The organism is Pseudomonas sp. FG43, assembly GCF_057809175.1.
Map to the genome: position 1 here is coordinate 111,802 of NZ_JBMDJL010000009.1, position 57,504 is coordinate 169,305.

The window sequence follows — 57,504 nt, forward strand, 5'->3', positions numbered from 1 at the left end:
GCAGTTGCAGCCCTTCAAACGGCACAGCCGAGAAGATCAGCGGCGCGCACGCGACGGCTCTCACGCTTAAGCCATAATCAATTTTGCTCAAGCGTCGGTGCGCTTTAGCTGATCAATGAGCTGTGTTGGAAGTCCGCGCAGTGTCAGCGAGCCTGCGGCTTTGTCGAATTCAATCTTCGATCCGAGCAGGTGCTGCTCGAAGCTGATCGACATGCCTTCGGCCCTGCCTGTGAAGCGGCGGAACTGGTTCAGCGTGCGTTTGTCTGCGGGGATTTCTGGAGACAGGCCGTAATCTTTGTTCCGGATGTGATCGTAGAACGCACGCGGGCGGTCTTCGTCTATCAGCTCAGACAGCTCTTCCAGGCCAATGGACTCATCCAGTTTGCTCTGGCTGCTGGCGTAATCTACCAGGGTCTTGGTTTTCTCCCGCGCCGACTCTTCCGGCAGGTCTTCGCTTTCCACGAAGTCGCTGAATGCCTTGAGCAGGGTGCGGGTTTCGCCTGGGCCATCCACACCTTCCTGACAACCGATGAAGTCGCGGAAATAATCGCTGACCTTGCGACCCTGCTTGCCTTTCAGAAACGAGATGTACTGGCGGGATGCTGGGTTGCTCTTCCATTCGCTGAGGTTGATCCGCGCAACCAGGCGGATATGGTCGAGCTCCAGTCGCTTGATAGTCATCAGGCGTAGCTCTTCGGTCATGGCCACCGCTTCCTGTACAAGAGCAATGACCAAGTATTCCGTCATGCCCTGCTGGTAGTGGCAGAAGAGGGCGTGCCCGCTGGTTGTCAGGTTCGACTCTTCCATCAGCTTTACCAGATGCTCTACAGCGGTAGTGCTGAACTCCAGAAAGTTGATCCCGTTATCCAGGTATTTGTCGAACCATCCGCTCAGTGGATAGGCACCCGACTCGGGGTGGAATAGCCCCCAGCCTTTACCGGCGGTAGCGTTGTAGCTTTTGTTGAACTGATATATCAGATCATCACGCGACTGGCGGCACCACTGAGAAACAGAACGGCTGGGCTACCATCTGGCTTCTTGTCGATCTTGTGAATGACGCTGTGAAGTACGGGCATATCGATTACCTCGGGTGCGAGCCACCCTCCGTATCCGGTGGTGGCATGCTCAGTTGGGGTTCTGGTGTTAGAATCGATGACTACATCAAGGATGAAGCGAATGAAAAAACTGAGGACTTACATGAAGGCCGCGCAGAGCTATTGCGCCGCGCTATCGAACAAGAAAGTCTGCTGCGTTGGACTGACCCTGATCGCTATCCATTACGCTTTGGTTGTCTTTGTGCCCAGCTATGAGTCAGCAACACTTTTCGTTGTCGGGGGAGTCATGATCACCCTGACAATGACCAGGCGACCGTCAAAGCTGTAGGTGGTGGCAAATTGGTTGTAGGTGGGCTTTACATGGGCATGGTGTTCAACTAGACGTGATCTAGCCTTCAACATCCCCTGGATTACGCCTCAACTCCTTGCGCGACTCGTTATCGAACGCTTCGCGCAACTTTTCGCTGATAACGATTTCGTGGCGCGGATATTTCAGGTGAGCCTTAAGCTCTTCATCCGACATCAAGTCCATTTTCATGATGTTGATCTGAAGTATTTCGCTTATCGGCATGTTTTCGGCCCGCTTCCCCCACATCGTCACCGCCTGTCTGCTGCTCTGCACTCCCGGCACTTCCTGCCTATCTCAACCTTGAGCGCAGACATCCTGCGCACAGAAAGGAGAGTCGCCATGGAAATCGAAAACAACGGACCTGAGAGCGCTTACCCAGGGCCGGCTGAGAAGACGACCGACACCGGTGAAGAGCATGACTCCGGCCTTGAGCAAACCCAGTTCGAGCCAAAGCAGAGTGGTGATCGCCCGGAAGACTGGAACCCGCCTCCGGGCAATCCTGGGTCTGGCGATGATGCTCAAGCGGATCAGGAAAACGACGACGAACCCAAGACTGACAGCCTCATCGATGCAGAGTAGAGGCTTTAGCTGCCTCATGTCAGAGCAGTCAATAAAGGCCCTTTCGATAAGTGAAATCGACTCGGCCTTATGCCAATAACTTCATGTTGTTGTGTGGTGTGTGTGCCGTGTCGACATATAAATTTACACATGCTCCGTCAGACAAAAACCACACCTGCAACCTTGGTCTAGACTGCAGTGTTAATCCGCTACACAGCGTCTACAGGGACGGTCAAATGCTTTCTCATCTTGAATTGCGTCACGTTATGGAAGTGGCCTTCAGGCCTACGATCTGCAAGTGCACCATCAGCCCGGACGGGTTAATGTCCATTGAACTGAGGAATCCGGAAACTCATGTTCCGGAGCTGACAATGACCGGGATTTCGACTGCCAAGCTCAGTGGTGGACGTGCAATTGCAGCTTTGGTGGGGGAAATCAAGGACGAGGCCAGACGCGCCAAGGCGGCCGAGAAGGAAGATATCAAGCGTCAAGGATAAGATGGGCAGGACAAAGCCCTTATCAGGCGGGCTTGGGGGCTTCATTCCAGGCCCGTTCATCTTCCTGCGGCAGGTCTGAAAACAAACCATTTGGAGCCCGTTTTGCTCCTCGCCCTCAAAGCCCGGTTCGCGTGCCTTGAATACTGCACTTTCTCATCCCCAACCCCCTAAAGATTCCCGCCCCGCACCCGATGAAGTAGGCAACTTTCCTCGGATACACGCGATGTTTAACTCCCGTTTGAAACAAGCCAATAAGGCGCTGGAACTTCGTCTTGCCATGCTGGAGCAGGCCAGTCAGGTTCTTGATCTAGAGACTGTAGCGGCCGTGCTGGATGGGCGAGGGAGCGTTCAATCCATCAATGCCTTGTTCGAGGCAGAGCTTGGTTACTCGTCGAGTGAGATTGTCGGGCGTCGCCTTGACTCACTGAGCCCCTCGGAGTTGAGTGGTGATGTTCACCAGAGACGAGCCCTTGATGCTATCCGGGAAGGTAAGCATTTCAGCGGGACACTGCGTCTGAACCACAAGCAAGGTACCAAGGTCTGGCTCAGAACGATTGTCGTGCCCCTCAAGAACGAAGCCGGCGGCATCGAGCAAATTACTCTTTATTCAAGTGTATTGACGCGCACGATCGAGGCGTCCCGGGAGAATGAAGCCCTGGTCAACGCGCTGCACCGCTCGACGGCGGTAATCGATTTTACGCTTGAGGGCATCGTGATCGGCGCGAATGAGAACTTTCTCAAGGCCATGGGTTATGAGCTTGCCCAGATCAAAGGCAAGCACCACAGCATCTTTTGCCTGCCTGAAGAGTCCGGTTCAGAAGCTTATAAAAACTTCTGGGAAAGGCTGCGCAGAGGCGAGTTCATCGTCAATCGCTTCCGTCGGGTCGATAAATACGGGCGGGATGTGTGGCTTGAGGCTTCTTATAACCCCATCACCGATGCGAATGGCAAACTGTATAAAATTGCCAAATTCGCAACCGTCATCACTGAGCAGGTCGAGCGTGAAAAGGCGGTCTCCGAGGCATCGAACATGGCGTATCAAACCTCTGTCCAGACTGACAGCTCTGCCCAGCAGGGACGTGAAGTCATCAAGAGTACGGTTGAGGTTCTGGATCGTCTGACCCGGTCCATGCAAGAGGCGACTCAAGGCATTGAAGCGCTTGATTCCCAGAGCCAGGTTATCGGGACAATCGTCAAGACCATCAGCAGTATTGCCGAGCAGACGAACCTGCTCGCTCTCAACGCTGCCATCGAAGCTGCCCGCGCCGGTGAGCAGGGCAGAGGTTTTGCCGTAGTGGCCGATGAGGTGCGGCAACTGGCTTCTCGAACCACCAAGGCAACGGAAGATATTGTGAGTGTGGTCAAGGAAAACCAGAGCCTTGCTTCGGGGGCTGTTGGCGTGATTGAGCGCAGCACCGAGCAGGCCTCTGAGGCGCTGACACTGGCCAATGATGCAGACCGTGTGATCCAGGAGATTCAGCAAGGTGCGAACTCTGTGGTGCGTGCAGTCAGTAGCTTTGTTAATCAGAACACCAATTAAGCGCCCGGTCTGGTAGCCCGACGAGCAGCGCTTTTGCGTGTTTGAGTGTGTGGGTGTAGGGGCGTTTTTATTTGAAAGCGCTCTAGACCCGCACAGCCGTATACAGCGCCTTGATCAAGTCGGACTGGGTAATGATGCCCACCAGGTGCCGCTGGGCGTCGATGATCGGAACATGCCGATGGCCATTTTCCGAAAACACTGGCACCAGATCGGTCAGCAGGCGTTCGGCGCTGGCGACGCGCACTTTGCGGGTCATGATCTCGCCGACGATACTCGCCGGTTGTTTGTTGCTCACTTGACGCAGCAGTGCCCTCAGGTGCCAGCCCACGCCTTCGTGGGCGTCCAGGTCGATCTGCTTCATGAAATCCGCCACTGTCACGATGCCCATCAGATGGCGTTGCCGGTCGATCACCGGCAAGGCCTTGATCTTGTGTCGACGCATCAAGGCCCAGGCCTCGCGCAGGGGCATTTCCTGACGGGCGACAATCGGCGTAGTGCTCATCACGTCTGCGCAGCGGATCTCGCCCATATTGCGCTGGTAGGCCGAGGCCTCCGCACGCTCCAGCAGTTCGTGAAGGTCGTCACGGCTGACGTCCAGCACCTGGTTGTAATGGGCGAGGGCGGCATCCAGATCCGCATCACTGAAACGGCTGGCAGGCGAGTCGCTTTTTGCCTGCTGGACATGCGGCCAGGGGCGGCGGGTCAGATTGTTGTAGATCACGCCGGCTGCTACCAGCAGCAACGAGTCGAGCATGACCGGGCTCAGTGCGTACACAAACTGATCGCAACCGGTAATCACCATCAATAGCGCCGCAGCGCCTCCCGGCGGATGCAGGCAACGGGTCGCCAGCATCGCGGCAATCGCCAGACTGACCGCCAGCGCGGCAGCCAGCGTGGCATCGGGAATCCATTTGGCGCAGGCAATGCCTGCCAGCGCCGAGACCGTGTTGCCGCCCACCACAGACCAGGGCTGCGCCAAGGGACTCGATGGGACGGCAAACACCAGTACCGCACTGGCCCCGATGGGCGCGACGATGGCCATGGCCAGAAAGCTGTTCTCTATGGCGTGTGCGCCGTGCAGCCAGAGTGCAGCAACGGTGGCGACCAACAGAATGCCCAAGGCCGCGCCGATGCTGGCGCGTACTTTCTCTCGGGTGTCGATGGCGTGGGGTGCAGGCCATAGCGAGCGCAAGCGCGCCACAAGGGTTGTGTTGGAGGGTGAAGGCATGTTTTTGGGATTACTCCTGCTCGAAAGGCACGCGGAAACGCTTGCCCGCCGACTTGAGTTCTTCTCGATGCAGAAAAGCCAGTTGCGCCAGCACCTCGCTGCCTTTGCCCGTAAGACTGACCTGGACCTCTCGTCGGTCCGCGACGTTGCGCTGCGTCTGCACCAACCCCAGCGCCTCGCAGCGCTTCACCAGCGCCGCTGCGCCATGAGGCACGATCTGCAAACGCTCCGCCAGTTCACCCACGGTTGCCCACTCACGCTCGCTGAAACCCTGGGTGTGCAACATCAGCAGGTACTGCTGGGAAGTAACTCCACAGGCTTGCACGGCCTCTTCGGAAAAACGCAGGAAGCGCCGCAGTTGGTAGCGGAATTCGGACAGGGTTTCAAAATCCTGCTTGTGGAGGGTGTCAGCCATGGGGGAGCGTCGCTTCGGTTGAGGGAAGGGCGGCTTTTATATCATGGTGTGATGTATTTTGGCGATGATGGAGGCATTCATTGAATCTTCATCGCTCACAAGAATGTCTTCCCGGATAAATCCGGTCCTACAGGCTATGCGTGACCGCAAATCGAGTGTCTGGAGACGGGTGAGGGAACGCTTCAGGCGGGTTCAGTCCCGCTGCGAACTGACCATGCACAACAGCATCGTGGATGCGCATCAGGCCGAGTTATTGCAGCTGACAGTGGGGTCGAGCAGTTTGTATCTGGAGCGCTTGAATTTTGGTGAGCAGGACCAGCCCGTAGAGTTCGATCAGGAGTTCTGGAGGCCGGATGCCCTGTCGGTGGTCATGGAAACCCGTTATCCGGGCTGATAATCCGCCACTCATCGTTTCCCTTGCACTCCCGGATCTATCGCGTTTCTTACTATAAGGCGCGGATATCCTGCGCTTCACGCGGAGAGTGGTCATGGAAATTGATGAGAATGCACCGGGCAATGTTTCGCAAAGCCCCGCTACCAGACCGACAGATAACGAAACAGGGTATGAACCGGACTCCCTGCCCGAGGCTGATCCAGCGCTTGATGATCTCACAAATGACCAGAGCGACGATCCTGATCTGCCGGTAAACCCGCCGATAGACGAAGATGAAGAGCCGTCCCTCGGGTAAAACCCGGGAGCGAATTCATTCGCGAAAAATCGTCATTCGCGAATGAGTTCGCTCCTATGCCGAGAGGGTGAACACCCCGAGCAGTATCCAACCGGCGCCACTCACTCCCACGGCCAGTCGTATGGCATACGGCAGCAACAAGACCAGCGCCAGGCCTGTCATTGAAACCAGCCCCAGCCAGCCCACTGGTCCCATGGCCCAGCCCCAGACCTGAACGCTGCTGAGGAAACTGCCCGCCAATGCCAGCCAGCCGGCACTGCGCAGGGTGTGGCGTAATACTTTGGACGGCGGGCGTTGCGACAGCTGTTTGTAATGCCGCTCCAGCCCCAGACACAAACCCAGCATGCCGCTGTAGGCCAGGAGCAGGCTGGTGATCAATGCAATGCTCATTCAGTTGACCTGCGCTGTGGCGGTGGAGGGGTGTTTTGCGGGGCGTTCCCTGGCGGGTTGGCCTATTTTCCAGCAGGTCCAGCCCAGCAGGATGCCGAGGACTACGGTCGTGGCTTCCAGAACGAAATGTTCGCCGCGATTTGTGGTGGTCAGTGCCAATAGCGGCAGGCTGATGCAGAGCAGGGCGGTGAGGGCCAGTTGTTCGCGCCAGGCGGCCAGCCATGGTCGGACAATGGCATGGCCGAGGCTCAACAGCCAGACGATAAAGAACACGCGGATCTCCCACTGACCGCGCTGGGCCAGTTCTGTCGGCAGCAGGCGGTTAGCCCACAGGAACGCGACGCAGGCCAGCATCAAACCCGCGATTACGGTGACGTTCAGGCGTTCGGCGCTGTGGTAGAGCGCCGCGCCGATGGCACCTTCATTGTCGTGGCGTCGGCGTCGCTTGACAGTAAACAGCACCATGCCGGTGGCGATCATCGCGCAACTGGCCAGGCCGCAGATGAAGTACAGCCAGCGCATCGGGTAGCCGCCGAACTGGGCGAAGTGCAGGCCGGCCATGACTTTCTGGGTCAGCAGGCTTGGGCGACTTTCTGGAGGTTGGCGCAGGATCTTGCCGGTCACGCCATCGAACAGCATGCTCTGGCCCTTGGTCAGTTCGATACGGTTGCCCAGCACGGGCCGCACTTCGATTCTGGCAGCGCTGCTGCCGGGGTTCTGGATAGAGAACCCGGCCACCGGCCCCATCAATCGCTCGGCCTCAGCCAGCAGCGGACCTAACGGTGTCAGCGTTGCTGTGCTTGTTGCCTCGCCACGCCTTGCCGATTGTTCTGGCCGTTGACCCTGTTGCTCGGTTGTCGGCCCGCCACGGATTGCACGACTCAGGGCATCGCGGTTGCCGTCGAACAGAGCATCTGTCGCCGCTGGCATGTAGATCAGGTAGAAAATCACCAGCCCCGTGTAAGTGATCATCAGGTGAAACGGCAGCACCAGCACGGCTGTGGCGTTATGGGCGTCCAGCCAGGAGCGCTGGCCCTTGGCCGGACGAAATGTGAAGAATTCCTTGAAGAACTTCTTGTGAATCACGATGCCGCTGACCAGTGCCGCCAGCATGACCATGGCGGCCAGGCCTACTATCCAGATGCCGATATTGCGCGGCAGGTTGAGGGTGAAGTGAAAGAGGAAAAAGAACCCGCCACCTGCCGTCGCGCGTACATCCAGAGGTTCGCTGGTATAAGGGTCCAGATAGGTGCCGCCGCCGCGTCGCTGTTCTCCGGCGGACACCACCAGATTGGGCGAGCGCTCATTGGGCAGGCCGATGTTCCAGGCGCTGGCCTTGGGGTGATGGGCTTGCAGGTAGTCGAGTGCGCGCTGCGTCACTTGCGCCTGATCAAACGAATGCGCCGGTATTTCCGGTCGCATCCAGCCATCGATCTCTTTGTCGAAGACCGCCAGTGTGCCGGTAAGAAAGATCGAAAACAGCAACCAGCCAAAGACCAGGCCGCTCCAGGTGTGCAGCCAGGCCAGCGATTGAGTGAGGGTCTTGTGTTTCATGCCAGTTGCTCCAGCAATTGCGGCCAGAAGCCGATGGCTGCCAAGGGCAACGCCAATGTCAGACCGCCCCAGGCCCGCCAAGCGCTGCGGCAACTGAAGGCCCAGAGGATGACGAGGGTGTAAACCACAAAGGACAGCAAAGTGGAGACCACCAGCGCATCAACCTTGTCCAGCGGCAACAGGCGCGCCAGTGCTGCGGTAAAGGCATAGGTGAACAGATATCCACCCGGCAGCGCGGCGACAATCCGTGAGACGGTGGACCAGGAAAAGGATCGTGTTTTCATGGGTGATACTCATCAGGCCGCGTGCGCATGAAGGCCCGACCGGTTTCCCGGTCGGGCCTGCATTACAAGCGTCAGGTCAGCTTCAGAACGACGTGGTGATGGACGCATAGACCGAGCGTCCCGGCTCGTTGTAAGTGCTGGCACCCGCGCTGGTGCCAGCGCCTTCGCGATAGATACGCTTGTCGAACATATTGTTGAGACCGGCACCGATCGACAGGTTCTTGTTGATCTCGTAAGTCCCGCCAATACCCCAGACATGGTAAGGATCGAGGGTTCTCATCTCGTTCTCTGCCGTGACGGCGACACCCCGAAGCGGGTTGGTGACTCGTGGTTCCTGCTTGCCGTAGTAGGTGCCTGTCAGGCTCAGGGACAGTGCTTCGGTAGCCTGCCAGTCGAGCATGGTGTTGACCGTGTATTCGGGCACTACCGACAGCGGGTTGCCGTCATCATCCTCGTTGGATTGCATGTAGGTGAGGTTGGTGTTCCAGCTCAGGATGTCGCCGTTCTGGCCCAGCAGCGGGACGCCGATATTGCCTTCCCAGCCCTTGACCACGGCATCCTCGGCATTGTCCCAGCGCAGGATGGCCTCGTTGTTCGCCGTCCGGCCGGTCAGGTCGTTGGACGAGACGATCTTGTTCTCGTAGTCGTTACGGAAATAGGTGAGCCCGGCGCTCCAGCCATCTCTGACAAAACTGATGCCCAATTCCTTGTTGATGCTGATTTCCGGGTCGAGGTTTTCGTTACCCAGCACATAGCAACCGGTTGAGTTCAGGCTCGGTGCGCAGCCATTGCCGTTGCTGCGGTACAGGTAGTTCGGGTTGGACTGGTACAGATTCGGTGCCTTGAAGGCCCTGGCAATACCGCCTTTCAGTGTGATGTCATCGGTCAGCTTGTAGGAGGAGTTGAGGCTTGGGCTCCAGTTGGCGCCGAACTGATCGTGATGGTCGAGACGTACGCCCGGAGTCAGGAACCATTTTGGCGTCAGCTCGATATTGTTTTCGAGGAACACAGCCATGATGGTGGCGTCCATGTTGGTCGGACGCGACCCGGCTGCCGAGTTGGGCAGCGTGGTGCCGATGTCGCGGTCCATGGTGCTGGGATCATCCAGCTCCTGACGGTTCCACTCGGCGCCGACAGTCAGTGTCTGCGGGCGCAGGAATTCCAGCGGGATATCCAGTTGTCCTTGCAGCAGGTAGCTGTCATAGGTGCTGGTGCTCTTGTCCGCATTGGCACTGATATCGCCATCGACGCTACCGGTCTGTCCTTCCAGCAACCTGTTGTTGCGGGTCTTCTCATACTGCGCCAGCAGGCGTGAAGTGCCGAACGCCCAGTCACCGTTATGGGTGACCGAGAAGTTCTGGCGATACATCGTGTTGGTTTCCCGGCCCAGCCAGTTGTTGACGGTACTGCCGTTGACCAGCGCGTCTGTGCCGCCAGTGCCGACATCACCTGCATAGATATTGCCCTGACGGCTGTAACCGGCTTCAAAGTCGAGGGTCTGGTTGGTGTCCAGCGCCCAGCTCAACAGCCCGTTTATATCCTTGTTGCGCACACCTTCGCGACCCGCCGCCAGCGATGCACCAGAAGCGGTATCGGTGTGTGCCTGGTTGATGTCGGCATCGTCCGCATCGGTCTTGTTGAGGTTGCCGTAGACGCGAAAGGTGAGGGCATCGGTCAACGGGCCGGCGAGGCTGAACGTGGTGCGTTTGGTCATGCCCTCCGCATCGTCTTCCGGCAGGTTGGTGTAGGCGGTGACCGAGCCGGTGAGGGATTCGGTCGGTCGTTTGGTGATGATGTTCACTACACCACCCATGGAGCCCGAGCCATAACGGGCCGCAGCCGGGCCGCGCAGTACTTCGATGCTTTCGACTTCGCTGGCGGGTACCCAATTGCTGTCGCCGCGGGTATCACGCTCGCCGGAGCGGGTGTAGCGTACGGAGTTACGCGATGTGACGGGTTTGCCATCGATCAGGATCAGAGTGTTCTCCGGCCCCATGCCGCGCAGGTCGATCTGGCGATTGTTGCCACGTGCGCCGCTGGCGCTGTTGCCGGTCAGGTTGACGCCCGGCATCTTGCGCACGATATCGGAGAGGTCATTGACCGGAGGGCGTTTCTTGATGTCATCGGCGCTGATCAGCGACACACCCGATGCCTGTTTCAGCTCTTGCTCGGCAGTGGCCACCACATGGGTGTCGGCCAACTGGACGGAGTCATCGGTCTTTTCGGATCGGATGGACTCTGGCGTTTCGGCCATCGCCACTGACGGGCAGGCGGCCAGCAGGGCCAGGCAAAGGTGGCTGAGCTTGAATCGCGGATGCATCTGCAACACTCCTGTGACATTCATGGCGTGCAGAGAGGCGTGGGCTCTCTCTGCTGCCGGACTGGATGCAGATGGTATTTATTCTCATATGGGAGTAAATCTTTTTTACACTTTATACACTTCTCAAACGTAGATGCAGGCGCAGCCCCGGTGTGGCGTTCTCTGCCCAGATTTGTCCGTTCTGCAATTCAACGATGCTGCGGGCGATGGAAAGCCCAAGGCCGAAGCCTTCACCTCCCGGGCGTTCAGCGTTGAGGCGGGTGAACGGCTGGAAGACATGCTCCAGTTTTTCGGGCTCGATACCTGGCCCCTGATCTTCGATCCACAGGTGCCAGTAGCCACCTTCGCGGCAACCGGTCAGGCGGACCACGCCGTCATCCGGAGAGTGGCGAATGGCGTTGCGCAGGATGTTTTCCAACGCCTGCGCCAGACCATTCAGGTTGCCGCTGACGTAGCAGTCGGACGGCAAGTCGCATGGCAGCCGCTCCATGGGCCAGTTGGTCTCGAAGCACACGTCCTCGCACAACAGGTTCCACAGCTCTTTCACTTCTACGGTTTCCAGTGGCAGAGCAGGGCGTTCGGTATCCAGCCACACGAGTTCCAGGGTGTCGCTGATGAGCTTTTCCATGATCTGCACTTCGCGTTCCTGGCGCTGACGCATGGTGTCGATATCCAGTTCACGCTCGCCGGCTGCCCGCAAGCGGCTGAGCGGTGTGCGCAATTCATGGGACAGTGTGCGCAGCAGGCGGCGCTGAAAGACCACGGTGTTCTCCAGACGCCCGGCCATCTGATTGAAGGCTCGTGCCAGCTCGCCCAGTTCGTCACGGCGCTCTGCTACCTGTGGCTCGACTCGCGCCGCTAGATCTCCGGTGCTCAAGGCATTGGCCTGGCGGTGAAGGATCACGATGGGCGAGATCAGAATGCGGTACAGCAGAGCGGCCAGCAGCAGTGCCAGGCTGGCAGGAAGCACTTTTTGCAGCAGCAGGTCCCACAGCTCGTTGTGCTGGCGAGGATGAAAGTGGCCGGGCAGATCCATTACCAGGCGTGCTTCAGTGTCTTTGAACGGGATGTAAAAAGTGGGTACACCGCCGGGGCGTCCCACCATGCCATCGAGCCTGCGTACGAAATGCAGCCTTTCCAGTTCCGGCTCCGTCAAAGGCTGTGAAGACAGTGAGTTCTGTTGTCTGTCCACGACCACAGCCCAGACCTTTTCCCGGCTGCGCAGCTCGCGAAGCACCTCGTCGACTCCGCTGGCGCCGCGCTTCTGCCAGGCGGCTTCGGCCCGTCGTGCGTAGTCGTTAAGGGCACGCTTGGTCGGTTCGGATAACCGCTCTGTCGCCTCGTTGAGTCTGCGGTTCAGGTCGGTTTGCAGGCTGGCCATCAGCAGGCAGAGCAGGGCAAGGCCACCGATGAGTTTCCACAGCAGTGAGTGGCGATTGGGCAGCTTCATGGCGTCAACCGGGTCAGCACGTAACCCATGCCCCGCACCGTCTCAAGGCGCTTGTCGTTATAACCGATGGCCTGCAATTTGCGGCGGATGCGGCTGACATGCATGTCCAGGCTGCGGTCATGCTGCGAGTACGCCCGGTGCATGGCCTGCTGATAGAGGAAAGCCTTGCCCAGCACTTCACCCATGTGTCGTACCAGCGTTTCCAGAATCCGGTATTCGGTGGTGCTCAGATCGGCCCACTGGTCATTCAGGCAGACGTCGGCGCGCTGCTCGTCGAAGGTCAACTGCGATTCATTACTGACGATCCTTGTCTGTGCTTCATGCTCGTACGCCACGCGGCGCAGAATGGCGTCGATACGCACATCCATCTCCAGCATGCTGAAGGGCTTGGGCAAGTAATCATCCGCGCCCTGGCTGAAGCCGACGATACGATCCTGCTCGGCGCCCAGTGCCGACATCAGGATCACCGGCAAGCGTTGGCGTTGGCGCAGCCGGGCCAGGATTTCCAGGCCGTTGCTGTCGGGCAACATGATGTCCATCAGGATCAGGTCGAAGTCCTGCGAACGTACCAGTTCCAGAATCTCGTCGCCATCATGGCGCAGGGTCACCGTAAAACCGCGTTCGCTGAGGTGGCTCTGAAGATGAGCTGCCAGCAGTGGATCATCTTCTATGGCCAGAATATGAGCACGTGCGCCAGCGGGGTGGTGGAGTTGCATGAGAAACACCTGCGGATGAGAACGATTCCTTGATTCGTATTCTGACCAATGTCGCTGAAGATTCCCATCGGCACTTTCATTCCTTTCCAGATGAGTGGATTGTTACTGTTTATGTAATAGTTATTCTCATTTTGTGAGAGTGACAAATTGACGCGGATAAAGATTTTTTTGGTATCGTTACCAATATTAACCGTTTAGTTAATAATTTTTGCTGGCATCAGAAAGGATGCCCAGCCCCTGAAAAACCCTTCAGCGGCTTCTGTTTCAAGCTGCTCGAAAGACTCTTTCCTTCGTAACGTTCATGCATCAGCGGGATCATGCAACATGACTAAGTCTCAACCTTCGGCATCCTTCAGTCGCTGGCCCATCCGGGTTGTCGCTCTGGGTGTGCTGGTATTTGGATTGCTTTTCGCCGCAGGCGGCGGCTATCTCGTCACCCTGGGCGGCAGTTGGTATTTCCTGCTGGCCGGTCTTGGCCTGATCGCATCAGGTGTCCTGCTCTTCAAACAACGCCTGGCGGGTGCCTGGCTGTTCGCAGCAGTGATGGTGCTGACGCTGATCTGGGCGCTGGCCGATGCCGGGCTGAATTTCTGGCCGCTGATTTCGCGGCTGTTCGCTCTGGGTGTCTTGAGCCTGTTGGTGGCACTGATCTACCCGGCCTTGCGTAAGGCGAATGGCCGGGAAGCGGGTCGTTCCGGTTATGCCCTGGGTGGTGTTCTGGCCATCGCGATTGTTGCGGCGGGTGCGGGAATGTTCGTGCCTCACGCTTCGGTTTCGCCTACCGGAAACGGCCCGGGCCTGACTGGCGTCGACCCGGCAAAGGCACAGAAAGACTGGCAGCATTACGGTAACGATGAAGGCGGTAGCCGTTTCGCGGCGCTGGATCAGATCAACCGCAGCAACGTCTCGAAGCTGGTACCGGCCTGGACTTACAACACCGGCGACATCGCAATCAGCAATGGTAATGGTGCTGAAGACCAGACCACTCCGTTGCAGGTGGGCGACAAGGTGTTTATCTGCACCCCGCACAACAACATCATTGCGCTGGACGCCGACACCGGCAAAAAGCTGTGGAAGAACGAGATCAACGCTCAGGCGGCGGTCTGGCAGCGTTGCCGTGGCCTGGCTTACTTCGACGCCACCGCAGCCGTTGCTCAACCAACCGACGGCAGCACGCCAGCCAAGGCCGTTTCTGTACCGGCGGGTGCCAATTGCCAGCGTCGTTTGTTGACCAACACCATTGATGCGCGCCTGATTGCCGTGGATGCCGATACCGGCGAGTTCTGCCAGGGCTTCGGCAATAATGGCCAGATCGATCTGAAAACCGGTCTGGGCAAGGTCCCGGATGCTTACTACCAACTGTCGTCGGCACCCTTGATGGCCGGTACAACAGTGGTTGTCGGCGGTCGTGTCGCTGACAACGTTCAGGCTGACATGCCCGGTGGCGTCATCCGTGGTTTCGATGTGGTGACCGGTGAAATGCGCTGGGCGTTCGACCCAGGCAACCCTGAAGACAAGAAAGCACCGGCTGAAGGCCGCACGTATGTGCGCAGTACGCCCAATAGCTGGGCACCGATGTCTTACGACCCGGCGATGAATACCGTGTTCTTGCCCATGGGCAGCTCGTCCACCGACATCTATGGTGTGGAACGTACTGCGCTGGATCACAAGTACGGCGCTTCCGTGCTGGCATTGAATGCCACCACGGGCGAAGAGAAGTGGGTCTACCAGACCGTTCATAACGACCTGTGGGATTTTGACCTGCCGATGCAGCCAAGCCTGATCGATTTCACCAAAGCAGATGGCAGCAAGGTGCCGGCAGTGGTGATCGGGACCAAGGCCGGTCAGATCTTCGTGCTGGATCGTGCCACTGGTCAGCCACTGACCCAGGTTGACGAGATCCCGGTCAAGCCGTCCAACATTCCCAACGAGCCTTACTCCAGGACCGAGCCTCTGTCGGTGGGCATGCCACAGATCGGTGCGCCACACCTGACGGAGTCGGACATGTGGGGCGCGACTCCATTCGATCAGATGCTGTGCCGTATCTCGTTCAAGAAAATGCGTTATGAAGGCCTGTACACCGCGCCGGGCACTGACGTCTCGCTGAGCTTCCCGGGTTCTCTGGGTGGCTTGAACTGGGGCAGCATTTCGACGGATCCGGTGCATGGCTTCATCTTCGTCAACGACATGCGTCTGGGCCTGTGGATCCAGATGGTTCCCCAGGAAAAAGATGCCAAGGCATCTTCCGGTGGCGAAGCACTGAACACTGGCATGGGCGCAGTACCGCTCAAGGGCACGCCGTACGCCGTGAACAAGAACCGCTTCCTGTCGGTGGCCGGTATTCCTTGTCAGGCGCCACCTTTCGGCACCTTGACCGCCATCGACATGAAAACCCAGAAAGTCGCCTGGCAAGTGCCGGTTGGCACCGTTGAAGACACAGGCCCCATGGGTGTCAAGATGCACCTGCCGTTGCCGATCGGCATGCCGACTCTGGGCGGTACGCTGTCCACTCAGGGCGGTCTGGTGTTTATCGCCGGTACTCAGGATTACTACCTGCGCGCCTTCAACTCCGCCAACGGCGAAGAAGCCTGGAAAGCCCGTCTGCCGGTTGGCAGCCAGGGTGGCCCGATGACCTATGTCTCGCCCAAGACCGGCAAGCAGTACATCGTCATCACTGCCGGTGGTGCCCGTCAGTCCCCTGATCGTGGCGATTATGTGATCGCTTACGCGCTGCCTGACAGCAAGTAAGCTGCGCAACATCCGAAACCCGCTGTCGCCCGCTCAGGGTGGCCGCGGGTTTTTTGTTGCCTGTCAGATTCCTCTCTAGCTCTGCATCATGGACTCGTCTAGGCTAATCGATGCCGACCCAAGCCCTGAGACAGTTACTTGATGGTCGATAACGAGCACCGCCGTGAGAACGGAGCCCATACAAGCGTGGGCCCTGTATATGCCATAGACATCATCTGTCGCGGCCCGGGCTTCAGGCCTGGCCGGATAGCAGGATGCAGACCAAGAGGTAGCCGTAAATGTCAACCGAATCAAAATGTCCGTTCAACCATGCAGCAGGTGGTGGTACAACGAACCGAGACTGGTGGCCAGAGCAACTCAATCTGAAGATCCTGCATCAGCACTCATCCTTGTCCGATCCTCTGGGTGAGGCATTCGATTACGCAGAAGCGTTCAAAAGCCTCGACCTGGAGGCCGTAAAGAAAGACCTGCATGCCCTGATGACCGATTCCCAGGACTGGTGGCCAGCCGACTTCGGCCATTACGGTCCGCTGTTCGTGCGCATGGCCTGGCACAGTGCTGGCACTTACCGTACAGCCGATGGGCGTGGCGGTGCCGGTGCGGGTCAGCAGCGTTTTGCGCCGCTCAACAGTTGGCCGGATAACGTCAGCCTGGACAAGGCACGTCGCCTGATCTGGCCAATCAAGCAGAAATACGGCCGCAAGATCTCCTGGGCCGACCTGATCATCCTCACCGGCAACGTGGCGCTGGAGTCCATGGGCTTCAAGACCTTCGGCTTCTCTGGCGGTCGCCCTGACGTGTGGGAACCAGAAGAAGACGTGTACTGGGGTTCTGAAACCACCTGGCTGGGCGGTGAAACCCGCTATGGCAAGGACGCGCAGCCACCGGGCGAGGGCGTTCTGGTGGCCGAGCCTGAACTGCATGGCAGCGAAGAAAAGCGCACCGACAGTGAAGGGCGCAATCTGGAAAACCCGCTGGCCGCCGTGCAGATGGGCCTGATCTACGTAAACCCGGAAGGCCCTGAAGGCAACCCGGACCCTGTCGAGTCCGCCAAGGACATTCGCGAAACCTTCGGCCGCATGGCCATGAACGACGAAGAAACCGTTGCCTTGATCGCGGGCGGTCACGCCTTCGGCAAGACCCACGGTGCAGGTCCGGCAAGCCATGTAGGCGCCGAGCCTGAAGCCGCTGGTCTGGAAGAGCAGGGCTTTGGCTGGAAAAACAGCTTTGGCACCGGCAAGGGCGCTGACACCATCACCAGCGGTCTGGAAGTGACCTGGACTTCCACGCCAACCAGGTGGAGCAACGAGTACCTGGAAAACATGTTCCGCTTCGATTGGGAACTGACCAAAAGCCCGGCAGGCGCTCATCAGTGGACACCGAAGAACGGCGAGGGCGCCGGTACTGTGCCTGATGCCCATGACCCTTCCAGACGCCATGCGCCGAGCATGCTGACCTCCGACCTGGCGCTGCGTTTCGACCCGATCTATGAGCCGATTTCCCGTCGCTTCCTCGCCAACCCGGATCAACTGGCCGACGCCTTTGCCCGCGCCTGGTTCAAACTGACCCACCGCGACATGGGGCCGCTGGCACGTTATCTCGGGCCGGAAAACCCCACCGAAGAACTGCTCTGGCAAGACCCGCTTCCAGCACTCGACCATGCCCTTGTGGATGACAGCGACGTTACAGCCCTCAAGAGCAAGATCCTGGCTTCGGGCCTGTCTGTTTCGCAACTGGTGTCCACCGCATGGGCATCGGCGTCGACCTTCCGTGGTTCCGACAAGCGCGGCGGTGCCAATGGTGCGCGTATCCGTCTGGCTCCGCAGAAAGACTGGCCGGTCAACCAGCCTGAACAACTGGCGAAAGTACTGAAAACACTTGAAGGGATTCAGGCCGAATTCAACAGCGCACAGGCTGGGGGCAAGAAGATTTCCCTGGCCGACCTGATCGTCCTTGCGGGTAGCGCAGGCATCGAAAAAGCAGCCAGCAATGCCGGGCAGAGCGTCAAGGTCCCATTCACACCGGGCCGCACCGATGCTTCGCAGGAGCAGACCGACGTGGAATCCTTCGGTTTCCTCGAACCCATCGCCGATGGCTTCCGTAACTACCTGAAAGGCAACTACAAGGTATCGGCCGAAGCGCTGCTGGTGGACAAGGCGCAACTGCTGACCCTGACCGCACCTGAGCTGACCGTGTTGCTGGCAGGCCTGCGGGTCCTGAATATCAATGCCGACAGCAGCCAGCATGGCGTGTTTACCAAGCGGCCAGAGGCGCTGACCAACGACTTCTTCGTCAACCTGCTCGATATGGGGACAGCGTGGAATGCGACTTCAGGCGCCAACGACAGCTTTCAGGGACGTGATCGCAAGACCGGTCAGGTGAAATGGACCGGTACCCGCGTCGATCTGGTCTTCGGCTCCCACGCTCAACTGCGGGCAATCTCCGAAGTCTATGCAAGTGCTGACGCCCAGGAGAAGTTTGTCAGCGACTTCGTTGCCGCCTGGACCAAAGTGATGAACCTGGATCGCTTCGACGTCTGAAGCCATTCCGGCAAGTAACAACCTGAAGCGGCGTGAGCCGCTTCAGGCCATTCTCCGGATCGTTATGGCCTCTGCTCGCCCGAGCAGTTCGGTTTGTCCGATACCTCATCCATGGCTTCACGCAGCATGCGCTGCACCTCTACGGCATTGTTTGCCGCATAGACCCGGCCTCCCGTGTTTTCGGCGATGCAGTTGGACAGGGCGCTGTCACTGATATTGACCACGTTCACTCGCAGCCGTGGCTGCTGGCTGGCGATACGTGCCGACACCTCGCAAGCGTTCTGCTCACAACCATCTTCTCCGTCGACAAACATCACCACGACCGCATCCTTGAAGCGCCCGTCGACCTTGCTGGCTGCCTTGGCAAGACTGTCTGCCAAAGGTGTGCCGTCATCTGCCTGAAGCTGGTTGACGCCGGCAATCAGCTGTGGCCGTGCGTTGCGGCCGAACAAGCCCTGATCCACCGTATTGGCGCAGCCCCTGAAGGTAATCAGGCGGGTATCGATGTCCGGGTGCAGTTGATCGATCATGGCCGCAAAGGATTGCTTGGCCACTGTCATGCGGGTGGGTTCTGCCAGCAGGCGGGCTTTTCTAGGGTTGGTTTCAGGCAGGCTCTGACCTACCTGAGAAAGCCATTCTTCGTCTGCGGCCGTTGCATTGATATTGATGTTCATCGAGCCGGAGGTGTCCAGCACCACCACGAAATCCGGTTTGGGCGCGTTCGCGGTGCAGGCATAACTTTCTATGGGCGTTGGATAAATCAGGTTCCACAAGCTGCCTCGCCAGGTCCAGAGCAGCCACAGCAACAGAAGCAGCAAAGGCAACAATAGCAACCACAGGGGAATGCGCAGCCACCAGCGATTTGACGTCACTCCGGGTGAAGGCGCGGGACTGGACACGGGTGGTACAACGGGTGGCAATTTGGGTTTCAGGCCCCAGCGAACCACTACCGGTTCATCGTTCAGGCTGTAGAGATTGTTCAGATCCGGCGCACCGATCAGGGTGTTCAGTGCCTGAGAATCCTCGGTCTTGCCGCGGGCTTTCAGCTCATCCGCCAATTGCCGGATGGCCTGCTGGCGTTGTTCGTAGCGAGCCAGAAGCGCTTGCCGTGCTGTGGGGCCAAGGCTTTCATAGGTCAGCGGCTGGCCTCCGAGTTCCGACCACCATTGCAGCGTGTCCTGGGTTCCGGCTCGCGGGATGGCATAAAGGCTGGCAACACTGGGCGGAAAGTGACGGTGCAGCAGTTCGACCTTGCTTTCCAGGCTACGCAGCAGTTCTGGAGGATGGGATGTGGTGTCGCGGGTGATGCGTTGCATGGTGCGGGTCCAGAACAGGAAGAGGCCCCGCAGGGCCTCAAGAAAGGGTCATTCGTAGCCGAGGCTGAGTTGCAGCCTTGAAACCTTCTGCTGCAGGGTTTTGAGCTCCAGCTTGCGGGCTTCGATTACTGACGGATCTGTGCTGGCGGTGAGTTTTTTCTGAGCGGCCATCTGTTTTTCCAGGTCGGCGATCTGCTGTTGAACCTGGGACTTGTTGGCATGACGGGTCTTGAGCTGACCCAGCAGTTTGCTCATGGACGTGTCCAGCACGGCCTGTTGGCGTTGTTGTTCGGCCAGGTTTTTGCTGGTGGCTTGCTGTTGGGCCACCAGATTGTCGTAGACCTCGTGGAAGGCGGCGTTTTCGTTGCGTGCCGCCGCCAATGCCTGCTCACGCTGGCGGATCTGGTCGCTGTAGCCACCCGAATGATCGCAGTTCATCTTGGTGATCAGGCTGGCCTCGGTATTGTTTGAGTCGCAGCTACCCGGTTGAGTGGCACAGCCACCCAACAGCAACAGCCCTGAACTGACCAGCAATGCGCGAATGATCATGTCCACCTCAACCCAGAGTGATAGCCGAGCGCTGGCTATAAAGGCCGTCGACTTCCTTTTGCAGGGACGCGACCTTGGTGTTCATTTTGGCAATTTCACCTTCGATTTCGGTAACTTGCTTGCCGCCGCCGTTGGTACGCTCGAGTTGCGCGGTTTTCTGGTATTCGGTCACTTTGTTGCGCATGCCGTCCAGGTCCTTGCGCATTTGCGTGATGTTACTGTCGACGCTGGCGATTTCCTGCTGGGCCTTGGCCTTGTCCACGGTCTTGTTCTGGATTGACTTCTGTATATCGGCGATACGTCCTTTGTCGTCGTTGATCACCTGCTGCAGGGTGGCGGTACGCAAGGCGACTTTATCGGTATCGGCTTTGACTTCGTCATTCATCAACTGCAGACGCTGGGTCGTGTTGGAGTACTGGCTGCGGCGATAGTCGTAGTAATAGTTGGCACCCATGGCCACGCCGCATGCGGCGATACCGGCTACCACCATGCATTTGACCTTGTCGTTGGGGTTGGCCACTGCGCACGCCAGAATGCCCACTCCTGCAGCGCCGGCACAGGCTGTCAGGCCCGAGGAGGAGAAGAACTTGGCGTCGGCGCTCTGGGTCAGGCGAGGGTCGGGTGCCGTGCCGGTCTCGCCAAGCATATTGCTGCCTGTGTGAGCGCAACCGCCCAGTACCAGACTGACGGACAGAAACAGGCCCAGCATGGCCTTGGGAAGATAATCACATACTTGTTTCATGCTACAGCTCCTGGTGGTAAACGGTGCATCTAATTACTGACTGACGGCCTTGCAGCGGCCAAGCCAGGCATCGGTGTCGATTTTCTGGGTTTTGAGAAAGGCCTGCTGATTGACCCAGTGGGTCTGCAGATACGGCTTGAGCTCTTTGAGCTGTTCGTTGCGGGCGACGATTTCACCCATGACCGGTACTTGTCGGGCCAACAGCGGTTCGCCATAAAGGGTGCCGGAATCCACCAGACTGCTGGCGTAGTAGCGGCTTAGCTTGTGCAGACGATCTTTCTGTTCGTCGAGTTTGCTTTTGCGCATCGGGCAACTGCTGTCCTGCTCGCTTGCCGAGCAGTTGAGCTCGTAGTTCTTCTGCAGGAAGTCCAGGTACTTGCCGTCGTCGAGCATCTTGGTGCACAGGAACGCACCCAGATTGAGGCTGGCGCGTATGGCCTGGTCACGGGTTTCTTCCTGCTGCTGGTTGCTGGCGCGCAGCTGGTTTTCCAGGGTCTTGAGCTGTTCCTTCAAGGCTTCGTCGGCAACCCCCGAAGCCAGAGTGCCAAGCGCCTGCACGGCATTCTTGTCGTTACCTTGAGCTGCTTCGCCACTGCCGGTGCCAAGTTTTTTCCAGCTGCTTTCAATACTGCTGACCCGCTCGCGGGAGGTGAGAGTGCTGGACACCAGTGCCAGACGCAGACCTGTAGTCTTGCTGGTAGCGGCGGTCTTGTCTTCGTAGTAATTGCGCTCCTTGCGCAAAGCGCTACGCAATTCACCCTGGGCCGTGCGGTAGTCGCCACCGCGCACCACATAGCCACCGGCCTGACCGTGCTGGCGGTCGAGCTTGTTCAGGCGGAACGGCTCGAACATCATCTCATCGATGTTGCCGAGCATATCGTGCAGGCCCAGGGGGTTGGGCTTGAGCAGGCCCGCCAGTTGCAATTGGCCGTTGGAAGACTGGGCACCGGCGAACCATTCATAAGCGTTCAGTCCGTCTGGCATCGGATAGCGCAGATCCCGGAACTCGGCAGTGCTGACATTCAGCCCGCCGCGAGCTGCAAACTCCCATTCCACTTCTGTCGGCAAACGCACAAAACCGGCCACTCCATCTTCCTTAGGCAACTTGTCGGCTGCGTTCTGGCGCAACCACAGGTTGTATTTGTCGGCGGCTTCCATGGCCTGCATCCAGCTCAGGGAGACTGCTGGAAAGCGTTGCTTGTTCGAGGGCGTCGGACATTCTGCCTGCGTCAGGGCGCGGTATTGCAGGTCCGTCATCTCGTATTTGGCCAGCAGGTAGTAACGCGATTTGGCGGTTTTCTCGGCGGTGAAGCTGCCCGCTATGAATGCCGGGTGAGTCTGTTCCACATAGCCCCATTCGCTGTTGTCGCCACCTATATTGATGGGGTAGTCGTCCAGCGGGCCTGCCAGGGGAATGAATACTTTGCGAAACACCATGGCGCCGTCGCAAGGCATGGGCAATACCACATCTTCTGCAGCGGGCATTGGGTTGTAGAGTTTCTCTTCCCAGGCAGCCGAAGCCTGAAGGCTGGCCAGGGCTAGTGGCACAAACAGCAAGTGGCGCCAGTGTCTAGAGTTCACGAAGACTCTCCGCAGGTTGGATTCTGATAGCCCGTGTGGCACCGACCAGTGCGACCAGCGCCGCGACTGCAAGGGCGAGCGCCAGTGCTGCCAGGCCGTGCAAAGGGGTGATGTGGCAAACGAAACTGCCGGTGATGCGTTGTCCACCCAGTAGTTGGTTAAAGGCCTGGCTTCCGGCAAGGTAGAAACACAGGCCGCCGAGGTAGCCTGCCAATGCCAGCACCACGGCCTGCAAGACCACGTAACCTGCAACGGCCGGGCCGGTAAAACCCAGCAGTCGCAACAAGGCCAGGCTGCGGCGTTTACGGTCGATATTGGCGAGAAAGGCGCCCACCAACGAAGCGATACAGCCCAGCAAGGCTGCACCGGCAATGACTCCGAAGATCACACCCAGCACATGGTTTATCGCTTTGACATTCTCGATATCGGCCAGTCGACTACCGGTTTCAATGTGCTGTGCGTTCAGCCAGCGCTCCAGCGGCGCGACACTTTCGATGTCTCGTGCATACAGGCGGGCGCGAGCATAGCGGGGCGTCAGGCGTTCTGATGGCTGGCCGCTTGTGGCGCCAAGGGCATCGACCGCATAGCCATCGCGAAAGCGCTCCAGTTGCAGCAGCAGTTCGGGATGGACGAATGCCGCCGGACGCGAAAAGCCCGCAGCGGGCAGGGTGGCAACCAGGGTCAGGGAGGTTTCGCCTCTTTCAAGGGCTCCGTCCAGACGTCGCTGCACACGCAGGCGCAGAGTATCGCCGGTTATCAGGGAAAGACGTTCGGCAGCTGCAGAGCTGAGAATCACCTGGTCAGGCAGAAGTGCGCTGGCAGGCATGTTCAATAACGGGTCTGCGACAGCGGTGGGAATGATTTCGGCGTTGTCGACAAAACGGCCTTTGCTGCCGATCAGGTCGGCTTGGGTATTGAGCGAGCGGGTCATACCAAGGGCAAAACCGGTTTCCGGCCGCTGTTGCAGTGCGCTCAGCCATTGCTGGTCATAGTTGCCGCTGCTCAATAGCTTGATTTCCAGATTGCGTGGGTCGCGAAGTAACTCACCCTGCAACTGGCTGACCACGCCATGCTTGAGTCCGAACAACAACAGCAGGGGAGCAATCACTGCCACCAGCGAGGCCGCTATGCACAAGGACACCTTTCGGTCATGCCAGAGGTCGGCCAGAGCCAGGCCTGCCAACAGGCAGAGGCGCTCAATGGACCGTTTCAAAGCGCGTTTCCCCCGGCAGGTTGACTGCACTCAGGCGCGGCAGACCGAAGCTGTCCACCAGCCCCCAGTCATGGGAAACCACCAGCGCGCTGAGGCCTAGTTCGTCCACCAGCCCGAGCAGCAACTCGAACAGTTGTCGTGCATTGTGGGGGTCGAGTGCCGCTGTGGGTTCGTCAGCCAGCAGGAGTTGCGGTTGATGGGCAATGGCGCGCACGCAGGCAACCCGTTGCCGCTCACCGATGGACAGCGCCTGAGGCAGTTTTTCCAGCAAGGGTTCCAGATGCAGAGCCGCGATGGCCCGTTCTACATGATCGCTTTTGTTGCTCAGCCCCAGCAGGCGCCTGGGCAGGTTGATATTGTCCCGGACCTTGAGGAAAGGCAGCAGCCCGCCGCTTTGCAGCACAAAACCCAGTGAACGGGCGCGCACATCGGCCAGTGCCACTTGATCGTCGGCGGCCAGCAGGGCAGCAATGTCCTGACTGCCCAACTGATACTGTCCAAGTGCGTCGGGAGCCAGCAGTAGCCCCAGCGTTTCGAGCAATGTGCTTTTGCCGCAACCGCTCTCACCAGTAATCGCCAGCACTGCGCCGCGTGCCAGATTCAACTCTGGCACATGAACCCGGTGCGCACTTGCGCCGACTCCTCGCTGTATCTTCAGTCCCTTGATCCGGAGCATGTCAGGGCATCATTTCCAGCGGCACGGGGTAGACGTTGTCACGGGCGTCGCTACCTTCTGCCAGTGATACCCAGCGGTCCACATCGGCGTTGTACACCTGGTAATGGCGCAGTTTGGTCGAAAGGGTGCGAATGAATTTTTCCTGAGCCAGGCCATCCCAGCTTTTCCAGGTTTCTTCATCCAGGTTCAACACTTCACTGTGGTAGGGCAGGTCTTCCAGGTACTCTCCCAGCACGCCGAGCTCCGACAGTTTGGCGGTGCCGTTTTGCTTGAGCTGGTTGGGGTCGGTGCCCATGGTGGCGGCAACCGAACGCAGGCGGCCGAACATTTCGCTCGGGGAAATCAGGCCTTCGTTGGCGGCATCGAGGATTTTTTTCAGCACGTCGCTGAGGTCACTGAGTTGTGCCTTGGTCAGCAGCACCCGCACATCAGTGGTCGGGACGTTCTGTTTGATCGGGTCACGGTCAGCGATCCATGCCTGGAAGACCGGCGGTGCCTGAGTGCCGGTTTTCTCACCCAGATAGGCCAGGCGCATGGCATGACCGATCAGCGCCGCATCGTCGAGCATCTTCTGTTCGGCGGGGGTGGCCTTGGCGTTCATGGCACTGCCAATGGCATCGTCGCCCATGTAGGCGGCTTTCACCTGGCTGGTAATGGCGCTGGCCAGGGTATCGACCTTGCTGCCAAAGGTATTCAGGTCGCCGGCATCCACCGGGTAGTACAACGAAGTGTTGGTGCCGCTGTAGGTGGACAGCGCCTGATACTGGGCCTCGGCCTTGGCGTGATCCTTGACGCCGGCAGCGGTTTTCAAGTGCAGGGTGTAGATGGCCACGCCAGGGTTACTGGCTTCGATGCGCACCTGCTCGGCATTCAGCCCTGTCTTGGACAGTTTGTCGTCTCCCTCCAGAGCGCCAGCATCGGTAATCAGAACTACATAGCGAGCGCCGAAGGGGCTCCAGTCCACCTGCTCAATGGCCTGCATGACGCCGGCATACGAGTCTTCGTCGAAGCTTTTGCTCGATACTTTCGCCTGCTTGAGATCGGCGGCCTTGGCCAGGAAGTCATCACCGTCTTTCACGGTATTGGGGTCGGCGTACATCTTGGTGACATATTCCAGGCCTGGTACTGCCTGGGTGCTGGAGCGGAACGCGACCAGACCGAACTTCACCTGGCGGCCAAGGTTTTCCTTGGCAATCTGTGCATAGACCTTGCTGATGGCTTCGCGAGTACGCTCGATGTAAGGGTCCATGGAAATGGTCGAGTCGATCACGAACACGACTGCGGCGCTGAACTCCTTGAGCTGGCTGGCGGCGTCTGCAGGCGTCTGGCCCTGACCCTGTGCTGCACCGGTCTGGCCTGCTTGTCCGACATTTGCCGAATCAGCCTTGCTGACCGAGGCGACATTGAGAATGCGGGTGCGAAAGCCTGCCTCGGTCATGACTTCTTCGCCACTGAGGACCGGCAGCAGGTAGAACTGCTTTTGCATGTCGATGAAGTATTCAGGCTCCTGGGCCAGTACGCCCGGCGCAAGCGTGTTTTGCTTGAGCTTGGCCCGCAGCGGGGCAACATGGCTTACCGGGTCCGGCGCATCGAGGATGCCTTCAAGGGTCTTGCGCTCCTTGAAGAACATCAACCGGTCGCGGTTGGCCGGGTTGGTGAAGGCCAGGGTCAACTGCATCTTCCAGTCCACAGTGCAGGCTGCAGGCAACCAGCCGCTGGTCTTGCCGAAACTGTCCGGGCCGACCTTCAGCCATTCAGCATTACCAGTGGTGGCATGCTCATAGACATAGAAGCGGCTGAACGCCGGTTGCTCCGCGCCGGGAACGCCACCGGCGGATGTGCTCAAGTGGCATCCGGGCGTGGTGAGTACGCGCTGGAAAAGGGTTTTCTTGCCTTCCTGCAGCAGCGGTTTGTCGGCGGCCAAAGCATAGCCGCTGCTCAAACACAGGCAGGCGGCGAGAGTCAGGGAAGCATTGCGCAGGCTCACGGCTTGAGTTCCTTCAGACGTTGTGCAGCTTCGGCGTTGTCGGCCTGATAGCTGAGGATGGTCTCGTACCAGTAAGCGGCAGTGGCATTGTCCGGGGTGGCGAAGCAGGCGCTGGGTTGCAGGTACTTGGGGTCGTACTCGCGGGCATAGGCTTGAGCCACTTCGACATTTCCAGCCTGGGCGCGATTGGCGTACAGCCGCTGCGCGACACCGCATTGCTTGTTGGTCTTTGCCAGCTCGATGACCTTGAGCAGTGCCGCGCTGTCCGGTGCCTGCTTTATGCAGCCCTGGACAAAGTTCAGTTCAGTTTCGCTGCTCAATGCTTCGATGCTGCAGGGCACCGCGGCCACTGCCGGGGCAGGCGCAGGTTCTGCGATGACCGCTGGGGTAGTCGGAACTACCACGGGCTCGGGAGCAACTGGCTGTTTGAGCCAGAACCACAGACCTGCCGCGATAGCCAACAAGACCAGAAGGCCGATCAGCAACAGGGGCAGGCGGCTTTTGGTCGGTTGTGGTGCTGCGGACGGTGCCGGTGGTGTTGGTTCAGCGATGGGCTCCGGCGGCGGTTGTACTTCCTCTGGCTGTTCTGCCTCTGGTTCGAGAACCGGTTGTGGTATTGCCTGGGGCTGCGCAAGGCTGACAGTGGTTTGCGCTGCACCGACACCGGTTGCACTCACTGCAAGAGATGAGTTCAAGCCGGGAGCAAGGCGCATAGGGTTTTCATCTTCGGTGCTGCCATCCGGGCTGCGCAGGCGAAAATTGAATACACCAGTGGCTGAACTCAGCAGTAACGGGTCGACGATTTCCGGGCCAGCCTGATAGCTGATCGAGTCGCCATCGGCATCTTCCACGAAATGCTGAGCGAACCAGCAGGGTGCATTGCCCCATTGCTGGTCGTGTTGCAGGTAATAGTCATCCTGGTTGCGCTGAATGGCGAACTCCAGGTTGCCAGCATCATGTTCCCAGCCACGTACTTGAAGAAAGGCGCGCCCTGGAGCGGGGGTTGCCAAGGGAGTGAGCTTGATCGTGATGGACATGAATTATCTCGTTTTGAAGGCCTGGATGACCCGACCCAGGGCCTCGTTCTGCTCAGGCGTGATTTCTTTGCCCTTGCGATGGCCCACATTGTTCTGGGTATGAATGGCAATGCCGGAAATCCAGTCATCGGCAAAGATCACGCTTTGGTCGTCGGCTTGCGGTGCCAGAAGCGGGAAACGCCCCGGCATTTCCTTCTGATAGAAGGAGAACAGCGGCTGCTTTGCGCCCAGAAGGCCTGCAGGCCGCTGACTGGCTGGCTGTGCGGTATGACCGAACCAGGCGGCAAAGTCGTTGAGCAGCAGTTGTGCCGTCAGCACCTGTCGCTGAACCAGATTTTCCCTGCGCACGCCGCTCTGCGCGCGCTTGAGCAGGGCCTGGCTGAGCTGCAAGGGCAGGTCCAGGCGTTCGGCGCAGACCACCAGCTCCTTGACCAGCAAGGCAATGGCTTCGGACGGCAACTCCAGCAGGTCCAGCAAATGCTGGCGACGGCTGAGGCCACGCAAGTGCGTTGCCCACAGGTTGAATGCGGCGCGGGCAAAGCGGTGTTCATGGCTCTGGTATTGCGGCGCGGCCACTGCGACAGGCGGCGCTTCGGCTGCCGGGGTAACCGCATCACCGAAAATGTCGTATTCCACTTCCGGGGCGCTGTTGGCGGGGGCCGCTTCGGTGGTTTCGGTAGCCGGGTTGTCGAAGTCACCGTTCAGATAGAGGTCACGCAACTGGTCTTCCGGCACCGCCATGTAGGCAAGTAGTTCACCCAGTACGTATTTACCGTGCTTGGTGGTGGCGAAGGGGCGGACGATCAGGTTGGCGATGGCTTTTTTCTTGGCGCGTTCATCCTCGCCACCGGCTTCGTAGTACTCCTCAAGGCGTGGCAGCAATTTCACCATCAAGTCATCCAGTTGCTCTTCGATACGCTGCAACTTGAAGTTGATGTCGGCCACTGGCGTGAAGGCGGTACTGAAGCGGCTCATACCGCCATCATTGATCTTGAGCATCGCCTGCCAGGCATCCAGCGGTTCGGCGACGTGGCGCTTGACCAGTTCGTTGTTGCTGAATGCTTCCTGCAAGGCCTGCAAGGCGGCCTTGGATGATTCATTGAAGCCGAGTTCTTCACCACTTGTCGCCAGGTCGATGAAGCTCGTCTTGAAGCGTGGCTTGCGTACCAGATAGGTGTTCTTGAACGGTGTGTTACCCCACTGTTTCATCCACTCTTCGTTGCCGAAGCGCTCAATCATGGTCAGCTTGAGCATGTTGTCGCAGGACTCGGGAAACTGCACGGTCTCGCCATTCAGCGCGCCGCCGATGAAGCCGTCACACATGGTCAAGGCCCAGATCAACCCGCTGGCACGACCATCCCGCTGTTGGGCGCTGGTGCCCTGGGTCTTGTCGATCCAGCTCTTGAGCACTGGCCCCACGCTGACCACTTCGCTCTGCTTGAAGCTGCTGGTGCACATGACCAGCGCGTTCATTTCCTGCTCATTGGTGTAGCGCTCGAACAGGTAGGCTACCTTGCCGCGCAGCAGCAGCTTTGCAACCGGGTTGTTGGTTGCGCCACTGCTGTCCACTTCGCTGGCTTCGTCGATGCTCATCAGTTTCTGGCGGCTGCGATAGCCGGGGAAGTCCAGCAGATCGACGCTGTTGACGATGGAGTTGGCCGGTTCGTTGTCCAGACGGAAAATCAGCTCGTTGGTAAGTGCCGCCAGTTCGGCCCTGCTTACCGATACAGGCGTACGCAGGTTGCTTTCATGGGCCGGACGGACTTCCAGTGCGCTGTCACCGCTACCGCCCAGGCGGCTGAGGATGTCCACGTTGATGATGCTGTTGGTCTGGATCATCTGGCCGTCACGCTCGCTGACCAGTGCTGTGATCGGTGCGAAGACCGTTTCGGCCAGACCAAGGCGGTGCAGGGCGGCTGCCAGTTGCTCATAGGTTTCGGTCATCTTGTTGATGCCGCCCCACAACAGGGAGAACAACTGAGCGCGTTCGCGAACCGACAGCCTTGGAGCCAGCTTGACCACCCGTGGCCAGTAGCGGGCATTCAGTGGGCGTACGGCGTTGGGGTAGTTGTGTTCCAGATAGTCCCAGAGCAGCACGACGTCATCGCTGTTGACCCCCGGCGTCGGTTCGGTCGCTGCATGATCTTCAAAGCGTTGCAGCAAAGCGTCGATGTGTGAGTCGGTGATCTGGCTGTTCAGGCGCTGATGATCGAAGTCCTCGAACCATGCATTGGCCAGAATAATGGCGATCTCGATCTCGCGGAACAGACGCAACTCCACCGGATACTGAGGGTCCTTGCCGGGCTCGGCACGGCGGGTAAAGCGGGTGACCAGACCGGTAGCCTCCTTGCCGCCACCCACTGGATTTACATGCTTGATGAAATCCAGTGACTGGGTGCCGAACTGGGTCAGAAGCTGGCCCTTGCTGTCGGCAGCCAGGGCGGAAATCAGGTAGCTCTTGCCTGCCTGGGACAAACCGAAGAAACCTATGCCCATGGGCGTTGTGGAGACGCGACCCAGGCTGCGTGCCAGATTGCGGGCGCGGTGCAGGTCGCGATTGAGCGGGACGGCCTTGGCCGCTACTTCCTCGACTTTGCCCGCCACTTCTTCCACCCAGTCCAGGGCCAGGCCAGCGCCCTTGTGTACTGATGTCCATGCGTGTGCGAGTTGAATCTGTTCGGTGGTCAGAGTAGTCATTTCGGACTCACGCTCCCGCTGTCGAGCCAATAGTTGGAGGCACCGCCTTCAGCGCTCAACATGGTGTAGAGCTGCAGCCTCACGTCCTTACGGTCGAAGGATTGATCCAGGACGTTGCTTTCGATGTTGTCGTCGATCACCAGTGTCTCGGCGATAATGTCGGCGTCGCTGCGGTCTGCGTCGGCGCTCTCTACGCGAAAGCGCAACAGCAGGCAGGCTTCTTTACCGTCGGTTGTTGGTTTTCCCACCAGTTTGCGAGTGCCGCGCTCAGTGAGTTCGATCAGGTACAGCGGTGCCGCGACCCAGCGTTCTGCATTCAACTGGCGATAACCCAGGCGCGTCTTGCCCAGTACCCGCAGTTGTGGACCTTCCAGTTGTGGTTCGTGCAGTTGCAGGAACTCATTGCCCAGGGCGTCGCTCTTGATCACGTCCCGGTAGAGCATGTCGTGGTCGATGACCAGATTGTTTTCGTCCAGCTTTCCGATATGGCGCATGGTCGAGTACGGCTTGAGGCGGCCAACGCTGAAATAGAAGTTCGACACTTTGCGCTGCTCGCTGAGCAGGCACAGCATGGCACCAACGGCTGCCGTGCTCTTTGGGTCGTCGATCTGGCCATTGCGGTGGAACGGGTACCAGCCGCCAGTGCGATAACCGTTCATAGGCACGATGCGTCCCGGAGGCAGTGGCACCTTTCGGCGTATGTAAGCCTGCACGCCCGGCAAGCGCGATGGCCAACCGGTCAGCAGCAGCGCGTCGCAAGGGTACTGGAACACCACTTCGCACAGGGCATCGAGAATCTTGCTCAGGTTGATCTGGCCTTTGAGGAAGGCCTGATGAATGGCAGGCAAGTCGATGCGCAGCACGACCTTGCTTAGGTCGAAGCCGTCACGGCCACCATCGATACGGCGTACGCCACCGGCCACGTATTCATGGATACGTTCGCTGATCGCGTCTTTTTCCAGCAGTTCGGCGAAGCTGTAGTCATGGACCGGGCTTGGCAATTCCGGGTCGTATGCCTCGTAGTCCTTGAGCAGGCGCAGGCCCAGAGGAACAAACACTTGCAGGTTCAGTTGCTGGCGCAGAATGGCGTCCTGAGCACTGGTACTTTCATCGCCGCACAACCGCGAAAGCAGCGAGCGTGGCGATACCACGCCGAAGTCCTTGAGTGCCTGTTCCAGCGGCGGCAGTACGAAACGCTGAATGATATCCAGCAGGATGTCATCACCGGCGACCTTGAAGCTGTCCCGAAAGCGCTGCTCGGGGATGATCGATACGTTACTGCCGCTTGCATGCTCGGCACCACGCTCCAGCGCGTAATCGGTGATGACCAGATCGGTGGTGCCGCCACCGATATCGATGCTGGCAAGGGTGATCTGTTCCCGATTGGACTTGTCCGGGCGTGCGAGGGTGTCGAAGAACTCCTGGGCATGACCGGCAAAGTTTTCGCGGATTTCGGTGTACAGGTAAACCAGTTGGCCACAGGTAGCTTCATCCCATTCCACTTTTACCCTTGGCAATGGGACCCGTGGCGCCGGTACCGTTGAATTCAGGCCCTTGGCCTTGCTCGGGTCGAGGTCGCCTTCGTGCCAGCCCATGCATTTCCAGACCAGCGCCAGGGCTTGTAGCAGACGGTCATTGAGCAGGCTGCGCTCGACTTGCGGCATGCCCGGCGGCACGGTCAGGGTGATGCTGGACAACTGGCGTGGCCGCTGGGTGTGGCCCATGCGGGTCCGCTGCGCCGGGCTGTTGATCTGCGACAGAGCCTGGGTCAGCACCTCGGCGAGCATGAACGTCATCAGCGCGCTGCGTGAGTACTGTGGGGAGAACGCGGGCAGGCGATCGTCCTCGTTCTTGAGCTTGTAGAACGCCTGGCCGAGTTTGGTGATCTTGTGTGAGAAGGGCGCAGCAGTGGCTTTGGGCTCGTTGTCGGTCTGCACGTAGGAGTTGTTGAAGCGCCAACCGTGGGTGTAGGCGTTTTCATCCCAGAGATAACGCTTGGGGCTCGATAGACCGGTCGAGCCCTCTGTGCCACGGCGGCGTGCGGACAAACGTCCTGCTTCGACCCCGACGCGGGCGATGGTCGGCCACTGGAAAGCGTCATGGCGACCGCTTTGTACCGAAAAGTTTTCCTTGCCGAAGGCTGCCTGGGAAAACTCGATCCTGCTTTCAAAGGGTTGGTTGTAAACCCGCTCTGAACGTACTAGGTCACGTATCTGCAGGATGTAGTTGTGCTTCATCCCATCGCCGGATTGCCCGTGATTCTCGATCAGGATGCCGCAGGTGCGTGAGTTGCCGACGTCCAGCACCAGATCCACTGGAATGGGCGGGTCGATGGAGTCGACGCCGTTGGCGGTGAGCTTGACCTCCGGCACCTCGATGCGTGCGGGCTCGCTGGTACGCTGCTCGGGAATTGGCCGGTCCATCAGGCTCAGCAGGTTCAGGTAGTGACCAATGTGGCGCTGCTCGATCAGTTCTTCGTCGATGTCTTCGCTGGGACGATGCTTGTTGCTTTCGCGATAGATTTCCGCCAGCCAGTCCTGCACCCATTTCTGGTCCAGAAACCAGCGGCTCTGACGTGCATGGCACGCCAGACGGAAAGATGAACCGGCATTGATGTCGTCGCGGGTAGGTGCCAGATACTGCATGCCTGCTGCCGAGGCCATGGCACGAGTGTCGAACGCCAGGGTCAGGCGGTGAGTGTTGCCGTCTACATCGGCTTGCTCAAGCTCGACCAGGCGCGCTCTTGCCCAGTTGGTCGGGCCTTCGTCATAACGCTCTGGCGGCAGGAAACGAAAGAAGGGGACGGGCAGCCACAATCCATCGAGCAGCCTGAGGCTGGTCTGCATGCTCAGAGTCAGATCTTCGTCGTCGACTTCACTGATCAGGCGTTCCTGAGCCTGTGACTGTGCCAGCCTTTCGCCGGATTGGCTGGCCGTGCCCACCGGGCCGAAGTGGAAGTACTGTTTGCTTTCCTGATTCTGCAACAGGCGTGCGATCAAGGTGTTGCCCATCCTGGCAAAGCGCCCGGCGGGTTCGTTACGCAGATCAAGCTTGACCGCGAAGTCCATGAACTGGAGCCCGCTGTCATTGATCAGGTGGACGGTTTCTTCAAATTGAGTCAGTTCTGGCAGCATGGGTCCAGCCTTTATTCGCGCCGCATGGACATGGGGAATTGAGTGTTGCCGTAGTTGCCCTGGCAATCCGCGATGCTTTGGGCACCTGGTTTGCAGGACACTTGTGGCATGTCATAGCGACTGCCGTCGGTGCAGTTGGCTTGATCCTGGCTGTTGATGCCCAGGCTTCCGCCATTCATGGCGGCATTGACCGCACCTGTACAGGACACACCGTCAGGACGGCGGATAGTGACGTTGCCCTTGCCTTTCTCGAATGCATACTGGAGGCGCAAGGGTCTTGAAGTCTTGGCATCCATGATGCCTGCACCTGCACGGTAGTTGCCGTTGAGGAAGGAGGCCGGGCCTTCGGCTGTGTCCTGTGGAATGCTTAACGGTTCGCCAGGCGTTCCGGATTGCGGTGTCTGGGCTCCGGCTGTCGGTTGTTCTGCTGGGAGTTCAGGTGCAGCTTCGGATTCGGCTGCAGCGGTTTCGCTGGCTTGAGGCTGTGCTGTCGGCTCAGGCGCTATCGATGCTGGATCGGTCGTCTGTGTCTGAGGCTGAGTGGTGCTCACAGTGGCCCTGCTGGTTGGCAGTGTCGAACCATTGAGCGCTATGCCATCTACTGGATGGCTACTTGCACTGATGGTGTTTGTGTTTGTGGAGATACCTGTCGGTGGTATTGAAAGGCCGCCCACAGGCAACGTTGCCGTTGGCAAGCAACCGCGAAGCAGGCCGAACAACAGTAAGGCCAGCAACAAGAGCAGCAGTGGCCATAACCACCAGAAGCGACGCCACCAAGGGCGCAGAACAACAGGAGTTGCTGTCATCTGGGGCGTAGCTGGACTTGCAGACGGTGTCGAGTCGGGTGATGGGGCATGGGCCTTTGGCTGTTGTGTCAAAAAGTACAGTGGTTCACGATTACGATCTGTTTCAGTTTTTACGAAACCCCAGAAAGTCAGCACCGGCTGCAGGTAGGACTCGTTATCGCCGTTGGCATTGGTACGTGTTGTCTGGACCAGATACACATAGCTTTCGTCTGGTGCATGCGAAACCAGCCCCAGCAATTTGCCAAATATGGCCTGGTCGCTTTGCCCATCCTTTTTACCCGCCTGCACAAGCGCCTGACTCATCGCAGCGATGTTTTCCTTGAAACGGGACAGTTGGGCCCGTGCTGCGTTGCGCTCGTCTTCGTTGGCCGAACTCCAGGGCACTACATCGCCTGGAACCGGGCTATACCAGTCGATCACACTGCCCTGTTCGTTGCTTTTGGGCACGGCAAGGAATCTGGACAGGGAGGGATCTTTACGAGCGAGTGCTGAAATGAGCTGCAAGGCAGATTTGTATACCGCCTGCCCGGTTTCACCCATTGCTATGAGTTCGTCACTTTTGCCCGTACGAAGCAATGGATTAGGCTGGCCAGATGTAACGGAGGTGGTTGTAATCTGCGGTTTCGTCACATCTGCAGCAGATGCCGGACTTGGTGAGGAGGAGATGTCTGGGACGATTGGACTCTGGGCCAGAAAATATAGCGGGTCATGATAGCGGTCGGCTTCGCTCTTTACGAAACCCCAGAAAGTCAGCACCGGCTGTATGCAGGGTTCGTTGCCGCCGTTGGTTTCAGTGCGAGTTGTCTGGACCAGATACAGGTAGTCTTCGGCAGGTGCATGAGGAATCAGCCCCAGCAATTTTCCAAAGATGATCTGGTCTCTTTGCTCATCCTTGTTTGCGGCCTGAACCAAGGCTTTGCTCATGCCTGCGACGGCGTCCTTGAATCGGAGCAGTTGTGCCCTGGCGTCGTCGCGCTCGTCTTCGCTTGCCGAACTCCAGGGCACCACGTCGCCGGGGACCGGGCTGTACCAGTCGATCACGCTGCCTTGCTCGTTGCTTTTGGGCACGGCAAGGAATCTGGCCAGAGAGGGATCTTTGCGGGTGAGGGCTGCGATTAACTGCAGGGCGGCTTTGTAAACGGATTGCCCGGTTTCGCCTACAGCGATGAATTCGTCACTTTTGCCCGTACGAAGCAGCGCAGCCTGCATGCTTTACATTCCCTTGTAATTCAATCCGTTGGCGAAGCAATGATGCTGCCGCAAGGCGCAACAGTAATGGCAAAGTGATGTTTACGTCAATTTTTATACAAAAGGTTTCCGGGCCGTGATGAAAAATCATCAGCGGGTCTTTTCGGGCAGTTTTGGCGGGTAGACGGCGTATTGCCGGGGGGAGGAAGTGTGCAGCGATACGGTGTTTTTGGCTGTTATTGCGGTGGTTAACCTCGTATGACTCACCCCGCCAAAGCCATCCTCAACGCCACTGCCACCTCAAGCAGTCTGTGCGCCTGCAGGCTGACCTTTGCGGCCAGTTCGTCATTGCCTGCGTCTTTGAGCATGGGCACCAGATCAAGCAGTCGGCCGACTTCGGTCTCGATACCGCGAATGGAGTCTGACACTTGATATTGAAGCGAATGTGCCATCTTTGTCTGTCTCCGGTTTTACATGCAACCGGATGCTACAGGCTCTTGTTTCATAACAGAACCCGAAAAAGAAACGCCCTGCAAAAGCAGGGCGTTTGGGACTTATGCGTCGATCAAGGCAATGGATCGAACTTCAGGCTGCTCAGGCTTTGTACCTTGTCTTCGCGCACCATCTTGTATTCGGTGTTCGGGCCAATCCAGCGGTCCCAGATGGCGTCGATTTCGCCTGCGTCGTCCATGGCTTTCAGGGACTCGTTGACCTTGGCCAGGAAAGCGGGCTCACCTTTGCGCATACCGGCACCAATCGGCTCCAGCGCCATCGGTTCTTTGACGATTGCCAGCTCCACCCCTGAGGCCTTGGCCTGGTTGACCAGCTTGATGGCGGTCATGGTGTTGGTGACCAGGCCCAGAACCTTGTTCTGTTGCAGGGCCATGTAAGCAGAACCTGTGTCCTGGAAGGTCACCGGCACTGCGCCAGCGATGCGGATCGATTGCTCGGAGGTGGAGCCTTTGGTGGAGCTGATGCGCTTGCCCTTGAAGAAGGCCTTGTCCTTGTCAGCGTTGACGGCATGCACTACCAGTGTTTCCTTGGCGATGTAGTAGGGGTCGCTGAACTGGATCTGATCGGCGCGGGTCTGGGTGTAGGCCAGGTTGGCGAACAGCACATCGACGCGGCCCATTTTCACTTCCGGAACCCGTGCTTCCACCGACATCGGCTTGAGCTCCAGCTTCACGCCCAGTTTTTTCGCCAGCGCGGTACACAGATCGACATCCATGCCCACCAGCTCACGGGTTTTCGGGTCCGGTGCGGAGAAGGGCGGAACGTCGGCATACACGCCGCAGCTCATGGATTGTCTGGCCATGATGTCGCTCAATTGATCGGCATGGGCCAGGGTTACTGCCAAGGGACTCAACGCTACAGCGGCGAACAGATGCTTCATACGCATGGGGAACTCCAGAAGATTAAGGATCAGTAATCGGTCCAGCGGCAGCTCTTGCAAATCGTTCTTGCCAATCAATGGGCACGCAAGTCAGCGATGAAACGCTGTGCGCGCGGGTGTCGGGGCTGGCTGAAAAAGCTTTCCGGGTCGCTTTTTTCCAGAATCTGTCCGGCATCCATGAACCAGATGGTGTCAGCGACTTCGCGGGCGAAGTTCATTTCGTGGGTCACGCACATCATGGTCATGCCGTCCTTGGCCAGGCCCTTCATCACGCTCAACACTTCGCCGACCATTTCCGGGTCCAGGGCACTGGTGGGTTCGTCGAACAACATGACCGGTGGCTCCATGGCCAGCGCACGTGCAATCGCCACGCGCTGCTGTTGGCCGCCGGACAATTGCGCGGGATAGGCGCCGGCCTTGTGCGCCAGGCCGACACGCTCCAGCAGTTGCATCGCCCGCTGTTTTGCTGCCGAGCCCTTGAGGCCGAGGGTCTTGGTGGGCGACAGGATGATGTTGTCCAGCACCGACAAATGCGGAAACAGGTTGAAGCTCTGGAACACGAAGCCCACCCGGCTGCGCAGCCGGTTCACGTTGGCGTCGGTGCCGTTCACGTCCTGTCCGTCGAACAGGATCTGGCCTTCCTGAATGTCTTCCAGGCGGTTGACGGTACGAATCAGCGTCGACTTGCCCGAGCCGGAAGGGCCGCACAGCACCACGACTTCACCGGTATTCACCTGGGCGGTGAGATTGGTCAGGGCCTGGTACTCGCCGTACCACTTGTTGACGTTGGAAAACATGATCATTGGACGCATGAGTCAGCCCTCTTGATTGATAGGGTTAGGCAAAGGGCTGTCGGTAACGGCAGCAACGGTGGTGCCCTGGCGCTTGCGGGCGATGCGACGTTCCAGCCAGTCGGCCAGATGGGTCAGGCCAAAGCACAGCAGGTAGTAAATGACCGCCAGAATGAAGAACACCTGGAAGGGCTTGGTCAGTAACTGGTTGTTCACCTGATTGGCGGCGAAGGTTATTTCCTGAACGTTGATCACATAGCCCAGCGAGGTTTCCTTGATGATGGAAATGAACTGGCTGAGCAGGCTGGGCAGCGCGTTATAAAGCGCCTGAGGCAGGATCACCCAGACCGTGGTACGCATGTAGCCCATGCCCAGAGCACGGGAAGCCTCGTACTGGCCGTTCGGCAACGCCTGGATGCTGCCGCGAATGATTTCGCACAGATAGGCACTCTGGTAGATGACCAGGGTGCAGAGCATGGTGGTGAAGCCGGTGATGTTGTGGCCGATGATCAAGGGCACCAGGAAGTAGGTCCAGAAGATCACCATCAGCAGCGGAATGCCGCGCAGCACATAGACCCAGACGGTAGAGAACCAGCGCAGTGCTTTCCAGGGCGACGTCCTTGCCAGTGCCAGCAACAGGCCGAGGGGGAAGGCGAACAGCAGCGCCAGAACCGCCAGGATCAGGGTGCTCGCCAGGCCGCCCAAAGGGCCGTGAGGGTATTGCCCGATCAGGAACAGCGTCCAGTTCTGCTGCAGAATCGTGAAGATATCGAACATGGTCGCTTACCTCGCCAAAGCTTTGTTGAATCGCTTGGCCAGCAGGGCACCGAGGGCCATCAGCAGCAGCGAAAAGGCCAGGTACACCACCGAAGCCACCAGAAAGGCTTCAAAGGTGCGGAAGGTGTAGTTCTCGACTTCCCGCGTTGCGTAAGTCAGCTCCATGACGCCGATGGCCATGGCCAGGCTGGTGTTCTTGAACAACAGCACCGTATGGTTGATCAGCGATGGCAGGCAGTTGCGCACGCCTTGCGGCAGGATCACGTAACGCATCGAGCGTACATAGCCCATGCCCAGCGCCCGAGAAGCCTCGGTCTGCCCGGCAGGAATGGCGCGCAGGCCGCTGCGGATGTCTTCGCTGAAATACGCGGCCTGGCACAGGCCAAGGGCAATGATCGAGAACAGGTATTCGGTGTTGTAACCTGCCAGCCAGATTTGTGTGGAGCTGGACAGCAGGGTCGGGATGCCGAAATACCAGAGCATCAACTGCACCAGTGTCGGCACGTTGCGGTGGTAGGAGACATAGGCCGCTACCAGACGATTGGCGTATTTGTTACCGGTCAGGCGCACGGTCACCAGCACAAGCGCGAGGGCCATGGCCAGACACCAGGCGAACAAAGCCAGTTGCAGCGTCATTTCGATGCCCTTGAGGATCAGCTCGGCGTATTCGCCTTGCAGGATCGGGGCTAAATCGAAGTCTTGCTTCATGGTCAATCCCTATCAGCATGGGTAGGGGCAGAAAAAATGCCGGGCGTCCGGCCCGGCCAGGGAGCATGTGACGGATTGATCCGTTCTGATCTCGGTGGTGACGCTTTCAGCCCTGATAGTCCTGTGGGCGTGCAGTGGACAGGCCGCCAGGCACTTGCAGCGTCGGGGTGATTTCCATATGGCCGATGTTCATGGACACCGGCGCGGCAATCGCGAAGGCGATGGCATTGGCGATATCGGCGGCGACGGGTAGCTCGAAACCTTCGACGAAGCGCTTGTAGGTTTCTTCGGAGTCGCCATGGACGTGGGCGAAGATGTCGGTGGCGACCCGGCCCGGACAGATCTCGGTGACCCGCACACGCTTGCCGAAGGCATCGATGCGCAACTGGCGAGAAAGCATGCTCACCGCCGCCTTGGTGGCGTGGTAGGTCGAGTTACCGCCAAAGTTATAGGCTGCGGCAATCGAGCTGATATTGATGATATGGCCACTGTCGCGTTCGACCATGCCTGGCAAGGCCAGGCGTGCCAGATGCAGCACGGCACGCAGGTTGACGTCGATCAGGAAGTCGATGCCCTCGGCGTCAGCCTTTAGGATCGAGCCCGGACGGTCGACGCCGGCGTTGTTGACCAGAATGTCGAAGTTGTATTGCCCGAACAGTGCCGTCAGCCCGGCCAGATCGGTGACATCGATTGCGTGTGCGATGCAGCCGGTGCGTGCTGAAAGATCGGCCAGCTTGTCGGCGCTGCGGGCCAGCGCGTGAACTTCGATACCTTCCTGGCACAGACGCTCAACCACAGCGGCACCGATGCCGGAAGATGCGCCCGTGACCAGCGCGGTTTTGTAATCGGAAAATGGCATTGCGTTTACCTCTGAATGCTGTGTGTTGCTCATGCATCGACTCTATCCAGCACAAACCCCGGCGACCAAGACGGATTGGCTGTGTGGCTATAAGCGTCTCTTATGATTCGTTTCATGCAGCCTCACACAAGGATTGTACGGCTCATGTGGGAGGGGCCTTGGCCGCGACGGCTTACGCCACAAGCTGCGAAATCGGCACGATCTGCCCGCCCGCCGATTCGATTTCATGGCGCACCGTACGCGCCAGCTCAACCGCGCCGGGTGTATCGCCGTGCAGCAATATCGAGCAGGCGCTGACCTTGATGACCTTACCGGTGATGCTGGTCACGGTGCTGTCTTCCAGCAGTTGTCGAACCCGTTGCAGTACCGTCGCGGGGTCTTTGATGACCGAGTTGGCGATCTTGCGTGGCACCAGCAGACAGTCATCGTCGTAAGCGCGGTCGGCGAGGAAGGTTGTCGCCACCCGCAGGTTGCACTGGCTGGCGGCGCTTTCGATGGCGCGGCTGCTGGACGAACTGATGATGATCCCGGGGTCGAACGCCGCCACGCTGCGAATCAGGTGCGCAGCCATCTCCGTATCGGCGGCAACCATATTGCCCAGTGCGCCATGAAAGCTCATGTGGGTCATGCGATGGCCCGCGACCTTGGCCATCGCTGCCAGTGCGCCCAACTGGTAGGTCACGTAAGTGCTCAGTTCATTGATATCGATGTTCATCTGGCGACGACCAAAACCCATCAGGTCGGGGAAGCCCACATGGGCTCCCAGATCGATACTTCGGGCCTTGGCCAGTCGCGCCGTGTTATCCATGATCAGAGGGTCACCGGCATGAAAACCACAGGCGACGTTGGCCGAGGAAATGATCTCCATCAGGGCTTCGTCTTCGCCCATGCGCCAGGCGCCGAAGCCTTCGCCCATGTCTGCATTCAGGTCGATCTTCATGGTTGCTCCGCTTCTGTGGCATTGGGAGAAAGACGTATCAGCGGTTGGCCGTAACCGACCGCTGTGCCGCTGGGCACCAGCAGGCTGCAAACCTGACCTGCATGCTGGCTGCGCACTGGCAGAATCAGATTGCCGACGGCCAGCAGTGCGACCAGTTGGCCAACCTGCACTTCACTGCCAGGCGGTGCCAGTACGATGCCGTTGTCCGGGTGGGCATCCAGCAAGTGGCCGATGCCGCTGGACTTGATGTCCAGAGTGCTGGAAGCCGACTCTGCTGCCGCGATCTCTACGGATAAAGAAGGCAAGGTTTGACAGGCAACGCCGCGCTTGAGGCTCAGCTTGAACCCCGGCTTCTCGATCTCTGCGCCATACAAACCTGCCAGTGTCAGATCAGCCACCAGTTGACGAATCTCTTCAATGTTCATGTTCATTTCCTCAGCGCCGGGCCAGGTCATGCAGGGTCACAAGACGTCGCACTTCGGCGAGATAGGCCTGATTCTGCTCAAGGGCATCCAGGGCCTCGTCGTAACTGCATTCGATAAAACGAATCCGGCTGCCGATGGCTGCCTGGCCCAGACGCCACAGATCGGCTTCGATCACCGTGCCGAACTTCGGGTAGCCGCCACTGGGCTGTGCATCACGCATCTGGATGATCGGCTGGCCGCCGTGAGGTACCTGAATCACGCCCGGTACGATGCCGTGGGAGCGCACTTCCATGGCGTGCTCGGGCAAGACCGGCGTGCCCTCAAGGCGATAGCCATAACGATTGCTCTGGGATGTGATCTTCCAGTCGTCGCTCCAGAATGACGCTCGGGAATCCGCCTTGAATGCCTGGTATTCCGCCGCAGGCAGAACGCGCATGGCGGGTACGCCGTCCACGCTCAACGGCAAGGCATGGGCAGGGTTGAGTACACCGAAATCCGTGGCCCGCGTGCTGATGCCCGGCGAGCAGGCATGCAAACGGTCGCCTTGCTGCAAGGCACGGCCCTGAAAACCGCCGAACTCGCCTCGCAGTTGAGTGCTTCGCGAGTTGAGCACCACCGGCACATCGACGCCGCCAGCCAGACACAGATAGGCGCGGCAACCTGCCGTGGGGTGGTCGATGAGCAGCGTCTGGCCCTTATGGCCCTGCATCACCCAGTTCGGCGGGAAGGCGACGCCGTCCAGGCTCAAGGCACAGGCTGCGCCGGTCACGGCAAAGGCGCAGTCTTCCAGCAGGCGGACCTCGAAAGGGAACACCGGAATCTCGATGGCCGCTGCGTCATCGGCATTGCCCAGCAGAATATTGCCGGTCGCCACGGCCAGTGTGTCCATGGACCCGGACGTGCCGACGCCGTAACCCAGGCTGCCAATGCGGCCCAGATCCTGGACAGTGGCCAGGGCGGTGGCGGATAGAATCTCGATCATCGAATGATCCTCTCGATGCGAAAGCGCAGCAGGTCGCCCGGCTGCAAGAGTGCTGGTGGCGATTGCTCGGGGTCGAAGAAAGACATTTCGGTACGGCCAATGGTGTTCCAGCCGCTGGGGCCGGCAGACGCGGAAACGCCGGTCTGTATGCCGCCGATGGACACCGCGCCAGCGCCGATGCTGAGCACAGGAACCTTGCGCCGTGGTGTGGCAATGCGTGGGTCCATGCCGCCCAGATAGCAGTAACCAGGGTGGCTGCCCAAGGCATAGACCGGATACAGCGGCTCGCTGTGCAGGTGGGCGATGGTTTCGATGTCCAGCCCGGTATGGGCAATCACGTCGCTCATGTGCGGGCCGTGTTCGCCGCCGTAGGTCACCGGCAATTCAATGATGCGGCCTTCCAACGGCAGCGGCTCGCAGGTTTGCCAGGCTTCCAGCAGGCGTTCGGTCAGGGCACTCAAGTGCCGTGGCGGGGTGCTGAAGGTCAGCATCAGGTTGTTCATGCCCGGCACCGATTCGCTGATTTCCGGCCACTGTGCGGTCACGCGAGCCATGGCCCAGATGCGTTGTTGCGGGGCAAGATCGAGGCTGCCCGGTGCTTCAAACAACAGGGCTGTGGTGCCCAGGAGGCTGATGGTCGGACCTGTGTCCGTGTGCGCGATGCTCATTGTGGGCTCCGTTGTTGCAGCCAGTGCTCCAGGTGATGAATATCGACGCCACTTGCGCAGAATGCCGGGTCGTCGAGGATTTCCCGGTGCAGGGGAATATTGGTGGAAATGCCTTCCACATGAAGCTCGCTGAGGGCCAGACGCATGCGGGCCATGGCTTCTTCCCGAGTGGCACCGTGGCTGATGACCTTGGCGACCATGGAGTCGTAGTAGGGCGGTACGCGGTAGCCGGTGGTGACATGGGAATCGACCCTGACGCCAAAACCGCCCGGCACTTCCCAGCGGGTGACTTGCCCTGGAGTGGGCATGAAACTGAGCGGGTCTTCGGCGTTGATCCGGCATTCCAGTGAATGGCCCTGGGCTACGATATCGGCCTGACGCAACTCCAGGCGCTCACCTCGGGCCATGCGCAACTGCTGCTGGACGATATCGATGCCAGTGGTCATCTCGGTGACGGGATGCTCGACTTGTAAGCGGGTGTTCATTTCGATGAAGAAGAACTGGCCGTCTTCATAAAGGAACTCGAAGGTGCCGACGCCGCGATAGCCGATCTGCTGGCAGGCCTTGACGCAGCGCTCGCCCACATGGGCAATCAATTGCGGGTCGATGCCGGGCGCCGGGGCTTCTTCAAGCACCTTTTGATGGCGACGCTGCAAGGAGCAGTCGCGGCTGCCGAGCCACACGGCATTGCCGTAGGCATCGCACAGCACCTGAATTTCGACGTGGCGAGGATGGCCGAGGAACTTCTCGATATAGAGTTCGGGATTGCCGAACGCTAGACGCGCTTCTTCACGGGTCAGGGCAATCGCTTCCAGCAGTTCCGGTTCCTGCTGCACCACGCGCATGCCACGACCGCCGCCACCGCCAGCGGCTTTGACGATCACCGGATAACCGATTTCCCGGGCGACGGCGAGAATGCTTTGCGGGTCGCTGGACATGCTTGAGTCCGGCCCCGGTACGCAAGGCACACCGGCTTCACGCATGGCCCGCTTGGCGGAAACCTTGTCGCCCATGGTGCGAATGCACTCGGCGCTGGGGCCGATAAAGGTCATGCCGGCCGCCTCGATACGTTCGGCAAAGGTGGCGTTTTCCGACAGAAAGCCATAACCGGGATGAATGGCCTGTGCGCCACTGACCTTGGCGGCGAAGAGCAGGGCCGCCTGATTTAGATAACTCTGGGTGGGCGCGGCAGGGCCGATGCACAGCGCTTCATCGGCCTGGGTGACGTACTGCGCATGACGGTCGGCTTCGGAGTAGACCGCGACGGTTTTCAGACCCAGGCCACGGCAAGCGCGCTGGATACGCAGGGCAATTTCGCCACGGTTGGCGATCAGCACTTTATCGAACATTCGAGATACCTGAAAAATGTGCGTCGGGGTCAACCGATACGGAACAAGGGTTGGCCGGCTTCGACTTCCGTGCCACCGTCCACCAGAATCGCTTCGACGATGCCTGAGCGACTGGCCTTGAGCGGATGGAACATTTTCATGGCTTCAATGATCGCCAGAGTCTGTCCTGCTTCCACGCTATCGCCGACCTGTACAAAGGGCGCTTCACCCACTGCCGGGGTCAGGTGCAAGACGCCGTAGAGGCTGGCCTTGATCTCGCCTTTGGCGGGCGCAGGAGCGGTGGCCTTCATGGCCGGTGCCGATACGCTGGCTGTCTTGCCGATTGCCGCCCTGGCGGATATCGAAGGTGCCTGAACGACATTGCCCGTGGCTTCCTTGAACAGACGCAGGGTGCTGTCACCTTCCGTCAGGCTGAGCTCGATCAGGTCGGACTCTGCCAGTAACCCGATCAGTGCCTTGATACGTTCTTGATCCATACCCTTGCCTTTACCTATGCCGCTTGCCGTATTGAATGAATTTCAATCTAACGAGGGCCGCGCAGGACCGCCAAGACGGTTTGGCTGTGGGGTGATAAGGCTCGCTTATGACCCGGGCTCGGTCTGGTTACGCAGTTCTGCCACCAGTTCCAGGAGGATGGCTTTCACTGCCTGAGCAGGCACCGACAATGGCAGGTGACCGGACAGACACAACGCCAACGGTGCCTGAATGCCGGGTTCGATAATGCGCAACATGCGCGCACCTGTGGCGGCAACGAGCACCTTGGCGGCCGACTCGGGAAGAATCGTCGAGCCGAAGCGCTCGGCCACGGCGGCAGTCAGGGTTGCCGAGGACTCCACTTCAGCCACCACTCGGGCGCTGAGGCTGATGCCCAGAAACGCTTCGTCTACCAGTTTGCGCATGATGTTGTAGGGGCGCGGCAGCAGCATCTCCATGGTTGCGAGTTCTGCCAGGGCTATTTCATCACGTTCGTCCAGGTGTTCGTCTGCGCTGACCAGATACAGGTTTTCCCGCAGCAGGGGGACGAAGCTCAGGCCATGCACTTCGCGCCCGCCATACAAGACTGCCATGTCCATGCGGCCATTCATGATCAGTTCGCTGAGGGTGGTGCCGAAGTTTTCATTGAGGTACAGCAGAATCCCCGGATAGCGCTCGCGAACCCGGCGCAGCAGCGGCAGGGCGAGGGTGGACGCTGCCGTGCCCGGTGCCAGCCCGACCGAAACCTGGCCGGACAAGGCGTGGCCGGTGTCGTTCACATCACTGATGGCCTGCTCGCACTGACGCAGAATGTGCTGCGCATGACCGTACAACACCTTGCCCGCCTCGGTGGGCGTCACGCCGCGTTTGGTGCGGATCAACAATTGCTGATGCAGCTCGGCTTCCAGGGTCGCCAACTGCTGGCTGAGGGCGGGCTGCGCAATGTGCAGGACATCGGCGGCCTGGGTCAGGCTGCCGATGTCGACGATTTTCACGAAATATTTCAGACGACGGAGATTCAAGAGACGGACTCATGCTGGGGCTGACATCCCATGGGTCATAGCAAAAGACAGGCCATGCCGCGCAGCAGGCCGGACGCTATATATAAGCCTTTGCTATGGCGTGCTGATCAGCAGCCGGTTCTGCCTGCGTGAGGCGCAACAGTCCCGAGGCTGTTTCATTTTGGTGCGTTGCCGGTCTGCAAGCGGTCATAAGGACTTCCTATCAAACCAGAACGAAACGGTCTTATCCGCTCAACGATCCCGACTCGTAACGTAGAGCCTCGAATGTCACCTCCGAGGATTACGACCTTGAACGCCTCCCGCATCGCCGCCCGCGTGCAACGCATCAAACCTTCGCCAAGCAGCGCGGCTTCCGACCGTGCCAACGAACTGCGTCGTCAGGGCAAGTCGATCATCAATCTGGTCGTCGGCGAGCCCGACTTCGATACCCCCAAACACATCCGCGAGGCTGCCAGCGCTGCCATCGAGCGTGGTGAAACCCGCTACACGGCGAACGTCGGCACACTGGAGCTGCGTCAGGCCATTGCCGCCAAACTCGCCCGGGAAAACAGTCTGGATTACCCGGCTTCGCAGATCGTGGTGACCAGCGGAGCCAAGAGCGCCATCTTCAATGCCTTCGCCGCAACCCTTGGCGCAGGCGATGAGGTATTGATTCCTGCGCCTTACTGGGTCTCTTACCCGGACATGGTGCTGGCCTGTGAAGGCGAGCCGGTGACGCTGGCTTGCCCGGAAGAGAACGGCTTCAAGCTCACCGCCGAACAGTTGCGTGGCGCGATCACCGAGCGTACCCGCTGGTTGTTGCTCAACTCGCCGAGCAACCCGACCGGGGCCAGCTACAGCGCGCAGGAGTTGCGTGCGCTGGCTGACGTGTTGCTGGAGTTCCCCGATGTGATGCTGATGACCGACGACATCTACGAGCACATTCGTTTCGAGGGTTCGGATAACGCGCACATCCTGTGCGTCGAGCCTGACTTGCGTGACCGGGTGCTGGTCATCAATGGCGTCTCCAAGACCTACGCCATGACCGGCTGGCGGATTGGCTATGCGGCCGGGCCTGCCGATGTGATCAATGCCATGGCCACCTTGCAGTCGCAGTCGACCAGCAATGCCAGCTCTGTCAGCCAGGCGGCTGCGGTGGCAGCCTTGAACGGTGATCAGTCTTTCGTCAAAGAGAGCGTGAAGGTCTATCAGCAGCGTCGTGATCGCTGCCTGGAACTGATCAATGCCATTGACGGCCTGAGCTGCCTCAAGCCCGACGGCGCGTTCTATCTCTATGTGAACTGCGGGGCCTTGATCGGCAAGCGCGCGCCCGATGGCAAGCTTCTGGAAACCGACACTGACGTGGTGATGTACCTCCTGGAAAGCCAGGGCGTGGCGGTGGTTGCCGGTACAGCCTATGGCCTGGCGCCGTTCTTTCGCATGTCCATTGCCACGGCGCTGGAAACCCTTGAACAGGGTTGCTCGCGAATCGCCACTGCCGTTGCAGCATTGGTCTGAGGCGTACCGATGACGACTCAGGTAAGTGCCTTGAGCTTCAGGCAAGCGCTGTTGGCGATGCTTGGCATCTCGCTGGTGCTGATGCTCTCGGCGCTCGATCAGACGGTGATCGGCAATGCGTTGCCCAGCATCGTCGCCGAACTGCAGGGCTTTGAACTCTATGCCTGGGTCGCCACCGGTTATCTGCTGACCTCGATCGTGACCATTCCAGTGTTCGGTCGGCTGGGCGATTACTTCGGACGCAAGCCCTTCGTGATTGCGGCAACCATCGTCTTTACCCTGGCTTCACTGATCTGTGCGCTGGCCACCGACATGCTGGTGCTGGTGATCGGTCGGGCGTTGCAGGGTGTCGGAGGAGGGATGCTGATCGGTACGGCATTCGCCTGTATTCCCGAGCTGTTCCCGGATACCCGGCAACGGTTGCGCTGGCAGATGATGCTCAGTGCGCTGTTCAGTGTGGTCAACGCCATTGGCCCTGGTCTGGGTGGTTTGCTGACGGAGGCTTATGGCTGGCGTTCGGTGTTCTATCTCAACCTGCCGCTGGGTTGTATCGCGCTGTTCTTCGCCTGGCGCTACCTGCCGTATTACCGGCCTGTGCAGACCCAAGGCATTCGCCTGGACTGGTTCGGCGCGCTGTTGATCGCGGTCGCACTGGGCAGCCTGCAATTGGGTGTTGAGTGGATGGGGCATTCGAGCACTTTGCTCAGTGCATCCCTGGCCCTGATCTGCCTGATTTGCGGGGCGACGCTCTGGTTCTGGGAGCGGCGCTGCACGTCAGCGCTGTTACCACCGGCGATGTTCGCCGTATCGAGCATGCGCACACTGTTTCTACTGTCGGTGCTGGCCGGGGCGATCATGTTCAGCCTGTTGTTCTATCTGCCGCTGCTGCTGCAAGGCAGTTACGGCTACTCCCCGAAAGACGCCGGTCTGCTGATTACACCACTGGCCTTGAGCATCACCTTGGGTGCCATCGTCAACAGCCGCATCGTGACCCGCTTGAGCAACCCGAACCTGCTGCCGCTGGCCGGTTTCCTTGTCTTGCTGCTGGCTTGTGCCGGCCTGGCGCTGGCAGGGCGCAGTGCATCGTTCAATACCTTGTTGATGCTGATCCTGCTGGCGGGGGGAGGGCTTGGGTTCATCCTGCTCAACTTGACCGTATTCACGCAAACCCTGGCAGAACGGCAGTTTCTGGGCATAGCCACGGCCCTGATCCAGTCACTGCGGCTGGTCGGCGGCCTGCTGGGCACTGCGGTCATGGGGGTGTTGGTCAACCTGCTGTATGTCACCCATCTGAACCGGGCGTTTCTGGCGGCGGGCCAGGAAAGTTCGATTGCCCGTTATATCAATCCACAAGTGTTGCTGACCTCGACTTCCGATGATTCGGGCGAAGCCTGGCAACTGCTGGAACTGGCCCGTGAGGCATTGGCACGCTCGGTGGGGATCGGGCTGCTGATGTGCGCAGGCCTTGGGGTGATTGCGCTGCTGGTCCTGTATCGCTTGCCCGCGGTCAAGTTAGTTACCGCGCCGACTCTCGTTGCTCCTCAAAACAATAAAACTTAACTGCCTACTCCTGACTGCTTACAACACTTACTTACAGCAAAGGATATTTCGATGGAGCTTATCAATCGCTCGCCCCGTCTGGTGGCTGGTATTTGCGGTATGGTCATGGCCCAACAGGCATTCAGTGCCGGTTTTGTAGAAGACAGCAAGGCCAGTGTGCTGGCCCGTAACTTCTTCAGTAATGCCGATAACCGCAGCGGCGCGGACAACCCGAACTACACCCAGGAGTGGGGGCAGGGTTTCATTCTCGATTTTCGTTCCGGTTATACCCAGGGGCTTGTAGGGTTTGGTGTCGACGCATTGGGCATGGCCGGTTTTCGTCTGGACTCCGGCAAGGGCCGCCATTACAACCCGACCAGTTCAGCGTTCAACGGCAACGTGTTCCCTACCGACGGCGATGGCCGTGCCGTCGATGAATTCGGCAGTGTTGGCCTGACCGCCAAGGCACTGGTTTCCAAGACCGAGTTCCGTTACGGCACGCTGGTGCCGATGTTGCCGGTGGTGATGTCCACCGATCGCATGTTGCAACAGACTTTCAATGGTGGCCAGGTTCAGTCCAAGGATATCGATAACTTCACCTTCACATTGGGTCAACTGGAACATGTAAAAGGTCGCGGGTCGAGCAACCAGATGGGCATGTCCATTCCCGGCGCGAATAACGCCCGTACTGGCGAGTTCGTCAACAAGTTCTATTACGGTGGCGTCGATTACAAACCCACTAAAGACCTGACCTTGCAGTATTACTACGGCAACCTGGAAGACTTCTACAAACAGAACTTCCTGGGCGTGAAATACGATATTGCCGTCGGGCCTGGCACCTTGCGTTCCGACCTGCGTTATTTCGATAACAAGTCCGATGGCGCCAACGGCAATGATCCGGCGTTCTACACCAACGGCTATTACGGCGGAGGTGTGGTGAAAGGCAAAGTGGACAGCCGCCTGTCCAGCGCGCTGTTCACCTATCTGGTCAGCGGCCACACCATTGCGGCGGGTTTCCAGCAGGTCAGCGGCGACAGCGATGCTGTATGGCTTAACCAGGGCGATGGCTCTACGGCGTACTTCATGACCGAATCCATGATCGGCAAATTCCAGCGTGCCGGCGAAAGTACCTGGCAGGTTCGCTATGGCTACGACTTCGCTCAGGTGGGCGTTCCGGGCCTGACCTTCATGGGCATGTACGAAAGCGGCTCGAACATTCGCACGGTCAATGGCGACCAGAAAGAATGGGAACGCAACCTGACCCTGGGCTACGTGGTGCAATCCGGCCCGCTGAAGAAACTCGGCGTCCAGCTGCGACATGCCTCGCTGCGCAGCGAAGTGGCTTCCCAGCGTGACAGCGATGAGCATCGCGTGATCGTGACCTATCCGCTGGATATCCTCTAAAACTTCGTGGCACACCTAAGAGGCTGATTTCAAAGATCTGGTGGCCGGGCTCGCAATCCGTGGGAGGGGGCCTTGGCCGCGACAGTATGTGTGACAGGCGCTTCAAAATGTATTGCCTGTATGCTGGTCGTCGCGGCCAAGGCCCCTCCCACAAGTGATTGGGATCTTAAGTGATCGGCATTACTTCTACTGCGGTGCTGTCAAACCGCAACTGGCCCTATCGCCAGCAAGCTGCCTTCTACACGTACGTCATTCTTAAAACACCGCGAGATGACTATTGAGTATATCGGTCACCACCATATGCCCCGGTTTGTGAGTGATGGCGAATGAGGGGCGTGCGCTGCGGATCGCTTGTTGAGGGGTTACGCCGCAAGCCCAGAACACCGGAATTTCGCCTGGGCGGATAATCGAGCGTTCGCCGAAGTCGGGTGCATCGACATCGCGGATGCCGATCTGGGACGGATCACCCAGGTGGACGGGCGCTCCATGGACACTCGGGAAGCGGGAGGTGACCTGCACCGCCCGGATGGCCTGTGCCGGTGTCATCGGACGCATGCTGACCACGGTGGTTCCGCCGAAACGTCCTGCCTTGCCATTGGCAATATTGGAAACGTACATCGGGACATTGGTGCCCTGTTCGATGTGGCGAATCGGTATGCCTGCATCCAGAAGCGCGCCTTCAAAGGAAAAGGAGCAGCCAATGACAAAACCTACCAGATCATCGTTCCATAGCCCTTCCAGGCTCGAAACTTCATCAACCTGTTCACCGTCGCGGAATACGCAATAAGCCGGGACGTCGGCCATCAAGTCCACGCCGCCCAGTTCAGGAACCCGGCTGTCTCCAGGTTCGGTCATCCCGATAATCGGGCAGGACTTCGGGTTGAGGCGGGCGAATCGCAAGAACTCGTCTGCGTATTCACGAGGCAGAATGGCCAGGTTTCCCTGGGTGTAGCCGGGGCAGACGTCTGCGGTGGGGCCGGTATGACGGCCAGCTCTGACGGCTGCGCGAAACTCGGCGGGGTTGGTCCAGGACGTGCTCATCGTGAAGACTCCAGCATTACGAAGTAGGGGAGTCATTCTTTGAGCAGCTTGCAGGCAGTGTCTATCCAACAATAATCGCCATGCCTGTTCAATTTAACTGAACAGATACTTTATCCATGGCTGATGATCCAGTGTTCCCCCTGGCGTTTACAGTAAGTACGGCAGACCTTGTGCACGATGTCTGCGACGCCTGATACCAGCGCAGGCGCATTCTTCATATGGGATGTAGCGATCTTGAACGAGGGGGGGCTGGGAAGCGGGAGTTCTTGCAGTTCGCCATGTTCCAGGCTGTCCTTGACCAGAATGCCCGGCATGATTGCTACGCCGACACCTTCTTTCACCAGCGATACCAGCGCTGCCAGGGAAGGGGAACCGGATATTCGCAGCTCACTGGCCAATACCCCGTGCTCCGATGCCAACTGGTGCGCGATGGTAACTGCGGACTCATAGGGGGCCGAGCCACGCATTTGCGTCAGCATTTGCTTGCTCAATACTTTGCGCACCATATCCCGTGTCGGCACAGCACGTGGGCGTGCAACCCAATGAATGGGCAGCTCTGCAATCGGTTTGGTAATCGCAAACGGATTATCGCCATCATCGGCAATGACCCGGATGATCAGGTCGACTTCACGTCGCATCAACTGCTCTTTCGAGTTTGAAGTCAGTTCAACGGACAGGTCGATGGTGACATCGGGCATTGTCCGGCTCATGAGTTTCATGAAGTCCGGTAGAAATGTGTGAACGACTGTCTCGATTACCGCAATCCGGATCCGGCCCTGCTCTTTTGCTGGAGAGCTGGCCGCACGCTGAAAGGCCTGCGTGGCTTCCAGCAGGCGCTCGGCATGAGGTAGCAGGCTGGCGCCTTGAGGCGTTATCTGAAGGGTCTTGTGGTCCCAGTTGAAGAGCACAAGACCCAGTTCGGCTTCCAGCTTGCGCACACGCATGGAGATAGCGCCCGGTGTGGTATGCATCTGCTTTGCAACCTGACGAACACTGCCCACATGGGCCAACAGGATGAAGGTCTCAACGAATCGTGTATTCATGAAGGTCACAACCTTGTGCGGACAATCCCGCATGCACACCACATGGCCTCTGTTCAGTAAATCTGAACAGAGGTAGCTGCCTGTTCTCTGCTGTCGGGCTATTGAAGCATGAAACGCATGATCTGGTGAGAGGGCGTTTGCTCAACCCCTATCGGCGTATCAGCAATATGAAAAACACACCGCCAATGGCCGCCGTGGCGATACCGATGGGCAGGTCCTGTGGCGCAATCAGGGTGCGGGCCGCGACGTCCACCCAGATCATGAACAATGCCCCAAGCAGGGCGCTGACCGGCAGCAGCCTGCGGTGCTCGGCTCCGACCAGACGACGCGCCATGTGCGGCAGCATCAGGCCGACGAAGCCGATGGCACCGGAGAGTGAGACCAGCACGCCGGTCAGCAATGAGGTGCTGACGAACACCTGCCAGCGTACATGTCGGGTGTTGAAACCCAGGCTCACGGCAGTCTGTTCGCCACTCATCAAGGCATTGAGGGCGCGGCTCAGGCTCATCAGGACGACAAAGCCACTCAGTACGCAGGCACCCGGCAGCCATAGCAATTCCCAGCGCGCCAGTCCCAGACCGCCGAGCATCCAGAACATCACGGAGTTGGCGGCATGCTGATCGCCGGTGTAGAGCAGCAGATTGACCAGAGCCATCAGCACGAATGACACCGCGACCCCTGACAGCAACAGGCGCTCGCTTTCCAGGCGTCCTTGCCGGCTGGCGATGGCCAGTACCAGCAACATACTGCCCAGTGCGCCGATGAAGGCGGCCAGCGGCAGGCTGAATACGCCAATGAATTCCCCCAGATACAACACCGCGACCACAGCCCCAAGAGCAGCGCCGGAACTGACGCCCAACAGGTGCGGATCAGCCAGCGGATTGCGGGTCACCGCTTGCAGAGCCGTACCGACCAGCGCGAGACCTGCACCCACCAGCGCCCCGAGCAATACCCGTGGTGCGCGGATCAGCCAGATGATTTGCGTCTGACCCTTGCTCCAGTCCACTACGGCATCGACTCCGGCTTGTTGCAGAACTATGCCCAGTACTTTGGCCAGCGGCACCCGTGCCGGACCGAAGCCCAGGGATATCAGACACGACAGCGCCAGCAGAACGAACAGAGTGCCGATCAGCCAGCGATAACCGGCCACGCTGCGTATCGGTTTCACAGTTCGCTCCCGCCAAACAGCTCGGGATGCAGCGCCTCGGCCAGTTTTTCGATGGCTTCAGCGTTATCGACCGAAGGCGTTACGGCGACATAGGGCAGCACCACGAATCGTTTCTGGCGGATGGCTTCGACACTGCTCAAGGCTGCGTTCTGCAAAAGGAAATCGCGTTTGTGCTGCCAGGAGGTCGGGCCGTAATCGACGATCACGATCACCTGCGGGTTGCGTTCCACCACGCTCTCCCAGTTGACCTGAGTCCAGCTGGCGGCGATATCGTCCATGATGTTCTGGCCCGCAGCCGCTGTGATCAAGGCCTGAGGCATGCCCAGTTTTCCTGAGGTGGCGGGCCGGTCTTCACCTCTGTCATACAAGAACACACGGGGGCGTTGCCGGACCTGGCTCAGTCTGGTCGTGACCTGTGCAACCCGTTGTTTCAGAGCCTCGATCAGCGTATCGGCGCGTTCCTTGACGTCGAAGATTCGTCCCAGGTTGTGCAGGTCGCGGTACAGATCGTCCAGGCTGGCTTCGCGCCGGGTCATGATTCGCGAACAGGATTCGCTCAACTCGTAGACGGAAATGCCGAGCGGTTGCAGGGTTTGCGGCGTCACCGGGCCACCGACGCGCATACCGTAACTCCAGCCTGCAAAGAAAAAGTCGGCATTGGCATCCAGCAGGTTTTCCACCGACGGGTAGCGTTCTGCCAGTTCGGGAAGGCCGTCCAGAGCCTCGCGAAGTGCCGGGTCGAGGGTTTTCCAGCCGGTGATGCCGGTGTAACCGACCATGCGTGGTCGCAGGCCAAGGGCAAGCAGCATGCCGGTCAGATTGATGTCGTGACTGACTGCCCGCTGTGGCGGTTGCTCGAAAGTGACCTCGCGCCCGCAACTCTGTACGGTCAGGGGGAAGTTATCCGCGGCAGCGGCCAGGGGCAGGGCGGCAAGCAGCATCAGGCAGGCCAGGGCTCGGGTCATGATGGGCTGATCCAGGTAATGCGTGGATGAGGTGCCAGTGGATGGGTATCCACCAGCGCGTGGACACCAAATATGTGCAGCAGCCGTTGCTCGGTCAGGACCTCGGTCGGCGTGCCACTGGCAACGATCCGGCCCTGGTCGATGACATACAACCGGTCACAGAAAGCCGCAGCCAGATTCAGGTCATGAAAGCTGGCCAGCGTGCTGAGTTTCAGTTGCCGCAAATAGTGCAGCAGTTCCAGTTGGTAACGGGGATCGAGATGGTTGGTGGGCTCGTCGAGGATCAGCAGGCCAGGTTGTTGCACCAGTGCGCGGGCCAGCAATACGCGCTGTTTCTCGCCGCCCGACAGGGATGCGAACAAATGCCCGCTGAGCCCATGCAGGCCCACCTGGTTCAAGGTCTTGTCGATCAGGGCAAGGTCTTCGGCGCTTTCGCCGTCGAACCAGCCCTGATGAGGTGTACGCCCCATGGCCACGACATCCTGTACGGTCAGGCCGAACTCCTGCGGGAACTCTTGCATCATCACGGCCATGCGCTGAGCGCTCCAGCGGGGCTTCTGTTGCCAGATATCCTGCCCGTCGAGGTGCAGCGAGCCGCTGTCCGGTTCGTTGAAACGGTAGGCGCAACGCAACAGGCTGGTCTTGCCGCTGCCATTGGGGCCGATCAGCCCGACGAACTCGCCTTGTGCGATGTGCAGGTCGATGCCTTCAAGTTGCCAGGGTTTGCCCTGACTATGTGGCGGTGCCCAGTTCAGGCGATGGATATTCAGGGTGGACATGCTCGATTTCCAGGCATGCTGGCGACAGGTTGCAAGCCTGCCGCCAACTGGATCAGAAGCTGTAATCAGCCGTGACGAAGAAGGAGCGAGGTTCGCCCATCAGCCATTGTTGCCCATTGTTGTACTGCGCCGCGGCGTAGCGTCGGTCGAGCAGGTTGTTCAGTTGCAAGCCAAGGCGCACATCGCGCTGCACCTTCCAGCCCAGGTTGGCATCCAGCACCGTGTAGCCCGGTATCGAGGTGGTATTGGCGGTGTCGGCATAGCGTTTATCCACATAGCGCAGGCCCATGCCGGCATCCAGGTCTTCGTTCAGTGCCTTGCTCACCCACAGATTGGCGGTTCGGCGCGGGACGTCGGTCGGGCGATTCCCGGCGCGGGACACGACCTGCCCGGAAACGCTTTCGTCGAAATCGTCGTACTCGGCACGTACCAGCGCAGCGTTGGCCGATACGTGCCAGTTATTGGCAAGTGCCAGTTCCAGAGAAGCTTCCAGGCCGTCGGACGACTGCTGGCCGACCTGTTGTGTCAGGCGGGTCACCGGGTCGATGGCCAGGAGCTTTTTCTTGACGATGTGATAGGCCGCCAGGGTCCATTCGCCACTGCCATCCCAGAACTGTTGCTTGAGGCCGAACTCGGTCTGTTTCGCTTCGGTCAGGTCCATCTGCTGCTGGGTCGGGTTCATGCTGATGAGGTTGCTGACGCCGTCTTCACTGGTGGAGTACTGGCCATACAGGGACAGTTGATCGGTCACGGCAAACACCAGGCCTGCGCGCCAGTTACCGCCGGTGAGGCTTCGGTCGCTACGGGTATCGGTACGCAGGGCGTTGCGGTCCAGGTGGTTCTGGTCGCGGCGGATGCCAGTCACCAAGGACCAGCGGTCTGACAGTTGCAGGCGGTTTTCGGCAAACAGGGCAAAGGTGCGCGTGGTGCTTTCGGTCAGCGGCAGGAAGGGTGACTGGCTCTGGAAATCACCGGATGCCGGATTCCATGGGTCTATGAAGTCACCACCGATATCGGTGTAAGGCGAATTGTTGGCGACGTCGAAACGAATCCTGTTGTATTCGGCTCCGACCACCGTGCGGCTGTCCAGGCCGAACAGCGAATGGTTGAATGTGAAACTCTGGCGGTCGCCGATCTGCTCCTGGTCGTGCTTGATCTCCAGGTAGTCGCCACGCAACAACTGACCCTGAGCGCTGCTCCAGCTATAGACTTCGGCGTTGCGCCAGTGGCGGCGGCTCTTGATGTAGTAGAGCTGGTTGCTGGCGCTGACGTTATCGTTGATGGTCCAGTCGGTGTTCAGGCGGGTCCATTCATCGTTGTAGCGTTGCACGGCATTGCGCAGGTTGTAGTTCTTGTCGCGCAGGCTGTCGCGGTAGTGGCCATTGATCAGCGGTGTGCCGAAGTAGTTCATCGGCTCGCTGTCGCCACGTTCATGGGCGAGGGTAAAGCTCAGGTCATCGGTGGCTTGCCAGCGCAGGGCTGCGCTCATGGCCAGGCTGCGGGAATTGCCGTTATCGACCCAGCCATTACTTTCCAGCTGGTTCAGCGTGAGGCGATAGCTCAGGGTGTCGCTCAGCGAACCGCCGCTGTCGAGGCCCAGTTGCTGACGGTCATTGGAACCGTAACCCAGGTGCAGGCGATTGCGGATCTCGCCCTCGAAAGGTTTTTTCGGCACCACGTTGATCACGGCGCCGGTAGCGCCTTCGCCATAAAGTACTGAAGCCGGGCCACGGATCACGTCGATACGCTCGACCATGAACGGGTCAACCGGGAAGGTCTGAGTACCTGCGCCGGTATACAGGCGCGAGCCGTCGAACAGGGTCATGACCGAGGAATGCCCCGTAAAACCACGTGCGGACAACGCGGTATTGCCATCGCCAGGCGTTGCGATGCTGGTGATGCCTGGCGAACGGGTGACCGCATCCTGAACGGTGAGGTTATTGCGGCTTTCGATGATCTGGCTGTCGAGGCTGCTGGTACTGGCCGGGGTTTCCAGTGCCGTGAGGTTCAGGCGCGAACCGGTGGGCGTCGGGGTTGCCAGATCGGTTACTGGCGTATCGGCGCTGCCAGTGATTGCGACCGAGGGCAGTGCCAGGGTTTGCTCGTCAGCAGCCCACGCATGGGACGGGAGCGCGAGAAGGCTGATCTGTAGCGAACGATTCGCCAGGGATTGAAGCAGGGAAGAACGGGACATGCGATTCCAGCCAATCAGGAATGAATGAATCCCGGAGGGAACAACGCATAGGGAATCGCGGGCGCAAAAAGCCCGCGAAGACCGGCCTGCGCCCGCCCACCGCGGGTTTGCCAAACAAGGTTGCAGGCCGGTCTCCGGGCTTGCGAGGGTCATGAAGCATTCACCTTCCCATGCCTTGGCACAGTGGTCTGTCGAATGCTTCGCTCGCTTACCGTTGCGGGGGCAGC

General features: G+C 59.2%; 49 protein-coding genes, 5 pseudogenes and 1 riboswitch (2 of these 55 cut by a window edge). Of the genes and pseudogenes, 12 read left to right on the forward strand and 42 right to left on the reverse strand.

The features are described 5' to 3' along the window. Positions 1-40: pseudogene (locus ACODS3_RS13010) on the reverse strand (DUF2303 family protein); its annotated part reaches 185 nt to the left of the window's first position; the annotation flags it as partial. Between the two features lie 47 nt (positions 41-87). Next, positions 88-1,076: pseudogene (gene yejK / locus ACODS3_RS13015) on the reverse strand (nucleoid-associated protein YejK). A 45-nt stretch (positions 1,077-1,121) separates the two neighbouring features. On the opposite strand from yejK, the gene ACODS3_RS13020 reads away from it, so the two are divergent. Further along, entirely contained in the window at positions 1,122-1,310 is a 189-nt protein-coding gene (locus ACODS3_RS13020) for a hypothetical protein (RefSeq protein WP_489034630.1), read from the forward strand. Between the two features lie 133 nt (positions 1,311-1,443). Here ACODS3_RS13020 and ACODS3_RS13025 read toward each other — a convergent pair whose 3' ends face one another. Next, positions 1,444-1,677 (reverse strand): hypothetical protein, encoded by a 234-nt coding sequence (locus ACODS3_RS13025; protein WP_489034632.1) that lies wholly within the window; start codon positions 1,675-1,677, stop codon positions 1,444-1,446. 66 nt (positions 1,678-1,743) lie between these two features. On the opposite strand from ACODS3_RS13025, the gene ACODS3_RS13030 reads away from it, so the two are divergent. The 4 genes and pseudogenes from ACODS3_RS13030 to ACODS3_RS13045 form a co-directional block, all read left to right on the forward strand. Next, positions 1,744-1,983, forward strand: a complete 240-nt coding sequence (locus ACODS3_RS13030) for a hypothetical protein (protein ID WP_489034634.1) — start codon at positions 1,744-1,746, stop codon at positions 1,981-1,983. A 215-nt stretch (positions 1,984-2,198) separates the two neighbouring features. Beyond that, the gene (locus ACODS3_RS13035) at positions 2,199-2,459 is read left to right on the forward strand and encodes a DUF1652 domain-containing protein (protein WP_201019138.1); all 261 of its coding nucleotides are present in this window, start codon (positions 2,199-2,201) and stop codon (positions 2,457-2,459) included. Between the two features lie 277 nt (positions 2,460-2,736). Beyond that, positions 2,737-3,459 (forward strand): annotated as a pseudogene (locus tag ACODS3_RS13040) (PAS domain-containing protein); the annotation flags it as partial. Positions 3,460-3,567: 108 nt separating this feature from the next. Beyond that, positions 3,568-3,999 (forward strand): annotated as a pseudogene (locus ACODS3_RS13045) (methyl-accepting chemotaxis protein); the annotation flags it as partial. Between the two features lie 82 nt (positions 4,000-4,081). On the opposite strand, the gene ACODS3_RS13050 reads toward ACODS3_RS13045, so the two are convergent. Next, positions 4,082-5,227: an HPP family protein gene (locus ACODS3_RS13050; protein WP_489034636.1), complete on the reverse strand. Its 1,146-nt coding sequence runs from the start codon at positions 5,225-5,227 to the stop codon at positions 4,082-4,084. Positions 5,228-5,237: 10 nt separating this feature from the next. Then, positions 5,238-5,642, reverse strand: coding sequence for a MarR family winged helix-turn-helix transcriptional regulator (locus ACODS3_RS13055; RefSeq protein WP_025260451.1), 405 nt, complete (start codon positions 5,640-5,642; stop codon positions 5,238-5,240). A 136-nt stretch (positions 5,643-5,778) separates the two neighbouring features. Here ACODS3_RS13055 and ACODS3_RS13060 point away from each other — a divergent pair, with 136 nt between their 5' ends. Both ACODS3_RS13060 and ACODS3_RS13065 read left to right on the forward strand, forming a co-directional pair. Beyond that, a complete protein-coding gene (locus ACODS3_RS13060; protein WP_489034639.1) occupies positions 5,779-6,036 on the forward strand; it encodes a UTRA domain-containing protein in 258 nt (85 codons plus the stop codon). Between the two features lie 94 nt (positions 6,037-6,130). Next, positions 6,131-6,331 carry a hypothetical protein gene (locus ACODS3_RS13065; RefSeq protein WP_489034641.1) on the forward strand — a complete coding sequence of 67 codons (201 nt, stop codon included), beginning with the start codon at positions 6,131-6,133 and terminating at the stop codon, positions 6,329-6,331. A gap of 54 nt (positions 6,332-6,385) precedes the next feature. Here the strand turns inward: ACODS3_RS13065 and ACODS3_RS13070 are convergent, their stop codons facing one another. The 6 genes from ACODS3_RS13070 to ACODS3_RS13095 all read right to left on the reverse strand — a co-directional run bounded on the left by ACODS3_RS13070 (position 6,386) and on the right by ACODS3_RS13095 (position 13,045). After that, complete coding sequence (locus tag ACODS3_RS13070; RefSeq protein WP_489034643.1) at positions 6,386-6,721, reverse strand: DUF3325 domain-containing protein; 336 nt, start codon at positions 6,719-6,721, stop codon at positions 6,386-6,388. Continuing rightward, positions 6,722-8,275, reverse strand: a complete 1,554-nt coding sequence (locus ACODS3_RS13075) for a PepSY-associated TM helix domain-containing protein (protein WP_489034644.1) — start codon at positions 8,273-8,275, stop codon at positions 6,722-6,724. It abuts the gene before it with no gap. Next, complete coding sequence (locus tag ACODS3_RS13080) at positions 8,272-8,559, reverse strand: DUF3649 domain-containing protein (RefSeq protein WP_489034646.1); 288 nt, start codon at positions 8,557-8,559, stop codon at positions 8,272-8,274. The genes ACODS3_RS13075 and ACODS3_RS13080 overlap by 4 nt, the downstream gene beginning before the upstream one ends. Positions 8,560-8,641: 82 nt before the next feature. After that, positions 8,642-10,879: a FepA family TonB-dependent siderophore receptor gene (locus tag ACODS3_RS13085; RefSeq protein ID WP_489034648.1), complete on the reverse strand. Its 2,238-nt coding sequence runs from the start codon at positions 10,877-10,879 to the stop codon at positions 8,642-8,644. Positions 10,880-10,991: 112 nt separating this feature from the next. Further along, positions 10,992-12,329, reverse strand: a complete 1,338-nt coding sequence (locus ACODS3_RS13090) for a sensor histidine kinase (protein WP_201019158.1) — start codon at positions 12,327-12,329, stop codon at positions 10,992-10,994. Continuing rightward, positions 12,326-13,045 carry a response regulator transcription factor gene (locus tag ACODS3_RS13095; RefSeq protein ID WP_201019159.1) on the reverse strand — a complete coding sequence of 240 codons (720 nt, stop codon included), beginning with the start codon at positions 13,043-13,045 and terminating at the stop codon, positions 12,326-12,328. Before ACODS3_RS13095 ends, ACODS3_RS13090 begins: the two co-directional genes overlap by 4 nt. 324 nt (positions 13,046-13,369) lie before the next feature. Between ACODS3_RS13095 and ACODS3_RS13100 the strand changes: the two genes are divergently transcribed. Both ACODS3_RS13100 and katG read left to right on the forward strand, forming a co-directional pair. Next, positions 13,370-15,793, forward strand: coding sequence for a glucose/quinate/shikimate family membrane-bound PQQ-dependent dehydrogenase (locus ACODS3_RS13100; protein ID WP_489034650.1), 2,424 nt, complete (start codon positions 13,370-13,372; stop codon positions 15,791-15,793). A 278-nt stretch (positions 15,794-16,071) separates the two neighbouring features. Then, positions 16,072-18,333 (forward strand): catalase/peroxidase HPI, encoded by a 2,262-nt coding sequence (gene katG, locus ACODS3_RS13105; protein WP_201019161.1) that lies wholly within the window; start codon positions 16,072-16,074, stop codon positions 18,331-18,333. Positions 18,334-18,395: 62 nt separating this feature from the next. Here katG and ACODS3_RS13110 read toward each other — a convergent pair whose 3' ends face one another. The 25 genes and pseudogenes from ACODS3_RS13110 to nac form a co-directional block, all read right to left on the reverse strand. Further along, positions 18,396-19,649, reverse strand: a complete 1,254-nt coding sequence (locus ACODS3_RS13110) for a vWA domain-containing protein (protein WP_489034652.1) — start codon at positions 19,647-19,649, stop codon at positions 18,396-18,398. 48 nt (positions 19,650-19,697) lie between these two features. Continuing rightward, positions 19,698-20,198 (reverse strand): hypothetical protein, encoded by a 501-nt coding sequence (locus tag ACODS3_RS13115; RefSeq protein ID WP_025260439.1) that lies wholly within the window; start codon positions 20,196-20,198, stop codon positions 19,698-19,700. Between the two features lie 7 nt (positions 20,199-20,205). Beyond that, the gene (locus ACODS3_RS13120) at positions 20,206-20,940 is read right to left on the reverse strand and encodes a hypothetical protein (RefSeq protein WP_201019163.1); all 735 of its coding nucleotides are present in this window, start codon (positions 20,938-20,940) and stop codon (positions 20,206-20,208) included. A gap of 33 nt (positions 20,941-20,973) precedes the next feature. After that, positions 20,974-22,425 carry a formylglycine-generating enzyme family protein gene (locus ACODS3_RS13125; RefSeq protein ID WP_304575153.1) on the reverse strand — a complete coding sequence of 484 codons (1,452 nt, stop codon included), beginning with the start codon at positions 22,423-22,425 and terminating at the stop codon, positions 20,974-20,976. 85 nt (positions 22,426-22,510) lie between these two features. Next, positions 22,511-23,734: an FtsX-like permease family protein gene (locus tag ACODS3_RS13130; RefSeq protein WP_201019165.1), complete on the reverse strand. Its 1,224-nt coding sequence runs from the start codon at positions 23,732-23,734 to the stop codon at positions 22,511-22,513. Continuing rightward, positions 23,718-24,410, reverse strand: coding sequence for an ABC transporter ATP-binding protein (locus ACODS3_RS13135; protein WP_122321365.1), 693 nt, complete (start codon positions 24,408-24,410; stop codon positions 23,718-23,720). The genes ACODS3_RS13130 and ACODS3_RS13135 overlap by 17 nt, the downstream gene beginning before the upstream one ends. Before the next feature lies 1 nt (position 24,411). Beyond that, a complete protein-coding gene (locus ACODS3_RS13140; RefSeq protein ID WP_489034732.1) occupies positions 24,412-26,391 on the reverse strand; it encodes a vWA domain-containing protein in 1,980 nt (659 codons plus the stop codon). Positions 26,392-26,393: 2 nt separating this feature from the next. Beyond that, a complete protein-coding gene (locus ACODS3_RS13145) occupies positions 26,394-27,434 on the reverse strand; it encodes a hypothetical protein (RefSeq protein WP_489034656.1) in 1,041 nt (346 codons plus the stop codon). A gap of 3 nt (positions 27,435-27,437) precedes the next feature. After that, positions 27,438-30,131: a putative virulence factor gene (locus ACODS3_RS13150; protein ID WP_201019168.1), complete on the reverse strand. Its 2,694-nt coding sequence runs from the start codon at positions 30,129-30,131 to the stop codon at positions 27,438-27,440. Next, on the reverse strand, positions 30,128-33,265 hold the full coding sequence (locus tag ACODS3_RS13155; protein WP_489034658.1) for a virulence factor SrfB: 3,138 nt from the start codon (positions 33,263-33,265) through the stop codon (positions 30,128-30,130). Before ACODS3_RS13155 ends, ACODS3_RS13150 begins: the two co-directional genes overlap by 4 nt. An 11-nt stretch (positions 33,266-33,276) precedes the next feature. Continuing rightward, complete coding sequence (locus ACODS3_RS13160; protein ID WP_201019229.1) at positions 33,277-34,611, reverse strand: SrfA family protein; 1,335 nt, start codon at positions 34,609-34,611, stop codon at positions 33,277-33,279. 78 nt (positions 34,612-34,689) lie between these two features. Further along, a pseudogene (locus tag ACODS3_RS13165) lies at positions 34,690-35,280 on the reverse strand (SrfA family protein); the annotation flags it as partial. Between the two features lie 242 nt (positions 35,281-35,522). Then, the gene (locus ACODS3_RS13170) at positions 35,523-35,711 is read right to left on the reverse strand and encodes a hypothetical protein (protein WP_201019170.1); all 189 of its coding nucleotides are present in this window, start codon (positions 35,709-35,711) and stop codon (positions 35,523-35,525) included. A gap of 113 nt (positions 35,712-35,824) precedes the next feature. Continuing rightward, positions 35,825-36,658 (reverse strand): ABC transporter substrate-binding protein, encoded by an 834-nt coding sequence (locus ACODS3_RS13175; protein ID WP_025260428.1) that lies wholly within the window; start codon positions 36,656-36,658, stop codon positions 35,825-35,827. 68 nt (positions 36,659-36,726) lie between these two features. Beyond that, positions 36,727-37,455: an amino acid ABC transporter ATP-binding protein gene (locus tag ACODS3_RS13180; protein ID WP_177434620.1), complete on the reverse strand. Its 729-nt coding sequence runs from the start codon at positions 37,453-37,455 to the stop codon at positions 36,727-36,729. Between the two features lie 12 nt (positions 37,456-37,467). Further along, positions 37,468-38,220, reverse strand: coding sequence for an amino acid ABC transporter permease (locus tag ACODS3_RS13185; RefSeq protein ID WP_489034661.1), 753 nt, complete (start codon positions 38,218-38,220; stop codon positions 37,468-37,470). 6 nt (positions 38,221-38,226) lie between these two features. Next, on the reverse strand, positions 38,227-38,928 hold the full coding sequence (locus ACODS3_RS13190) for an amino acid ABC transporter permease (protein WP_095066991.1): 702 nt from the start codon (positions 38,926-38,928) through the stop codon (positions 38,227-38,229). Between the two features lie 106 nt (positions 38,929-39,034). Beyond that, positions 39,035-39,787, reverse strand: a complete 753-nt coding sequence (locus ACODS3_RS13195) for an SDR family oxidoreductase (protein WP_095067017.1) — start codon at positions 39,785-39,787, stop codon at positions 39,035-39,037. Between the two features lie 172 nt (positions 39,788-39,959). Next, on the reverse strand, positions 39,960-40,727 hold the full coding sequence (locus tag ACODS3_RS13200; RefSeq protein ID WP_201019172.1) for a LamB/YcsF family protein: 768 nt from the start codon (positions 40,725-40,727) through the stop codon (positions 39,960-39,962). Next, positions 40,724-41,152: an acetyl-CoA carboxylase biotin carboxyl carrier protein gene (locus ACODS3_RS13205; RefSeq protein ID WP_201019173.1), complete on the reverse strand. Its 429-nt coding sequence runs from the start codon at positions 41,150-41,152 to the stop codon at positions 40,724-40,726. Before ACODS3_RS13205 ends, ACODS3_RS13200 begins: the two co-directional genes overlap by 4 nt. A gap of 10 nt (positions 41,153-41,162) precedes the next feature. Continuing rightward, entirely contained in the window at positions 41,163-42,134 is a 972-nt protein-coding gene (locus tag ACODS3_RS13210; RefSeq protein WP_489034665.1) for a 5-oxoprolinase subunit C family protein, read from the reverse strand. Next, a complete protein-coding gene (gene pxpB / locus ACODS3_RS13215; RefSeq protein ID WP_201019175.1) occupies positions 42,131-42,802 on the reverse strand; it encodes a 5-oxoprolinase subunit PxpB in 672 nt (223 codons plus the stop codon). Before pxpB ends, ACODS3_RS13210 begins: the two co-directional genes overlap by 4 nt. Next, positions 42,799-44,151 carry an acetyl-CoA carboxylase biotin carboxylase subunit gene (accC, locus tag ACODS3_RS13220; protein WP_489034667.1) on the reverse strand — a complete coding sequence of 451 codons (1,353 nt, stop codon included), beginning with the start codon at positions 44,149-44,151 and terminating at the stop codon, positions 42,799-42,801. The genes pxpB and accC overlap by 4 nt, the downstream gene beginning before the upstream one ends. 29 nt (positions 44,152-44,180) lie before the next feature. Next, positions 44,181-44,627, reverse strand: a complete 447-nt coding sequence (locus ACODS3_RS13225) for an acetyl-CoA carboxylase biotin carboxyl carrier protein (RefSeq protein ID WP_201019177.1) — start codon at positions 44,625-44,627, stop codon at positions 44,181-44,183. A 105-nt stretch (positions 44,628-44,732) separates the two neighbouring features. Then, a complete protein-coding gene (nac, locus tag ACODS3_RS13230; RefSeq protein WP_201019178.1) occupies positions 44,733-45,647 on the reverse strand; it encodes a nitrogen assimilation transcriptional regulator NAC in 915 nt (304 codons plus the stop codon). 288 nt (positions 45,648-45,935) lie between these two features. Here nac and ACODS3_RS13235 point away from each other — a divergent pair, with 288 nt between their 5' ends. From ACODS3_RS13235 to ACODS3_RS13245, 3 genes are read left to right on the forward strand one after another with little or no spacing between them, the layout of a single operon-like run. Further along, positions 45,936-47,144, forward strand: coding sequence for an aspartate transaminase (locus ACODS3_RS13235; protein ID WP_201019179.1), 1,209 nt, complete (start codon positions 45,936-45,938; stop codon positions 47,142-47,144). A gap of 9 nt (positions 47,145-47,153) precedes the next feature. Then, positions 47,154-48,704 (forward strand): MFS transporter, encoded by a 1,551-nt coding sequence (locus tag ACODS3_RS13240; protein WP_489034670.1) that lies wholly within the window; start codon positions 47,154-47,156, stop codon positions 48,702-48,704. A gap of 51 nt (positions 48,705-48,755) precedes the next feature. Next, positions 48,756-50,087, forward strand: coding sequence for an OprD family porin (locus ACODS3_RS13245; RefSeq protein ID WP_201019181.1), 1,332 nt, complete (start codon positions 48,756-48,758; stop codon positions 50,085-50,087). A 255-nt stretch (positions 50,088-50,342) separates the two neighbouring features. Here ACODS3_RS13245 and ACODS3_RS13250 read toward each other — a convergent pair whose 3' ends face one another. From ACODS3_RS13250 to ACODS3_RS13275, 6 genes are all read right to left on the reverse strand, one after another. Next, entirely contained in the window at positions 50,343-51,128 is a 786-nt protein-coding gene (locus ACODS3_RS13250) for a putative hydro-lyase (RefSeq protein ID WP_489034672.1), read from the reverse strand. A 110-nt stretch (positions 51,129-51,238) separates the two neighbouring features. After that, on the reverse strand, positions 51,239-52,171 hold the full coding sequence (locus ACODS3_RS13255) for a LysR family transcriptional regulator (protein ID WP_489034674.1): 933 nt from the start codon (positions 52,169-52,171) through the stop codon (positions 51,239-51,241). Between the two features lie 148 nt (positions 52,172-52,319). Beyond that, positions 52,320-53,321, reverse strand: coding sequence for a FecCD family ABC transporter permease (locus ACODS3_RS13260; protein WP_201019230.1), 1,002 nt, complete (start codon positions 53,319-53,321; stop codon positions 52,320-52,322). A gap of 14 nt (positions 53,322-53,335) precedes the next feature. After that, complete coding sequence (locus tag ACODS3_RS13265) at positions 53,336-54,307, reverse strand: ABC transporter substrate-binding protein (RefSeq protein WP_489034735.1); 972 nt, start codon at positions 54,305-54,307, stop codon at positions 53,336-53,338. Continuing rightward, positions 54,301-55,083, reverse strand: coding sequence for an ABC transporter ATP-binding protein (locus ACODS3_RS13270; RefSeq protein ID WP_304575087.1), 783 nt, complete (start codon positions 55,081-55,083; stop codon positions 54,301-54,303). Before ACODS3_RS13270 ends, ACODS3_RS13265 begins: the two co-directional genes overlap by 7 nt. Before the next feature lie 52 nt (positions 55,084-55,135). After that, positions 55,136-57,277, reverse strand: coding sequence for a TonB-dependent receptor (locus tag ACODS3_RS13275; protein ID WP_489034676.1), 2,142 nt, complete (start codon positions 57,275-57,277; stop codon positions 55,136-55,138). 108 nt (positions 57,278-57,385) lie between these two features. Further along, positions 57,386-57,504: riboswitch (cobalamin riboswitch) on the reverse strand (it continues 87 nt past the right edge of the window).

What these genes read in the sequence shown, in the direction of transcription:
- ACODS3_RS13155 (WP_489034658.1), bottom strand. Translation starts at nt 33,265, where the DNA reads ATGCTGCCAGAACTGACTCAATTTGAAGAAACCGTCCACCTGATCAAT.
- accC (WP_489034667.1), bottom strand. Translation starts at nt 44,151, where the DNA reads ATGTTCGATAAAGTGCTGATCGCCAACCGTGGCGAAATTGCCCTGCGT.
- ACODS3_RS13055 (WP_025260451.1), bottom strand. Translation starts at nt 5,642, where the DNA reads ATGGCTGACACCCTCCACAAGCAGGATTTTGAAACCCTGTCCGAATTC.
- ACODS3_RS13210 (WP_489034665.1), bottom strand. Translation starts at nt 42,134, where the DNA reads ATGATCGAGATTCTATCCGCCACCGCCCTGGCCACTGTCCAGGATCTG.
- ACODS3_RS13035 (WP_201019138.1), top strand. Translation starts at nt 2,199, where the DNA reads ATGCTTTCTCATCTTGAATTGCGTCACGTTATGGAAGTGGCCTTCAGG.
- ACODS3_RS13200 (WP_201019172.1), bottom strand. Translation starts at nt 40,727, where the DNA reads ATGAAGATCGACCTGAATGCAGACATGGGCGAAGGCTTCGGCGCCTGG.
- ACODS3_RS13110 (WP_489034652.1), bottom strand. Translation starts at nt 19,649, where the DNA reads ATGCAACGCATCACCCGCGACACCACATCCCATCCTCCAGAACTGCTG.
- ACODS3_RS13120 (WP_201019163.1), bottom strand. Translation starts at nt 20,940, where the DNA reads ATGAAACAAGTATGTGATTATCTTCCCAAGGCCATGCTGGGCCTGTTT.
- ACODS3_RS13135 (WP_122321365.1), bottom strand. Translation starts at nt 24,410, where the DNA reads ATGCTCCGGATCAAGGGACTGAAGATACAGCGAGGAGTCGGCGCAAGT.
- ACODS3_RS13050 (WP_489034636.1), bottom strand. Translation starts at nt 5,227, where the DNA reads ATGCCTTCACCCTCCAACACAACCCTTGTGGCGCGCTTGCGCTCGCTA.
- katG (WP_201019161.1), top strand. Translation starts at nt 16,072, where the DNA reads ATGTCAACCGAATCAAAATGTCCGTTCAACCATGCAGCAGGTGGTGGT.
- ACODS3_RS13185 (WP_489034661.1), bottom strand. Translation starts at nt 38,220, where the DNA reads ATGTTCGATATCTTCACGATTCTGCAGCAGAACTGGACGCTGTTCCTG.
- ACODS3_RS13205 (WP_201019173.1), bottom strand. Translation starts at nt 41,152, where the DNA reads ATGAACATTGAAGAGATTCGTCAACTGGTGGCTGATCTGACACTGGCA.
- ACODS3_RS13100 (WP_489034650.1), top strand. Translation starts at nt 13,370, where the DNA reads ATGACTAAGTCTCAACCTTCGGCATCCTTCAGTCGCTGGCCCATCCGG.
- ACODS3_RS13090 (WP_201019158.1), bottom strand. Translation starts at nt 12,329, where the DNA reads ATGAAGCTGCCCAATCGCCACTCACTGCTGTGGAAACTCATCGGTGGC.
- ACODS3_RS13080 (WP_489034646.1), bottom strand. Translation starts at nt 8,559, where the DNA reads ATGAAAACACGATCCTTTTCCTGGTCCACCGTCTCACGGATTGTCGCC.
- ACODS3_RS13085 (WP_489034648.1), bottom strand. Translation starts at nt 10,879, where the DNA reads ATGCATCCGCGATTCAAGCTCAGCCACCTTTGCCTGGCCCTGCTGGCC.
- ACODS3_RS13175 (WP_025260428.1), bottom strand. Translation starts at nt 36,658, where the DNA reads ATGCGTATGAAGCATCTGTTCGCCGCTGTAGCGTTGAGTCCCTTGGCA.
- ACODS3_RS13160 (WP_201019229.1), bottom strand. Translation starts at nt 34,611, where the DNA reads ATGGGTGAAACCGGGCAGGCGGTATACAAATCTGCCTTGCAGCTCATT.
- ACODS3_RS13270 (WP_304575087.1), bottom strand. Translation starts at nt 55,083, where the DNA reads ATGTCCACCCTGAATATCCATCGCCTGAACTGGGCACCGCCACATAGT.
- ACODS3_RS13245 (WP_201019181.1), top strand. Translation starts at nt 48,756, where the DNA reads ATGGAGCTTATCAATCGCTCGCCCCGTCTGGTGGCTGGTATTTGCGGT.
- ACODS3_RS13115 (WP_025260439.1), bottom strand. Translation starts at nt 20,198, where the DNA reads ATGATCATTCGCGCATTGCTGGTCAGTTCAGGGCTGTTGCTGTTGGGT.
- ACODS3_RS13190 (WP_095066991.1), bottom strand. Translation starts at nt 38,928, where the DNA reads ATGAAGCAAGACTTCGATTTAGCCCCGATCCTGCAAGGCGAATACGCC.
- ACODS3_RS13060 (WP_489034639.1), top strand. Translation starts at nt 5,779, where the DNA reads ATGCGTGACCGCAAATCGAGTGTCTGGAGACGGGTGAGGGAACGCTTC.
- ACODS3_RS13095 (WP_201019159.1), bottom strand. Translation starts at nt 13,045, where the DNA reads ATGCAACTCCACCACCCCGCTGGCGCACGTGCTCATATTCTGGCCATA.
- ACODS3_RS13275 (WP_489034676.1), bottom strand. Translation starts at nt 57,277, where the DNA reads ATGTCCCGTTCTTCCCTGCTTCAATCCCTGGCGAATCGTTCGCTACAG.
- ACODS3_RS13030 (WP_489034634.1), top strand. Translation starts at nt 1,744, where the DNA reads ATGGAAATCGAAAACAACGGACCTGAGAGCGCTTACCCAGGGCCGGCT.
- ACODS3_RS13075 (WP_489034644.1), bottom strand. Translation starts at nt 8,275, where the DNA reads ATGAAACACAAGACCCTCACTCAATCGCTGGCCTGGCTGCACACCTGG.
- ACODS3_RS13195 (WP_095067017.1), bottom strand. Translation starts at nt 39,787, where the DNA reads ATGCCATTTTCCGATTACAAAACCGCGCTGGTCACGGGCGCATCTTCC.
- ACODS3_RS13150 (WP_201019168.1), bottom strand. Translation starts at nt 30,131, where the DNA reads ATGACTACTCTGACCACCGAACAGATTCAACTCGCACACGCATGGACA.
- ACODS3_RS13240 (WP_489034670.1), top strand. Translation starts at nt 47,154, where the DNA reads ATGACGACTCAGGTAAGTGCCTTGAGCTTCAGGCAAGCGCTGTTGGCG.
- ACODS3_RS13225 (WP_201019177.1), bottom strand. Translation starts at nt 44,627, where the DNA reads ATGGATCAAGAACGTATCAAGGCACTGATCGGGTTACTGGCAGAGTCC.
- ACODS3_RS13125 (WP_304575153.1), bottom strand. Translation starts at nt 22,425, where the DNA reads ATGCCCGCTGCAGAAGATGTGGTATTGCCCATGCCTTGCGACGGCGCC.
- ACODS3_RS13180 (WP_177434620.1), bottom strand. Translation starts at nt 37,455, where the DNA reads ATGATCATGTTTTCCAACGTCAACAAGTGGTACGGCGAGTACCAGGCC.
- ACODS3_RS13170 (WP_201019170.1), bottom strand. Translation starts at nt 35,711, where the DNA reads ATGGCACATTCGCTTCAATATCAAGTGTCAGACTCCATTCGCGGTATC.
- ACODS3_RS13020 (WP_489034630.1), top strand. Translation starts at nt 1,122, where the DNA reads ATGCTCAGTTGGGGTTCTGGTGTTAGAATCGATGACTACATCAAGGAT.
- pxpB (WP_201019175.1), bottom strand. Translation starts at nt 42,802, where the DNA reads ATGAGCATCGCGCACACGGACACAGGTCCGACCATCAGCCTCCTGGGC.
- ACODS3_RS13250 (WP_489034672.1), bottom strand. Translation starts at nt 51,128, where the DNA reads ATGAGCACGTCCTGGACCAACCCCGCCGAGTTTCGCGCAGCCGTCAGA.
- ACODS3_RS13065 (WP_489034641.1), top strand. Translation starts at nt 6,131, where the DNA reads ATGGAAATTGATGAGAATGCACCGGGCAATGTTTCGCAAAGCCCCGCT.
- ACODS3_RS13070 (WP_489034643.1), bottom strand. Translation starts at nt 6,721, where the DNA reads ATGAGCATTGCATTGATCACCAGCCTGCTCCTGGCCTACAGCGGCATG.
- ACODS3_RS13255 (WP_489034674.1), bottom strand. Translation starts at nt 52,171, where the DNA reads ATGAATACACGATTCGTTGAGACCTTCATCCTGTTGGCCCATGTGGGC.
- ACODS3_RS13145 (WP_489034656.1), bottom strand. Translation starts at nt 27,434, where the DNA reads ATGTCCATCACGATCAAGCTCACTCCCTTGGCAACCCCCGCTCCAGGG.